Raw genomic sequence first — 43,115 nt, 5'->3', positions numbered from 1 at the left:
GACATCAATGTTCTAAGCCAGCTACGTTTAGGCCAAAAAGTCCACTTCAAGGCCAAAGAAGGCCAAGTGTTCGGGGTGGTTATCAAAATCAACAAGAAATCAGTGATGGTGGTCAGCGATGATAACCGCCAGTGGAAAATCCCACCAGGACTGGTGCAGATCATGAAAGACATCTAGCCAGGATGCTTGGCCGAAATCTATAAGGCGTCAATACGTCCTAAAATGGACGCTTACGATTTTACTGAGTGTTCGATTTTTACAAGCACACTATTTATCGAAACCCCGTTTTGGGCAAAAACACGTTAGCCAAAAGCTAACGTGAAATGATTGGGTTCAGCCCGTGAACCAGACTAGGCAAGTCTGATTCACTGTAACGATTTGTGAAATAGACTTTATTACTCTCACATTATTACAGATGTTCAGTGGACTTCAGTAATCTTACTTCATATAAACCACCTGCAATCGAGCCAGCTTTAGCGACAAACTTAACGGTAAAGGGCTGAGTGGGGGCGCTCAGCATTTCGGCGGGAATAGGGTAGTCTTGGCTATAAAAGTCTGCGCCTTTTTCTCCACTCAATGTCACGGCTGCGAGTAACTTGTCGTTAATGTGGATCTCAAACTCTCGGCCTGTATCTAAGCCGAAGTAGGTGAGCCTTAACAGCGGTGCGGTTTCTCCCTTTGCATTCAACTGATAACTAAACCAATCGTGGGCGTGGCGCCAATGGCGAGTGCCATTGAGTCCGGCTTCACTCTTAGATGCCTTAAAGAAATGATCAGCTTCAGGTTGTTGCTCACCGGGTAAGACGATATCGAGTGTCTGCGCCGTAAGTTTAGCTTCCAATTGAGATTTCATACTCAGAGCTTGCTGTCGCTGTTGCCACTCATTAGGCGCACTTTGACCAAAATAAACCGTGTAACGACTGTCGTGGAGGCGAAAGAAGGGGATCAGCTCTAAGGATTTAGCCTGATTCATCCGCGCCTTGCCGGTAGAAAACTTAAGTTCACTGAACGGCAAGCGGGTGATCTGCTGTAAAAATGCGGTGCCATCGCTAATAAAAATCGGCGCTTGGTCGGATTCACACATAGGGCCTTTGGCAATGTGGCCCATGCGGCTACTATCACCGATAAAGTTTAAGGATTCATTGACAATCGGCTGTGTTTTGGCCGCCAGAACAATCGGCCCATACAGGACTGAGTAATAAGAGCTTTTATCGGGTATTTGTTCTAACGTCACAGTCATGGGTAAGGTGATGCTGATCTTATCGCCCTTATGCCACTGACGTTTGATCTTGATGTACTGGCCTGCAACGGCGTTAAACTTTTGCGCTTGACCATTAATACTCAGCGTTAAATCATCATGTTGCACCCACTGCGGATATCGCACATTAAGGGCAAACTGCGCATCCTTGTCTAAGGTTATTTCTGAGGTACTAGCATCAGGGAACAAGGTTTTCTGCGTAACGGTAATACCTTTTTCCTGCCAATGTACCTCGGAGTCGACAAACAGATTCACATAAAACTCATCACCCTCGCTGGCGTAAATGAGTTCGCCATACTTAGCGTGATTTTCAATCCCAGAACCGACACAACACCACATACTTTGCTGGGCAGAGGAATAGACGCGGTAATGATCGGGCCTCATAGGCGTAAAGTACACAAGTCCACCGTTATCAGGGTGTTGAGACGACAAAATGTGATTATAAAGGGCGCGCTCGTAGTACTCGATATAAGCTAAATCGGCTTTATTTTCATCGAGTAGCTTGTTTTCATAGAGTAGCTTAGACAGTTTTAGCATGTTGTAGGTGTTACAGGTTTCGGGCCCTTCGGCCGATTCCAACATGCTGCTGAAATCGTCACTGGGATGAAAATGCTCCCGCACACTGTTACCGCCAATGGATGCCGTGCGCTTATGCACGACTTGCTGCCAGAAGAAATCGGCACTGTCTAACCAAACCTTGTTATTACTTAACTCTGCAATGCGGGCGACGCCGACGATTTTCGGAATTTGCGTATTAGCATGTAAACCCGTGAGTTTGTCTTTGTGGTGTAACAGTGGCTGCAGCAAGGATTGATCGGTATAGCGTTTAGCTAGAGCTAAGTATTTATTTTGCCCTGTGATGGCGTAAACATCGGCTAAGGTTTCGTTTAAGCCGCCATATTCGGTACGCAGCATCAGTTGCAACTGTTCATCACCCAGCTTATTGCTTAAATGCAGCATCCAATCGGCGAAATTCACCAGCATTTTTTTCGCGGTTGGATTATTGGTGTACAGATAGGCATCCCTTAAGCCTGCAAACACTTTATGGACATTGTACCAAGGCGCCCAAGCTTGGTTGAGGGTGAATAAATCAGCCTCTATCTTACCTTGCTCGATTTGCTGCCATAGCAGACGGCTATTGGGCACACCGCCAAGATAACCATTGCCATGGGCTTGCTGACACTTTTCTAACTCGGCCACCATGTAATTGAGTCGTGCTAATACGGCTTCATCGCCCGTCGCCGCGTACATCAGCGCAAGCGCTGAAAGATAATGTCCGCCGATATGACCATCTAAACCCGTATCTTCCCAATTAGGATAATTTTCAGCTGTGGTCGCTATGCCTGCATCCTTACGATAGGGCGCTAATAACCGTTCGGGATCCATCGACATGATGTAGTGCAAGTCGGTTTGCTGGGCATGCAGAAAAGGGCCGGCGGTAATACGCACATCATTAAGTGGGATAGCACTTGGTGCTGCAAAGCCGAGTGGTGTGAATAAACAGAGGCTTAAGAATAATGCGGATTTCATATCAGATCCCTTTAAAGTTTAGGCACGTAAAACTCATCTCACACTAGCTATTCGGTTTAGAACAGTGGGCAATAATAGACTTGCAGTCTCACAAACATTTGCGTAATGCGGACACTTGCACCACAAAAAATATCGCTAATAAAAAGCCCCAAATAGAAGGGGCTTTAAACTCAGAACTTAAAATAAGAGCTTGAGCTAAGGGCATAAGCTAAAGGTTTTAGGTCAGCAGCTTTAAATGCAAGAACGCTCTATTCCTGAATAGAAGGTTTACCAAATACTGGCATACCCACATCATCCCAACGTAATGCCTTCACATAGGTATGGCGGTTAGGATCCCATAACGGGTCGCCTTCAATTTCAGTGTAGGTGCGCGCGTGGTATATCAATAGATCGGTTTCACCATCTTCCGCTAAGGTAAAACTGTTATGTCCCGCACCGTAAACACCGTGCTCATAACAACTTGTCATCACAGGTTCTGATGCTTTATGCCATTGAGTTGCATCGAGTAAATCGGCATTCTCATCAATAGACAGTAAACCCATGCAATAATTTTCATCGGTAGCACTGGCGGAATAGGTGATAAAGATTTTGCCATGACGTTTTAGTACGGACGGACCTTCGTTAACCCAAAAGCCTTTGATCTCCCATGGATATTCAGGCTTGGTTAACATGACAGGCGTTGAGTTTATCTTGTCTGGTGTGTCCATTTTGGCAATGTAAAGATTGCTATTGCCTTGGATGTCTGGGGCCTTTTGTGCCCACACATAGTACAGCTGACCATTGTGTTCAAAGGTTGTTGCATCGAGGCAGAAAGTGTCGATACCGGTATCGAGCTGACCAAGGAACTGCCATTCGCCCGTCAGTGGGTTGGCATCATTACAACGCAGCACATACATGCGATGTTGAAACAGCGCATCTTTAATTTCTCGGCTCGGCGCAATTGCAACATAGAGATACCAAGCACCTTGATTAAAATGGATTTCTGGCGCCCATACTAAGTCAGAATATGCACCCGTATCCGGTTTATGCCACACATCAACCGGAGTCGCATCGGCAAGTCCTGCAATCGTGGTCGCTCTGCGTAATTCAATGCGGTCGTACTGCGGCACTGACGCGGTGAAATAATAAAAACCATCCGTGTACTTATAAATAAAAGGGTCGGCACGTTGTTCAATTAAAGGGCTGAGCTTTAACATCTTTTACTCCAAACTATTCCAAAACCGGATTACAAAAAATGAACTTGAAAAATTAACATCACTGATCCAAATAGCAGATCTATCATTGAATCAACACCGCTACACCGAGACTTTTGGATCGCCATTACCGCCTTGAGTTGTGTGCTTAGGCTTAGGCGTGGCCTCTTCATTAAGAATTTCCATATCGGGTAGTGCTTGCTTGATATCTTCATAAACACGGTCAGATATTTTGTACTTAAACATCAACAACCCCATCAGCGCGTGGAAAGCACCAGGAATGACAGTTAACATCAAGGAAATCCCTGTCAGGGTGAAACTGCTTTGTACTTGCCCTGGTTGATAGTTGAAGTAAGTCAGTAACATGCCCACTACAAAACCTGCGGCGCCCATACCCGCTTTTTGGGCGAATGAGATCCCACCAAAAGCTAAACCCGAAACCCTATGACCTGTTTTAACCGTGCCGTAATCGACCGATTCAGAAATCACTGACCAAAAGACAGGAGCATGTAAATCCACCACAAAGGAGATGGCAAAATAGAGCACAAAGGCAAGTACGATATCGCCTGGCTGCACGGTAAAGAACATCAGTACACTTAAAATACCAACGATGAGTTGGCTATAGCGGAACAGCTTAAGCTTACAGTAACGCTTAGTGATCCAGGTTGAGGCCACCATCGCCAGAATCGCGGCGCCAACACCGGTTGAGAGAAATGCCGACAGCATTTTGGCGTCGCCACCGAGGTAATATGTCGCGTAATAGGCGGCAACTGAGCCGCGAATAACGTAACCGACTGTGCCTATCACGCAGATAGAACACAGCACTAACCATTGATCGTTCTTTAATAGCAACTTCAATTGTGTACCAATAGGCTTAGTTTCTACTTTGTAGGCCACACGCTCTTTAGTGGTAAAGAAACAGAATAAAAACAACAATGTTGCCATTAATGCCATTACCCCCATGGCCTTTTGATAGCCAGCAGCAAGGTTATCACCGCCCCAAGATGCTGCCAGCATAGGCACAATAATGGTCACTAAAAAAGCGGCAATTTTAGCGAAGAATAGTCGATAGCCATTGGCGGATAAGCGCTCTTTGGGGTTGTCTGTTAATACGCTAATAATGGAAATATAAGGAATAGTGACTGTAGTGAAAATAATCGTCACCAGAATATAAGTGGAATAAGCCCAAATCAGTTTGGCGTTGTAGTCCCAGTCCGGTGTACTAAAGGTTAAAAAGACTGACAGTCCAAACGGCACCGCCATAAACAGGAAGTAAGGGCGATAACGACCCCAACGTGTGGTTACTTTATCGTTAATAATGCCCATGAGTGGATCGGTAATGGCATCGATTAAACGAACCAGCAAAAACAAAATTCCCACATCAGCAGGTTTTAGGCCAAAGATGTCAGTATAAAAGAAGGTAATAATTAACATCATTGAAGACATCACCACGTTTACGGCCATATCCCCAGAGCCGTATCCGATCTTTTCAATGACCGACAGTTTATGAGAACTCATCAGAAATCCTTATTATATTTTTTATAAACAGTGAGTTAATGTACCAGCAACACGTTATAGCGTATTCCCCATGTTAATACATTCTCTAACTGTTAATTTTCCCACATTGGATTGTTACTTATTTGTCTTGATAGTATGATAACCTCAATCATCATACAATAGCATAATAGCTATTTTATTATATTGGATCTTGTTTCATTAAGGAGTATTGATGCCACCACTGTCTGTTTCATCTAAAAAATACCTTAAGCGGTTCAACTGTGCCTTGCTGCTCGGCCTTCTTGGCACTGTCGGTAGCATCAGCGCAAAACAGGTGAGTATTCATGATCCGGTAATGGCGCAAGAAGCGGGGAACTATTATCTGTTTAGTACCGGCCCTGGCATTACTTATTATTCTTCCAAGGATAAAGTGCACTGGGCATTAGCGGGCAGGGTATTCGACACTGAGCCCACATGGGCTCGCAGTGTTGCACCGGGTTTTAATGGTCACCTATGGGCGCCGGATATCATTGAGCATAACGGCAGTTTTTACCTTTATTACTCTGTCTCGGCCTTTGGTAAAAATACCTCCGCGATTGGTGTAACCGTCAATAAAACTCTTGATAAACAATCAAAAAATTATCAGTGGCTTGATAAGGGCATGGTGTTGCAGTCTATTCCCGACCGCGATGCGTGGAATGCCATTGACCCGAATATTATTGTCGATGAACAAGGCACGCCTTGGATGAGTTTCGGTTCATTCTGGCAAGGGTTGAAGCTCGTTAAACTCAATAGTGACTTTATCTCGATTGCCGAGCCGCAGGAATGGCATACCTTAGCCAAGCTAGCACGTCCTGCACTGCTAGCAGAAACCGAACCCGGCCCAGCGCAAATTGAAGCCCCATTTATTTATAAAAAAGCGGATTTTTACTATTTATTTGTCTCCTACGGTCTTTGCTGCCGTGGTGACGACAGTACCTATCATTTAGCGGTTGGCCGCTCGAAATCAGTGACGGGCCCTTATCTTGATAAAGCCGGTAAAGACATGGCTCAAGGTGGCGGCTCCGTGTTGCTTAACGGTACTAAGGCATGGCCAGGATTGGGGCACAACAGCGTGTATCAATTTGATGGAAAAGATTATTTAGTCTTTCACGCCTACGAATCCGCCGATAATGGCTTACAAAAACTCAAATTTGCTGAACTGACATGGAACCAAGGTTGGCCAGTGGTCGACCCTAACGCGCTCACCCAATATCAAAGTGTATTAGTTGACTCAGTAGGAAATAAATAACAATGACTCATTCTCTGACTAAATTAGTCGCCGTAATGGCGCTGTCATCCTGCTTGGGGGCAGATATGGTTCAAGCATCGCCCATATCAACGGACGATAACCGCATCACCAGCGAAACGTTTGCCAACCCTTTGTTTAGAAATGGCGCAGATCCTTGGCTTGAATACTTTAATGGTAACTATTATCTGACCACGACAACGTGGACTTCTGAATTAGTGATGCGCAAATCGCCCACGATTGCCGGGCTTGCCGATGCTCCCGCGCACAATATTTGGACTGGTACAGATAAATCCCGTTGCTGTAATTTTTGGGCATTTGAATTCCATCCGATGCAAACCGTCGATGGTCTACGCTGGTATGTCATTTATACCTCAGGCGTTGCAGAAAACTTCGACGGTCAGCGCAATCATATCCTTGAAAGTGAAGGCAGCGATCCCATGGGGCCATACACCTATAAAGGTACGCCTATGCCGGATCATTGGAATATCGACGGCAGTTATTTGGAATATAAGGGACAGTTGTATTTCCTCTGGTCTGAGTGGCACGGTAAAGATCAAGTCAATTTAATCGCTAAAATGAGCAATCCCTGGACCGTTGAAGGCGAGCATAAGGTGATCACTCAGCCTATTTATGCGTGGGAAAAGTCCGGTCTAAACGTTAACGAAGGACCAGAAATCATTCAGCACCAAGGGCGCACCTTCCTTGTGCATTCGGCAAGTTTTTGTAATACAGAAGATTACTCACTTGGCGTGGTCGAGCTCACGGGCGCCGATCCTATGGATCCCGCAGCGTGGACTAAATACGACAAGCCTTTTTTCAGTAAAGCCAATGGGGTTTATGGTCCTGGACATCACGGATTCTTTACCTCCCCCGACGGCAGTGAAGATTGGTTGGTTTACCACGGCAACTCTTCACCCACAGATGGCTGCAGTGGCACACGTTCCGCTAGAGCCCAACCCTTTAAGTGGGATGACAAAGGCCTGCCTCACTTTGGTGAGCCAATGGCAGATAAGCAACCCTTACGCGTTCCTAGTGGCGAGTTTGGGCCATTGAAAGCCAAAGTTGAAGGGGTAAAATACCGCATTGTTAACCATGATACTGACCAGTGCCTCATCACTAATGCCAAGGGCGATGTCAGCGTTAGCCGTTGTGACGATAAAGCCAGTACTTGGGTGATTGATCCCACCAATGACGGGCTTTATCGATTTGCTAACGTGGCCGAAGGCACTTTTCTCACCCAAGAAAATTGCCAAGACAGTGAAGCATTGGGCGTGAATGCTGCGCCTTGGGTCGCCTCTCGTTGTCAGCGTTGGTCAGTGGATGCCAGTCATGATGGCTGGTTCCGTTTTGCCAATGAGCGTTCTATTCAAAATCTACAAGCCGCCAATTGCAGTACCCAAAAGGGCGCAGCTGTGGTTACTGGTGAAAACCGCGTCAGCGATTGTACTGACTGGCGGATTGAACCGGTATCTCATTTAGCGATTGTAAATGCCCACAGTGGACGAGTGGTGTCGGCGCAACAATGCGACGTTAAAGCCAATGCCAATGTGGTTCAACATGAATATACCGCCAATGCCTGCCAGCAATGGCAAGCAACATCCACCACTGATGGTTATTACCGCCTGCAATCGAAGCAGCTAACGGCGAACAAACAAGCCCAATGCTTAGTGAGTGTTGATGGCAACTTACAACTGGGTGGTTGCGAGCAGGCGGACAGTGAATGGCGAACTGAGTTTATGCCAAATGGTTCACTGCGTGTCGTATCGCGTAAGGGCGGTTCATCGATGAAAGTGGCAGGCGAGTCCTATGCCAATGGCGATAATATCGTTGAGGATGTCTGGAAAAATACCATTTCGCAGCAGTTCTATTTCAGAGAGGTGAAATAGCAACAAATAGTTTGTAACGAGTGCTTGAAATGTCGTTTGATTTGAGGTCGCTTAACGACATCTTGGTTGAGCCTATGTTGCTCAGCGCTGTGCAGTAACTGTTTAACAGTTACTGCTTTTTTATACCTCTACCACTTACTCATCGCCTGCCAAACTAATCGAATGGCCGCAAAGTAAGCACAATGCTAAAAGCGGCCACCAATCCGCTAGCGACACCCCCATGCCTTCAAACACCGCAATTTTAACTCCGTGCTGCAGTGACATCAACATGGCAAAGGTTGCGCCACCAATGCCAAAACAGGCCGTAACAAAGAGGTAAATGCGGCGCTAAGGGTGAGTAGGGCAAACATGTCAGCGGGGATCACATTAAATGAAAACCATGAAGAGGGCATAAGTCGTATTCGAGAAGTGTGAGGGTGCCAACAGTAGCAAAATCGCTTGAGGCTTTCAAAGCTCATAAGCTGTCACTTAGATTCCCACTGGTGTCTCAACGAGTTAGGGTAAGTCCTGCCCAGACCACTTAGTAAAGTCGATCTATGAAAGTTAACCAATAACTGATTTAGCTGCATCGTTGATGCATGTCGTGATAGTAGGCCATCATGTGGATGACCAAAAGAAAAAGCTAATCAATTGATTAGCTTTTTGATTTCTGTCATGGCTGAAGCATCAGGCTTAGAAAGAGTAACGCGTACCAATCGCAAAGGTGCGGCTATACAAAGATGAACCACTGTTATACAAGTTAAAGTCAGTATAAGCAGAGTGGAACTCTTCACCGGTTAAGTTAGTAGCATCGAAGGTAAGTACCCAGTCAGGGGTAACATCCCAGCTAAATTGAAAGTCCATGTTCGCTTCTGAGTCGCTGTAAATCCCCGTTGGCATTGAACAGCAGAAGTTATAACCCGTTAGGAACTTGTCACGGTACACATAGGACAAGCGTGCAGAATATTCTTCTTTTTCATAGGCTAATACCACGCTGTATGAGTTTTTAGAGACACCGACTAACGGCTTAGTTTCATAACCAATAAGCTCGCCCGCACCGCCATCAGTATCAGCGGCAAAGATCGGATCTTTGGTTTTGCCATCTATGTAGGTGTAACTGGTTTGTATGCCAATACCTTGCAACCAATTAGGCAGTTCATCGGGGAAGTAGGTAAATCCAAGCTCTAAACCATCTAAGCTACCTTTACCCGCGTTGGAAGGTTGTGTGAGTACGTATTTAGCGTTGTACTCTGGATTAGAATTGTCTGTCACTTCAATGTTGCGACTCGTGGTGTAGACAAAACCATCGACTTCACGCTTAAACAGCACGCCATATAAGCTGCTACTTGGCGCAAAATAATATTCTAATGACAGATCGTAGTTCTGCGATTCAACCGGTTTTAAATCAGGGTTACCGCTCGATGCATAACCAAACTCAGCCTCTGTGCCAGCATTTGGAGGTGTCAGTGTCATGGTAGGGTTTAAATCACCAAAAGCTGGGCGACTGATTGTTTTTCCGTAAGAGAAACGTAATAACAGGTCATCCGTTAAATAGTAACGTGCCATAAAGCTTGGCAGCACATCGGTAGAGTCTGTAGATTGTGTAACTTTACTCGCCGCCGATTCATTAAAAGCCAAATCGGTACTGCTGTTAACCACACGTACACCTATCTGACCATCTAAAGGCAAACCAAAGAGCTCAGTGCTGTAGTTCGTTTGCAGGTAGGCCGCCATGGTTTGTTCTTCAATATCAAAAGAACGCGAATCTAAATAACCACCGCCATTGACAGCTAGGCCATAGTATTCACGCATCTGCCCTACATTATCCAATAAATAACCGCCGTCAGCTGACAACCAGTTGCTTGGCACATAGGCTTGACCGTCATAAAAGCCAGGTTCCGTGGTTGTTGATAAGCCAGTAATATCCGTTAAACGACAATTTGAACCATTGATAGAGCAGCTACCACTGCTTTGATCTTTCGATTTCGATTTGGCGGTACGTTTATCATAACGCACACCTAAATCGATCGTGTCAAATAGACCTAGTTCAATGGCATAGTCGCCATCTAAGTTCCACGATATCGCATCGCCTTCATCTTTACCGCTATTGTCAAACAAACTGCCCATATTGAAGTCGGCAGCGTTGGTCAAACTGCCTTCATTAATATCGGTTGTGCTAGGATCATCTAAATACGCAAAGGCGGGATTACCTGTGCCATTGTAGTTAAAATCTACTGCTAACTGATTGCGTATTGCATTGGTTTGCATTGCCACAAAAGATCGGGTGTATTGACTGGTTTGGTAATTGATTTCGGATCGTAATCTTAAGTCGTCACCAATATCCCATTTACCCCCTAATGCATAAACATAGCTATCAGTCTCGCCCGTAGAACCATCACCGCTGGTAAACAAGGCTGCGTTATTGATGTAATTCTTCTTCACCACATTCGTATTGTCGTAGAATTCTGGGTTTCTGAAGTGACTGTTACCATTAACAAATGAAAACAGCAGCGAGTTGAAATCTTCATTGCGATAACCGTTATAGAAAGCTTCAAAGAGATACTCTGAAGTGGCATTAGGCTGCCATTGTAGCGATAAGTTAACGGCAGGGCGTTTGCGGGTACCAGTATAATCGGTTAAGCCCATCGCATCGCGCAGCAACACATACTCAGTATCAACCCCGTTAACATTGAGCGTTGAGCCCGGTGTTGTTGATAGTGCTTCACCACGATTCACAAATGCGGAGTTAATACGTTCAAAATTATCGGCACGATAAGGATCAGATGAACCAACCCAAATATTTTGATCGCGATAATTACTTTCGGCGTACGAAGCATTAATCAAGGCGCCAAATTCACCAGAACTGGTATCCCAACGATCACTGGCAAGAATACTGAAATTAGGATCAACTTTTTCGGTTGCATCACTGTAGATACTACGGGCGGCAACGACAATCTTCTCCCCAGAGAAGTTGAAGGGCCGCTGGGTTTTTATGTCAATTTGACCCGCGATGCCGCCTTCAATCAGGTTGGCAGAACGCGTTTTATACACGTCAACACTGTTCAGTAGTGAGGCGGGAATATCCGCTAATGCCACAGAACGACCCGTTGAAGTAAAAATTTGACGACCATTAATCGTGGTAGATACATCACCTAGACCACGGATAGTGACTCCACTCACTTCTCCGCCGCCTCGACCAGTCACTTGAACGCCTGTAACCCTTTGCAGGGCCTCAACCACGTTATTATCGGGAAACTTACCAATATCTTCCGCAATGATGGAATCAACAATTTGAACGTTCTGTCGCTTCAGCTCGATAGCCTTCGTTAACGAATCACGAATGCCAGTAACCTGAATCACTTCTATCTCATCAACTTTTTTTTCTTCTTCTTCTTCTGCATAAGCGTTTTGGCACATCAAAGATATTGATGAGGCTATCGCTATGCTGAGCAGTGAACGTGTAAACATGAAAGAGCTCCCCAAGTGCAGTTATTTCATAAGTTTGTTTAATTTTTGGTAGATATTTTGTTATGTTAATTATAATGATGCTATTGTATGACTAATAACCTGTCAACACCTAATTTGTCAGTTTCTTGTTAAAAGATATCTTTGCTGTTTACAAACATACTATTGTATGATGAATTGTGATTGTCGTGATCATCTCCCATAGGGCATGGGTTAAAAGTGATCAACCTAAAAACATAGAACTCTTTAAAAGCACTTTAAAATTAAGTACATAAATATTAATGGGGGAGATGACTATATGAAATTGAGTAAATTGATGCTTGCTATGACGGGGATCATCATTCTTGGGGGATGTGGCGGCGATGGGGATTCTGGTTCATTACCTCCCAATATGGTTCCAGAGAACCAACAATTACCGGATCCGACAATCAAGCAGGAAATGTTAGATTTTAATGATCTTGCAGTGCATGATCCGTCAATCATTAAAGCTGACGATACCTATTACGTTTTTGGTTCACATTTAGCTGCGGCTAAATCAACGGATCTGATGAACTGGCAATATTTGACTCGTATTGAGCCAGTACTTGATGCCAATGGCGAACCGGTTCTCGATGATGATAATAATCCTGTCACCATCACACGCATTGCAAATGCACCCACAGATCAAAATCCATTATTTAATACAGTTTCGAGCGAAATGGCGGCCGCTTTTAAATGGACTGGCGATAAAGTTCAAGGCTCGTGGGCGCCGGATGTTATCAAGCTTAAAGATGGAAAGTATTATTTCTATTACGATTTTTGTAATAATCCAGATGACCCTGTCTATCCAACACCTGTCTGTAATGCCCCACGATCTTTTATCGGCGTTGCCGTAGCTGACGCGATAGAAGGCCCATATGTCGATAAAGGTGTATTTTTGCGCTCAGGCTTAACGGCGGATGAGATTACTCAAGGTTTAGGACCTGATGGTGTAACCGCCTATAACGGTGGCACTATGCCAAATACCATTGACCCCGCTGTTTTCTATGACAAAGATGGACAACTGTGGATGACCTATGGATCTTACTTCGGTGGGATCTGGATCTTAAAAATAGATGAGACCACAGCAAAACCATTCCCGAATCAAGGCTATGGTAAGCGGCTAACCGGTGGTGAATTTGCGGCTAATGAGGGGTCATACATTCTCTATAGCCCTGATACTAACTATTACTATTTGTTTACTTCTATTGGTGGCTTTGCAGCCAATGGTGGTTATAACATTCGCGTTTCCCGCTCTGAAAATCCTGACGGCCCCTATGTCGATGCCAGTGGTTTTGACATGACTCAAGTTTATAAAAATCCTGAAGAACATGGTAATAAGATACTCGGTGGTTTCGAATTTGTTGCGGAGAAAGGCGATACGGGAAGCACTCAGGGTTATTTATCACCAGGCCATAACTCAGCCTATTTTGATAAAAATACAGGTAAATATTTTCTCGTTACTCATACTCGTTTCCCTAACCGCGATGAGCAACACTCTGTACGTGTTCATGAGATGTTTATCAATGCAGATGGTTGGTTAGTGGTATCACCACATCGTTATGCGCCAATTGACGGTGATAATGTTGTCGATTCACTCGATCTCGTCGGTGACTATCGCTTTATTAATTTTGAAAAAGATACCAACAATTCACCAAAGACATCCGTTTACCTCACACTGACTGAGAGTCGTCTGGTGAAAGGGGAAGTCACGGGTAAATATCGTTTATACGATAACGAACCGAACAGAATCACATTAACCCTTGATAATTTGGGTACATTCGAAGGTACTCTCGCATGGCAGTGGGATGAGACCCTCGCTAAATTGGTACCCACCTTCAGCGCATTGTCAAATGAGGGCGTCTCCGTTTGGGGCTCAAAACTGCTCGATAAGACCTCAGAACAACTATTAACCGACATAGGCAACAGCATAGATGTTGTCAGTGAAGCGACGGATGGTGTGATTGCGCTACCAACGCGCGGTACACGCGGTGCGATAATAGAGTGGACATCAAGCGATGCTACTGTAATTCACCCCGACGGCACTGTGGTTCGCCCCAATGTAGGGGAAGGTGACAAGGTAGTAACTTTGACCGCCACTATTATGATTAACGGTAAAAAAGTCTCGAAGACGTATCAAGTGACTGTGTTTGCGAGAAAAACCTATAACCGTATCGCGCAGTACAGTTTCGAGAACAACCTGACAGACTCTTTAGGGCTGTTTGCAGCTGGTCAACCTACGGGTGATAGAATATTTAAACCTGCTGATTCAGTTAGTTATAGCATGGGACTTGAAGGAGAAGCACTGGCACTCGATGGCACCCACGGCGTGTTACTGCCTACAGGGATCATTTCAAGCTATGAGTACACTGTCTCATTCTGGGCCAATCCGACAGTCATCACTGGGTTTTCAACGGCATTTTTTGGTGCAGTCAATGAGGAAACCGCAGCCGATGGCGGTAAGTTCTCTAACACTTGGATCAGCATGCTGCCCCAAGGCTGGGATGGCAATACCATGTTTTGGAGTAACGGCAGTGCCTGGTTTGATGGCGTTACCGGTGAGCGCATACCTGAAAATACTTGGTCACATGTCGCGTTTTCGGTGAGCAATGGGCTGGTACGTGTCTTTATCAACGGTGTTGAAAAATTCAGTCGCGGCAATCTCAGCGATTATTTCAGCGGCCAACAGGGCGTCTTTGGGCTTGGGGTTAACTACTGGGATCTACCCTATAACGGTTTGATTGATGAACTTAAAGTATATGAAGCGGCATTGACTGCAGGTGAAGTCAAAGCTTTGGATATTGATAAATTACCAGACAGCGAATTACTAGCATCTGCAGTGGATATCCTCGATTTAGGCGATTTATCATCAGTACGTGAAGATTTGCATTTACCTGTCACGGGTCCTTATGCGGCAGCAATAACTTGGGTATCTTCAGATCCGACTATCATTAATACCACTGGCGGTGTGACTCAACCTGGTCGTGAGGAAATCGATAAAGTGGTGACCTTGACGGCAACCATAAAGCTGGGACAAGCCACTCAAACCAAAGTGTTCACAGCAAATGTGAAGTCAATGGCGCCACCAACACCTGTAGCTGTCTATAGCTTTGAAGATAACCTAACGGACAGCACTGCTCACTTTGGTGCTGGCACTGTGGTGGGTAACTTAATTGGTACAACTGGTGGAACCATTGCTTACGCTGATGGTGCTGTGGGCAAAGCGGCAGTATTTGACGGAAAATCGGGTATTGAACTGCCAAACAACCTGATCAAAGACAATAGCTATTCAGTCTCTTTGTGGCTGAATCCTAAAGTCTTGAACAAATACACCAGTGCGCTCTTTAGTTATGCCAGTGCTTCAAGCTGGACCAGCGTATTACCTGGCGGACAAAACGACTATGAACATGCGGTATTATGGTCTGGTGAAGCTTGGTATGACGGTAGAACTGGCTTTACTATGCCAAAAGAGACTTGGTCACACATGGTGTACACGGTTAATGGTGGGGATGTGAAGGTCTACATCAATGGTAACTTACTGTTTACTGGCGCCAACTTCCCGAACGTTTTCTCTGTACCCACCACAAAATTTGCGGTCGGCGTTAACTTCTGGGATACACCTTTCACCGGTTCTGTCGATGAAATCAAGTTCTATGACGAAGCGATAACCGAGCAAGACGTGCAAGATCTGTTTGGCGAATCCAATCAATAGGCAAGCAACACCCAAGCTATTGACGCTTATCACGAAAGCATCCGAAAGGGTGCTTTTTTATTTACAGTATTTACACAGTTCTTACTTCTCATTCTCTTTGGTAGCATTGCTATAAATGTTTATTTGTTGAAAGATAATACCTCATCCCAAATGAGTGATTTTATGAACAATATTGTTGGTGTTGACAAATTACTGATGACCATTTCCGTAGGTAATATTCTAGGGGAAGGCGTGCTTTGGGATGATAAAACCCAATCCATTTGGTGGACTGACATTGAAGCTGCTGAGATACTCAATTACTCAATTACGACTCAAAGTCTTCGAACTATTGCCATGCCGTATCGAGTCGGTTCATTTGGTCTAACGCAAAATGCAGAACAACTGATAGTCGCGTTTGACCGTGGTATAGCGTTATACCATTTAAAAAATAATGAAGTACAATGGCTTGCTACGCCAGAATCACACCTTACGAATAATAGATTCAACGACGGTCGAGTCGACAGGCAGGGGCGCTTCTGGGCCGGTACGATGGTTGAAACTATGGTTGAAAATGGCTCTTATCCAAGCAGTGATGCGGCACTCTACTGCATAGACCATCAAGGCCAATGCTTAAAAGTGTGCGAGAACATCAGCATTTCAAATGGGCTCTGCTGGAGTCCAGATGGACTGACTATGTACCATGCCGACTCACCAAAACATGAAATATTTCAATATGATTTTGATCCAAACACAGCATCAGTCAGCAATAAACGATCATTTGTCACAACAGGCCAAATGATTTTCCCTGATGGTTCTGAAGTCGATGCCGCTGGATATATTTGGAACGCTCAATGGGGTGGCGGTCAAGTGGTTCGTTATCGTCCCAACGGCCAAGTCGATCTTACACTGACATTACCCGTTACCAATCCAACCAGTATCTCCATAGGTGGGCCAAACATGGACTGGCTTATCATCACCAGCGCAAAGCATTCTTTAAGTGCTGAACAATTATCAAAAGAGTCCCAGGCAGGTGATGTATTTATTTATCCGTTAGTCGGCATAAAGGGACTGAACAGTCCATTAGCGAAATTTAGAAAATAATGAGCAAGTCTTCAATCCCTAAACACATTTAGCCACTTCCTAGGTGAATAGTAGATGGGCTACCAATGTCTCAACCAACAAACCACTAAAACCACTTTTTGTACAGCATGTAAAGTTTAAGTGCCTAGCGATAATGTAAGAGTCCGTTGTATAAATACCTGTAGTGATGATTCTAGCTGTTGTATCTCGGCGTATAATATTCCTAAATCGATTGAACTAAGACACTTAAGACTCGTTTCTACGGAGGCGACTATTATCTTTACGGCTATTACAATCAACAGCGGTGTGCCTATCTTGGTAGTGGTCAGTGTCAAAAACATAAAAAACATCTTGTGCCAACATGTTTGGCACGAAACGGGCACAAATTTAGAAAAATGGCTAATTGGGGGGTAACAGTGATAGATGTGGGTTAAGCAATCGAGGCATAGTTAGGCAGATCAGAGGGGGCAGGGTGTGTTTGAATATTTCTGCAAAACACCTAGTTTAGGCACGAAAATTTTTTATTTGTCACAAATATAAACAGAGCGTCTTAAGGTAAGACAATATTAAATTGAGGTTTTAAAGGGAGTTAAAGGGAGTTAAAGGGAGTTAAAGGGAGTTAAAGTAAGAAATGGTACACCCGAGTGGACTCGAACCACCGACCCCTACCATGTCAAGGTAGTGCTCTAACCAACTGAGCTACGGGTGCACTGTTTGAATTTCAAAATTTATACTCTTTGAAGAGAGTGGTACACCCGAGTGGACTCGAACCACCGACCCCTACCATGTCAAGGTAGTGCTCTAACCAACTGAGCTACGCGTGCATCGCAAAATTTAACAAGCTATTCAAAAGCGTTGCGCCTTGGAACGAGCGCTATATTAGGGGCATAGCGCAGGGCTGGCAAGCAAAAAAAACAAATTTGTCGTCAAATGGTGAATTGCTGTGCAACTTGCCCAGTGTTTCAACAATGCCGCCGATAAAACCGCAATTTTTTATTCGCTTTACTTCAGAGAATGCATCGAAATCAAACTGATAAACCAAAAGGCGAGCACTGTCGCTCGCCATTAATGCAATCAATGGTGAACACTGTCACCTTCAATAAGGCTCAAATGCACGCCATGCTTTTGGATGTAACGCAGACGAATGAAAAATAACAGCGCTGCTGAGGTCAAGCCCGCAATCAATCCTGCCCAGAATCCATGGGCGCCCATCGCGGGAACGATATGGTCCGTATAAGCTAAGGTATAACCGAGTGACATACCAATCCCCCAGTAGGAAAACAGCGTGATATAAAAGGCGCTGCGTGTATCTTTATAACCGCGAAGAGCACCCGCTGCGACCACTTGAACTGAATCAGATAATTGATACAGGGCTGCCATCAACATCAAGCTGCCGGCTAAGGCAACCACTTCAGGATCACCATTATAAAGTTTCGCAATTTGGAATCTAAATAAGACGGTCAAAACCGCTGTCGTTAGAGCAAGGGATAGTGCCAGCCATAAGCCCACTTTAGTGACCACCGCGGAAATATCAGCGCGATCACGGCCTAAGTAATAACCAATCCGAATCGATACCGCGATACCGATAGATAACGGCAGCATAAATACGATGGCAGAAAAGTTGAGCGCAATCTGGTGACTTGCGACCACTGTTGCGCCAAGTGGCGCGAGTAACAGCGCTATGATGGCAAATAAACTCACTTCAAAAAACAGCGCCATTGCTATTGGCATGCCGAGTTTGGTCATTTTCTTCATCGTTTCAAAGTCTGGGCGATGAAATTTACTGAAGGGAGCTAAAGCCGCGAATTTTTTATGCAACTGCATGTAAATGGTCATGGCAACTAGCATGGCCCAGAATACGAGGGCAGTGGCGATACCACAGCCTGCGCCGCCCATTGCCGGTATGCCAAAGTGTCCATAAATAAAAATATAGTTAGCGGGGATATTTACGGCTAGGCCAACAAAACCAATGACCATGGTCGGTAAGGTATAGGATATACCTTCACTGCAGCCACGTAGTACTTGATAAAGCACAAATGCGGGCGCGCCCCATAAAATACCGTCGAGATATCCTATGGTTAAGCGGTATAATTCAGGCTCCAAGTCCATGTGGCCAAGCACAAAGGGGGCTGATGCAAGGAAAACCATCACACCAATGCCGCCTATAATGGCAAGATAGGCACCTTGAAAGGCCAAAGGTTGGATGGCTTTTTGATTATTCGCGCCATTATAGTGGGCAAATAAAGGCGTAAAAGCCATCAGCAAACCTTGGACGAACAGAATAGCGGGTAACCAAAGGCTAGTGCCGACTGCGACGGCGGCCATATCGACAGCACTAACACGGCCCGCCATAACAGTATCAATAAAGCCCATCATGGTCTGAGTGACCTGAGCTATCAGTACTGGCAGCGCCAATTGGATTAAACGTTTGGCTTGATAGCCTGAATTATTCATAAATACAGCCTTTAACGATTAAGCGAGCAGAAAATGTTTACAGGTATAGTTCAAGCCACCTGCGAGGTGGTTGCAATACATAAGAAAGATGGCCTAAATACCCTTGAGGTAGCGTTCGAACCTGATTTGCATGAGGGACTTGCGATTGGTGCAAGTGTGGCAAATAACGGGGTATGTCTTACTGTGACTCAGGTAGTCGATGATAGGGTATTTTTCGACGTAGTGGAAGAGACCTTGCGACTGACGAATCTGGCTAATTTGTCTATAGGTCAAAGCGTTAATGTTGAGCGCTCGTTAACTTTTGGTAGTGAGATTGGTGGCCACATTCTCTCTGGCCATATTCATACCAAGGCTAAAATCGTTGATATTAGCCATACAGAACAGCATTATGATCTGACACTGGGCATTGAGCCTAAATGGATGGATTACATTTTTTATAAAGGTTTTGTTGGCGTTAACGGCTGCAGCTTAACGGTAGGCGAGGTGAGTGACTCCGGCTTTAAGTTGCACTTAATTCCTGAAACTTTAAAACTGACCAATTTAAGTCAGTATAAAGTGGGTGATGAACTCAATATTGAGATCGACAGCCAAACGCAAGTTATCGTCGACACAGTCGAGCGTGTGCTGGCCAGACGTTTTAACGAACAAGCCCGTTAGTTTCGTGACATCGCAGCCTTTAGTGCAATCTTGTTTAATAGATTTGCTCGTCGTCTGAATCGATATACAACTCAACCGTCCGTCTCGATTCATCGATGTGTAAGCGTAAGTGAATCGGATTACAACAAATTCGGCAGTCATCGTAATAATCTTGGTCTCCACAGCTGGCATCGATACTGATATCTTGATGGTGCCCGCAGTGGGGACAAGCAATAACTTTGTTCATGACTCTCATGGTGCAACTCCTTATCGCCAATAGAGCGAATCGCTCTGCTCAATCAATGCATCTCATACTTCGTACGCTTATATTGTCTGCGCTTTGTCGATATTCGAAACCTGAGTGCGCTTTATGTGCTTTCCATTTGAGTATACAGCAGAGTGCAGTGCACTGACTTAGATGAAGTCGGTCTCAAAACGCAGCATGATAGACCTTCTGGTTAAATATTTTCTTGTTGGATCATTATCTCTTCTAAAAACTAGTCCTTTGCCGTCACTAACTCCTCCATTTCATTGCTGTGTAACACGCCATCGCGGGCATTTTGGGTAATATCCAGCGTTAAACGCTGCATCTGTTGCTCAAGTTCACTTTTAATATCAACGAGTAACACTTGAGTATCAATCAAAGGTTTGCTTGTAATTTTCACCTGCGGCTCAGGTAAAGCGGTTGCAGTGTGCGTGAGTGTTACAGCCAGTAGAATGCAGTTCAACATATCAACTCCCTTGTCATGTTTTCAGTGATGCCCAATAAACTGGCGCTAGAATAGGGGAGTTAGATGACCAAGAAGTTACCAAGACACTGCAAAATCATGAATTTGCTTTTTGTTTCCAATCCAAATTCTGGTCAATATGCTTGCGCCTTTTAGCTACAATCCCTTAGAATAAACGCCCTGCTACGCAAGGCGGCTAAGACTCCTGTACTGTCTTAACCTAGCGAGCATTTCTCTTACATTAACTAAAACCAAGTGGCCCTACGTGTGGGTCACCACTGGAAAGGACATTTCATGCCTGTAATTACACTTCCCGATGGTAGCAAACGCGAGTTTGCTCATGCTGTATCGACCCTCGATGTTGCCGCCGATATTGGCCCTGGTTTAGCGAAAGCTTGTATCGCTGGCCGCGTTAATGGCGAATTAAAAGATGCTTGCGATCTCATTGAAACCGATGCTGAGCTATCAATCATTACCGCCAAAGACGAAGAAGGTGTTGAAATTCTTCGCCATTCTTGCGCGCATTTATTAGGTCACGCGATTAAGCAAATGTGGCCAGAAACCAAGATGGCGATTGGTCCTGTTATCGATAATGGCTTCTACTATGATATCGACCTTGAGCACAAGTTGACTCAAGATGACATCGACGCATTAGAAAAGCGCATGCTTCAACTGGCAAAAACTAACTATGACGTAGTAAAACGTGTCGTTAGCTGGCAAGAAGCCCGTGATACATTCGCTGCGCGCGGTGAAGATTATAAGATTGCCATTCTGGATGAGAACATCAGCAAAGACGCGACGCCTGCGCTGTATCATCACGAAGAATACACTGACATGTGTCGTGGACCGCACGTACCTAACATGCGTTTCTGCCAACATTTTAAATTAATGAGCATTGCCGGCGCTTATTGGCGTGGCAACTCAGAAAACAAGATGTTGCAACGTATCTATGGTACCGCTTGGGCCGACAAAAAAGCCCTGAGCACACACTTAACCCGTCTTGAAGAAGCGGCTAAGCGTGACCACCGTAAAATCGGTAAACAGCTCGACTTGTATCACATGCAAGAAGAAGCGCCGGGTATGGTGTTTTGGCATAACGACGGTTGGAGCATCTTCCTCGAATTAGAAAGATTCATTCGCCGTAAGCTAAACCAATACACTTACCAAGAAGTGAAAGGTCCATTAATGATGGACCGCGTGTTGTGGGAACGTTCTGGTCACTGGGATAAATACTCAGAAGCCATGTTCACGACCAGCAGCGAAAACCGCGAATACGCCATCAAGCCAATGAACTGCCCAGGCCACGTGCAGATCTTCAACCAAGGGTTGAAATCTTACCGCGATCTGCCATTGCGTATGGCGGAATTTGGTTGCTGTCACCGTAATGAACCTTCAGGCTCGTTACATGGATTAATGCGTGTACGTGGTTTTACGCAAGACGACGCCCATATTTTCTGTACTGACAGCCAAGTTCAAGAAGAAGTGAGTGCCTGTATCCAGATGGTTTACGATACTTACGCCACCTTCGGCTTTGAAAATATCGTAGTAAAACTGTCGACTCGCCCAGAGAAACGTATCGGTGACGATGCTATGTGGGACAGAGCGGAAGAAGCACTTAAGCAAGCTCTGCGTGCCAATAATATTGAATTCACTATTTTGCCAGGCGAAGGCGCGTTCTACGGACCAAAAATCGAATTTACTTTACACGATTGTTTGGACCGAGCGTGGCAATGTGGTACTGTGCAGCTCGATTATGCGTTGCCAAGCCGTCTTGGTGCAACTTACGTTGCCGAAGATAACAGCCGTCAGACCCCAGTGATGATCCATCGTGCTATTTTAGGCTCTTTGGAACGATTCTTGGGTATCTTGATAGAAGAATATGCAGGACGTTTCCCAACTTGGTTAGCCCCAATGCAAGTTGTCGTGATGAATATCACCGATAAACAGGCTGATTATGTTGAAGAAGTCGTAAAATTCTTCAAAGAACAAGGTATTCGAGCGTCTTTTGACTTGAGGAATGAGAAAATAGGCTTTAAAATACGCGAGCACACCTTAAGGCGTGTCCCTTATTTGTTGGTCGTTGGCGATCAAGAAATGGAAAATAAGGAAGTAGCGGTGCGTACCCGTGATGGTATCGATTTAGGTAAGATGCGACTTGAAGATTTCGCCACTAAAATCCATCAACAGATTTCGCTCCGTAGTCTCAAATTGTTGGAGGAATAGGTCATAAAGATCAAAAAAACAGCAGGGCGTCAGCCGGCCCCTAATAGAATCAATGAAGAAATCACAGGTGTACCAGAAGTACGCTTAACAGGCATTGATGGTGAAGCTATTGGTGTGGTAAGCATCAGAGATGCTCAGAATTTGGCAGATGAAGCAGGTGTAGACCTAGTAGAAATCAGCCCAAATGCTGAACCTCCAGTATGTCGCATTATGGACTACGGTAAGTTCCTTTTTGATAAGGCTAAGTCAGCCAAGGAACAAAAGAAGAAGCAAAAGCAGGTTCAGGTCAAGGAAATTAAATTCCGTCCTGGAACTGACGAAAACGACTATCAGGTAAAACTACGCAACCTGATACGTTTTCTGGAAGACGGGGACAAAGCGAAGATTACGCTTCGTTTCCGAGGTCGCGAAATGGCACACCAAAACCTGGGTATGGATCTATTGAACCGTATCAAGGCTGATTTGGACGAGTATGCGGTTGTTGAATCTTTCCCGAAAATGGAAGGCCGACAAGCAATTATGGTGCTAGCGCCTAAAAAGAAATAAGTAGGGCAAAACTTAAAGTAGCAAAGGTCTATGGCCTTTGCTCGCCTTGCTTTTTATTAAACATCCCAATGCGGAGTTTTAGAAATGCCTAAAATGAAAACAGACAAGGGTGTAGCGAAGCGTTTTAAGAAAACCGCTAATGGTTTCAAGCGCAAGCAAGCACACTTACGTCACATTTTGACGAAAAAAAGCACTAAACGTAAACGTCACTTACGTGCCAAATGTTTAGTATCAAAAGCTGACGTTCCAGCAATCGCGCGTCAATTACCTTACGCTTAATTTAGGAGATTAGAAAATGCCAAGAGTTAAGCGTGGTGTAACCGCTCGTGCTCGTCACAAGAAAGTTTTAAAACTAGCTAAAGGTTATTATGGTGCTCGTAGCCGTACTTACCGTGTTGCTGTTCAAGCAGTAACTAAAGCTGGTCAATATGCTTACCGTGACCGTCGTCAGAAAAAACGTCAATTCCGTCAACTTTGGATTGCACGTATTAATGCTGCTGCTCGTCAAAATGGTCTGTCTTACAGCCGTTTCATCAACGGTCTGAAAAAGGCGTCTATCGAAATCGATCGTAAGATTTTGGCTGACATCGCTGTATTCGATAAAGTTGTATTTGCAACTTTAGTTGAAAAAGCAAAAGAAGCGTTAAACTAAGAAATTAGTTTGTTGCTGTAGAGAAGGGACCATTTGGTCCCTTTTTTTGTGCGCCATTTTTGGCTTAACGAAATGATTTTACTTACCTAAGAACTTATATAAGTACTATCTAAGTGGTGCGGAATTAAGAATCGCAAAGGAAAGAAATGTGCGTGCGTGAACAATATTAATTGGCACAGCCTGCAAAAAATTTTGCTATTGCTTAACGATTTTGGCCTAAAAAAATAGCAGGCTAAGCCTGCTATTCGTTGAATAATCGAGTCTAGTTATTTTTTAGCGTCTAAATAACGCTCTGCATCGAGTGCGGCCATACAGCCTGTGCCGGCAGAAGTAATGGCTTGACGATAATGTTGGTCCATCACATCACCACAGGCATAAACACCTTCGATACTTGTTTGCGTGGCGTTACCTTGCAAGCCACTCTGAACTTTTAAATAACCGTGGTTCATTTCCAACTGGCCTTCAAAAATACCGGTATTAGGGCTGTGACCAATGGCGACGAACACACCAGCAACGGCTAAGTTAGTGATCGAGCCATCTTTAGTGCTCTTCATCTTCAGACCCGTCACACCCATGGCATCACCAACCACTTCATCCATGGTTTGATCTAAGTGAAGGATTATGTTGCCATTGGCGACTTTGTCCATCAGACGGTCGATCAAGATTTTTTCTGAGCGGAAGGTGTCACGGCGATGGATGAGGTGAACTTCAGCAGCAATATTGCTTAAGTACAGTGCTTCTTCAACGGCGGTGTTGCCGCCACCGATCACTGCGACTTTTTGATTGCGATAGAAGAAGCCATCACAGGTTGCACAGGCTGATACACCGCGACCTTTGAAAGCTTCTTCTGACTCTAACCCTAAGTAGCGGGCAGATGCACCAGTTGCGATGATCAGCGCATCACAGGTGTACTCGCCGTTATCGCCTTTCAAACGGAAAGGGCGCTCGGTAAGGGTCACTTCGTTGATATGATCGAACAAGATTTCAGTATCGAACTTTTCAGCATGCTTCTGCATACGTTCCATCAAGGCGGGACCCGTTAAGTCGTCCGCGTCGCCTGGCCAGTTTTCAACTTCAGTCGTCGTGGTTAATTGACCACCTTGCTGCATACCTGTGATCATCACAGGTTTTAAATTCGCACGCGCAGCATAAACGGCTGCGGTATATCCTGCTGGGCCTGAACCCAAAATCAATAAGTTACAATGTCTGACCTGGCTCATTTTTATCTCCGTGCCTTTAGCAAATTGCAAGGATTGTAGGGAATTTACCTGTGGGGGTAAAGTGTTGGAGGGCGATTCTTTTAGATTGCACTAATCGAGTCCATCCGTTTTGGTATGGAGAGTGTCAGTTTTACTTTACTGTGAAAACATAAATAGCTTAAGTGTGAACCACGAAATGAAGCACGGGATGAGCTTGTATAAATATGATGGTGTGATCGTAGTGGAGCGTATTTCTACCCAATAAAAAAATCGGCCTCAATTGTATCGAGACCGATTTGAATTACATACTAAGTAAAGTCAGCTTAAATCCACATAAAAAGTTAAGTTAATTAAAAACTTATACTAATAGTGTCGCAGGAGATGTGAACGCTAAGTTTAGGGCGTGAGCCACTTCCTTACACACAACTTTACCGTGCATGACGTTTAAGCCATTAAGAAAATGCTTGTCTTGCAACAGCGCTTCTTTATAGCCTAAATTTGCTAACTTGAGAATGTACGGTAAGGTTGCATTGTTAAGCGCAAATGTTGAAGTGCGAGCGACCGCACCAGGCATATTTGCAACACAGTAATGCACAACATCATCAACGACATAGGTAGGATCTTGGTGAGTAGTGGCATGTGAAGTTTCAACACAACCGCCTTGATCGATCGCCACGTCAACGATAGCGCTGCCAGGCTTCATACGTGAAATCATGCTACGAGTAACCAATTTTGGCGCCGCAGCACCTGGAATTAGTACACCACCAATCACAAGATCGGCTTCAATAACATGACGTTCAATTGCATCTGCAGTTGAGTAAATGGCTTTTACAGCAGAACCGAATTGCACATTTAAACGACGCAGAGCATCAATACTGCGATCAAGAACAACAACATCAGCACCCATACCAACTGCCACTTGTGCTGCATTAGTACCAACCATACCGCCGCCAATAATGACGACTTTAGCAGGCTCAACTCCCGGTACGCCGCCCAGCAACATACCGCGGCCACCAGAAGATTTCTCTAATGCCATAGCGCCAGCTTGGATTGACATACGACCAGCGACTTCAGACATAGGAGCAAGCAAAGGCAGGCCACCACGATCGTCTGTCACAGTTTCGTAAGCGATACATACGGCACCACTTTTGATTAAATCTTCAGTTTGCGGTAAATCTGGAGCAAGATGCAGATAAGTAAATAAAATCTGATCGTGACGCAACATAGCGCGTTCAACTGCTTGAGGCTCTTTTACTTTTACAATCATCTGCGCTTTAGCAAAAACTTCAGTAGCAGTCGCTAAAATTGTGGCGCCAGCATCAATATAATCTTGATCTGAAAAACCAATACCTATGCCTGCATTTGTTTCAACAAAAACGTCGTGACCTTTGATCGCCAACTCGCGAACACTAGAAGGAACCATACCGACACGATATTCGTGGTTTTTAATTTCCTTGGGAACACCAATAATCATCTTTGAGCCTCAATTGCCTGAAATCCCACTTTTAATGGGCATAATTGTTATTTTATCGTGACCTGAACGTGATTAATTCAGGGATATCTAGTATAGTATCGGCGACGCAGTTTATGCTGCTGAACTTTCGGCATACGTAGAATAAAATGTTGTTTTAGTGATAAAGCAAGGTTAAATAAATGGCATATAATAAAAAGAGTCCTGTAAAAGACTTGGATCGCATCGATCGCAACATTCTTAATGAACTACAACTTGATGGCCGCATTTCAAATGTGGAATTGTCAAAAAGAGTCGGACTAAGTCCAACTCCGTGTTTAGAAAGAGTAAAACGTCTCGAAAAGCAAGGTTACATCAATGGCTATACCGCATTGGTGAATCCTCATTTCTTGGGTGCATCCCTACTGGTATTCGTGGAAATCACATTAAGCCGTGATACTCCCGAAGTGTTTGATAAGTTTAACCGTGCAGTGCAACTACTAGATGATATTCAAGAATGTCATCTGGTTTCAGGCGATTTTGACTACTTACTGAAAACTCGTGTTTCAGATATGTCGGCTTATCGTCGCTTGTTAGGTGAAACTTTATTGAAATTACCTTCTGTTTCCGACACGCGTACTTATGTTGTGATGGAAGAAGTTAAGCACACCAGTCGTGTAGCGATAAATCATCTACTCTCAGATATCTAAATTATCCTGATTGTTTGGTTTTACAATAAGGGGCTTAGGCCCCTTATTTATCAGTAACGTCGATATATCCATCTCATTTAACGCTTATTGCTATTAGCCTTGTATTGCCCTTAAGTTTGCTAACTTAGGGGCTTCTTTTTGTGGCATTTTTAAACAAATTTGTTAACGGAAGTGTTTGTGTAATAACTCATTCCTCCCTAAAAGCACACTAAAACACCTCAATAGACTAAATTTTGCCAATCATGACCAATTCTGTATAGAAAAACAGGCTAATGTGCTCCACATTTAGTGGGATTCTGGTATCGTTAGCCCACCTGTTTTCACTTTTATGGATTACGTCGTTTGTCTCAAGGAAATAGTGTACGCACGCTCACTGGCCTGCAACGTCTGCTGGAAGGCGGACTCATCATTTGTTGTGTTCTCGCCACTTATATTTTGCTCGCATTGACGAGTTTTAGTCCGTCTGATCCTGGTTGGAGTCAGTCGCATTTTCAAGGCGATATTAAAAACTGGACCGGGGCAGTAGGGGCTTGGATTGCCGATATTCTGTTATATTTCTTCGGCGTTACGGCTTATATCATGCCAATCATTGTCGCATCGACAGGTTGGTTATTGTTCAAACGTGCCCATCATTTACTTGAAATTGATTACTTTTCTGTGGCCCTGAGATTGATTGGATTTTTACTGATCATTCTAGGATTTTCTGCTTTGGCGAGTATGAATGCCAACAACATCTACGAGTTTTCGGCAGGCGGAGTGGCGGGTGATGTCATAGGCCAAGCCATGTTGCCGTATTTTAATAAACTCGGCACTACCTTATTACTGCTGTGTTTCTTGGGCTCAGGCTTTACGCTGTTGACTGGGATTAGCTGGCTGACTGTGGTCGAGAAAATCGGCTTAGTCTCTATTTGGATTTATAAAAAGTTAAAATTATTGCCGCAAGCGATGAAGCGTGAGCATGAAACCGAGGATACCCGTGGTTTTATGTCCGTGGTGGATAAGTTTAAACAGCGCCGTGAATCCCAGTACGTGCTAGAAAAGCCCCCCATAGTTGAAAAGCCTAAGGTGCGTGAGCGTCATATTGGTCGTAGAGCTGAGATAACCCCAACGCTATATGCTGCCACTGATGATATGGTCATTGAACCAGAAGGTATTATTACTGAAACTGAGAATAATTCGTCGCCAAAAAACAAACTATCGGCGCTTGCAAAAATTCTGAGCTTGAATGGCAGTAAAAGTAAGAGTGCACAACGGGTTGAGCCACAAATCGATAATGATGATTTGGCCGCCCATGGCAATTTTGAAGCGCCACCTTGGTTAGCTGAGCCTCAACATTCAAATGCCAATGAGCAAGACAGTGCCGATTTTAATTCGCATTCATTCGATCATGATGACAATGAGCCAGTGTTTAGCAGTCAAGCATTTACAGAAGATGAGGATGATGATGAAAGTCTAGGTTTTAGCGATGATGACGTCATTGATTTTGATACTAAAGTGTCAACAGGTGCAGTGAATCAAGCGCAGCGTAATAAGCAAGATCAAAAAGCTAAAATTGTCGATGGCATTGTGGTATTGCCAGGACAAGAAGATAAACCCGCACCGAAAAAACCGATGGATCCTCTGCCGAGTATTAACTTGCTCGACATACCTGACCGTAAGAAGAATCCGATCAGCCCAGAGGAATTGGATCAAGTCGCCCGCCTTGTTGAGCTTAAACTGGCCGATTTCAACATCATCGCCAATGTAGTGGGTGTGTATCCAGGTCCTGTGATCACACGCTTTGAATTAGAATTAGCGCCGGGCGTTAAAGCGTCAAAAATCTCTAATCTATCAAAGGATTTAGCTCGTTCATTACTGGCTGAAAGTGTGCGCGTGGTTGAAGTTATTCCGGGTAAGGCTTATGTCGGACTCGAATTGCCCAATAAATTCCGCGAAACCGTGTTTATGCGCGATGTGTTAGATTGTGCCGCCTTTACTGAGAGTAAATCCAACTTAACTATGGTGTTAGGCCAAGATATTGCTGGTGACCCCGTTGTTGTTGATCTTGGTAAAATGCCACATTTATTGGTAGCCGGTACTACAGGCTCTGGTAAGTCTGTGGGTGTAAACGTGATGATCACCAGCTTACTGTATAAGTCTGGCCCAGAAGATGTACGCTTTATCATGATCGACCCCAAAATGTTGGAATTGTCTGTCTATGAAGGTATTCCGCATTTGCTATGTGAAGTCGTGACCGACATGAAAGAAGCTGCCAATGCGCTGCGTTGGTGTGTCGGCGAGATGGAACGTCGCTACAAGCTGATGTCTATGATGGGCGTGCGTAACATCAAGGGCTATAACGCTAAAATTGCCGAAGCGAAAGCCAATGGCGAAGTGATTTTAGATCCTATGTGGAAGTCATCCGACAGCATGGAGCCTGAAGCGCCTGCGTTAGATAAGCTGCCATCGATTGTTGTCGTGGTCGATGAATTTGCTGACATGATGATGATTGTTGGTAAAAAAGTTGAAGAGTTGATTGCCCGTATTGCCCAAAAAGCGCGTGCTGCAGGGATACATTTGATCTTGGCAACCCAAAGACCGTCAGTGGATGTGATCACAGGTTTGATTAAGGCCAACATTCCCACACGTATGGCGTTCCAAGTGTCATCTCGTATCGATTCGCGCACCATTTTAGATCAACAGGGTGCCGAAACCTTGCTTGGTATGGGTGACATGTTATTTTTGCCACCGGGTACCGCGGTACCGAATCGTGTTCATGGTGCGTTCGTTGATGATCATGAAGTTCACCGTGTCGTTGCCGACTGGTGCGCCCGTGGCAAACCGCAATATATCGAAGAAATCCTCAACGGTGCCAGTGATGGTGAACAAGTATTATTGCCTGGTGAAACCGCTGAATCAGACGAAGAATATGATCCGTTATACGATGAAGCAGTCGCCTTTGTGACTGAAACTCGTCGCGGCTCGATTTCAAGCGTACAGCGTAAATTTAAGATTGGTTATAACCGTGCAGCCCGCATTATTGAACAGATGGAAGCACAAGGTATTGTTTCTGCTCAAGGCCACAACGGTAACCGTGAAGTCTTAGCGCCGCCAGCACCAAAACATTATTAAGCCGCGCTAAGGCGTAGCTTTGATACACCCAAGGGTTTACAGGGTAAGGAATAAAATGAAAAAACGATTATGCGCTGTGTTGTTAGCTTCACCTTTGCTATTTAGCGCGGCTGTGTTTGCCGATGATGCGCAGCAGCTCAGGGAAAAATTGATTGGTACCGCTTCACTAAAAGCCGATTTCAAACAAACCGTAACAGATGTCAATAAAAAGGTTATTCAAACGGGGTCTGGCATTTTTGCCTTAGCGTATCCGAATCAATTTTATTGGCATTTAACCCAGCCCGATGAATCGCAGATTGTCGCTGATGGTAAAGATTTGTGGATCTACAATCCTTTCGCCGAGGAGGTGGTCATCATGGATTTTGCTGAAGCAATCAATGCATCTCCCATCGCATTGCTCGTCCACCGCGACGATGCGACTTGGTCACAGTATTCAGTGTCCAAGAAACAAGATTGCTATGAGATCAAACCTAAGGCGATTGATTCGGGCATATTGTCCGTCAATGTGTGTTTCAAAAATACCCAGTTAGTCAACTTTAATGTTGCCGATGATAAAGGTAATTTAAGCCTGTTTGATTTAAGCAATCAGCAAGCCATCACAAATAAAGACAAAGCCTTGTTCACCTTTGTGATCCCAGACAGCGTCGATGTTGATGATCAACGTCGTAAAGCAGCGCATTAGGCTATCGCGTGAGCAGTTTATCGTTTAATTTTGCACCCGATTTTCGTCCCTTGGCCGCACGCATGCGGCCAAGAACGATTGGCGAGTACATAGGTCAAGCCCATTTACTGGGTGAGGGCCAACCACTACGCAAAGCATTGGAAGCTGGGCGCGCCCATTCCATGATGTTGTGGGGACCGCCGGGCACAGGTAAAACAACCTTAGCTGAATTAATCGCACATTATTCAAATGCTCACGTTGAGCGCATTTCCGCGGTCACCTCTGGCGTTAAGGACATTCGCGCCGCGATTGAGCAAGCAAAAGCCGTTGCAGAATCCCGTGGCCAACGTACTCTATTGTTTGTCGATGAAGTCCACCGATTTAATAAGAGTCAGCAGGATGCCTTTCTGCCATTTATTGAAGATGGCACAGTGATCTTTATCGGCGCGACCACAGAAAATCCGTCTTTTGAAATCAATAATGCCTTACTCTCGCGGGCAAGGGTCTATCTTATCAAGCGCTTAAGCCATGATGAAATCGCCCATATAGTGACTCAAGCCTTAAACGATAACGAGCGCGGTTTAGGCCTACGACAATTTGTAATGCCAACCGATGTGCTCACCACATTGGCACAACTTTGTGATGGTGATGCCCGTAAAGCGTTAAATCTTATTGAGTTGATGAGTGATATGCTCATCGACGGTGGCACCTTTACCACTGAAATGTTAATTCAAGTGGCGGGGCACCAAGTTGCTGGTTTTGATAAGAACGGTGATCAGTTTTACGATTTAATCTCGGCTGTACATAAATCCATTCGCGGATCAGCACCTGATGCCGCGTTGTATTGGTTTTGTCGAATATTAGAAGGCGGTGGCGATCCTCTTTACGTGGCAAGGCGCTTACTGGCGATTGCCTCTGAAGATGTGGGCAATGCCGATCCTGCGGCGATGACAATCGCACTAAATGCCTGGGATTGTTTTCACCGTGTTGGCCCCGCCGAAGGTGAGAGAGCAATAGCACAAGCCATTGTTTATCTTGCCAGTGCGCCTAAGAGCAACGCTGTGTATACCGCATTTAAGGCGGCGCGTGCGTTAGCTCGCGAAACAGGGCAAGTCGAAGTGCCGCACCATTTACGCAATGCACCGACTCAGTTAATGAAAGACATCGGCATGGGAGCTGGGTATCGATATGCCCACGATGAAGCCAATGCCTATGCCAGTGGTGAAAATTATTTCCCCGAATCCCTGCAAACAGCACAGTTTTATTTTCCGACTGAGCGAGGGTTTGAGAAGCGGATCAAAGATAAATTGGCGCAATTAGCCCAGTTAGATCAAGCCAGTGAGAACAAAAGATATGACTAACATCTTATTAGTGGCTTTCGGCGGGTCAATTGGAGCAGTTTTACGCTATCTTATTTCAATATTCATGATCCAAGTATTTGGCAGCAGTTTTCCTTTTGGTACACTGTTGGTTAATGTTATAGGTTCATTTTTTATGGGCGTAATTTACGCTCTGGGGCAAATGAGTCATATCAGCCCTGAACTCAAAGCGCTTATAGGTATCGGTCTATTAGGTGCTTTGACAACGTTTTCGACTTTCTCTAATGAAACCTTGTTGCTGATGCAAGAAGGGGATTGGCTGAAGGCGATTTTGAATGTGGTGTTGAATCTAAGTCTATGTTTATTCATGGTGTACTTAGGTCAACAACTGGTTTTTTCTCGCATTTAACTATTAAGAATATATCACATGTTAGATCCTAAATTTTTGCGCAACGAATTAGAAGTTACCGCTGAGCGACTGGCTACCCGTGGCTTTATTTTAGACATAGCTCATCTCATTCAATTAGAAGAAAAGCGTAAGTCACTGCAAGTGGCTACCGAAGAATTACAAGCGTCGCGTAATGCCATCTCCAAATCCATTGGCCAAGCTAAAGCCCGTGGTGAAGATGTTGACGCAATCATGGCGCAAGTGGGCGATTTAGGTTCACAGTTGGATGCCAAAAAGATTGAACTGGCCGCTGTACTTGAAGAAGTCAATGCCATTGCCATGTCTATGCCTAACCTGCCTGATGAATCAGTACCAATGGGTGCCGATGAAACAGAGAACGTTGAAGTGAGACGTTGGGGGACGCCACGCACTTTTGATTTCCCGATTAAAGATCATATCGATTTAGGTGAAGGCTTAAACGGCTTAGATTTTAAAAATGCCGTTAAAATTACTGGCTCACGTTTCATCGTAATGAAAGGCCAAGTCGCCCGCTTAAATCGCGCCATTGGTCAGTTCATGTTGGACTTACATACCACAGAGCACGGTTATACCGAAGCCTATGTGCCATTACTGGTTAACGAGGCAAGCTTACTCGGCACAGGCCAGCTACCTAAGTTTGGTGAAGACTTATTCCACACTAAACCTGCGACTGAAGAAGGCCAAGGCTTGAGCCTTATCCCAACCGCAGAAGTGCCATTAACGAACTTAGTTCGCGATAGCATTGTTGATGAAGACGAGCTGCCAATAAAGTTAACTGCGCATACTGCATGTTTCCGCAGCGAAGCGGGCTCATACGGCAAAGATACCCGTGGTCTGATCCGTCAGCACCAATTCGATAAAGTTGAAATGGTGCAAATTGTTAAGCCTGAAGATTCAATGGCGGCACTTGAAGCGCTGACTGGTCATGCTGAAACCGTGCTGCAGCGTTTAGGTTTACCGTATCGAACTGTGATTTTATGTACTGGCGATATGGGCTTTGGCTCAAGCAAAACCTACGATATCGAAGTCTGGTTACCAGCACAAAATACCTATCGTGAGATTTCTTCTTGCTCAAACATGAAGGATTTCCAAGCCCGTCGTATGCAAGCGCGTTACCGTGTGAAAGCAGATAATAAGCCTGCGCTATTGCATACGTTAAACGGCTCAGGTTTAGCTGTAGGTCGTACTTTAGTGGCTATTTTAGAAAACTATCAAAATGCTGATGGCAGTATCACAGTCCCTGAAGTTCTGCGTCCTTACATGGGCGGTTTGACTCAAATAGGCTAATGGAACACAAAATAATACTATGGATAAAGGCCAGCGCTATCTCCGTTGGCTTTCCTATACCGCTGTGATTGCAGTATTTTTTGCTGTAATGCTTGCCACCGTAGGCAAAGCCATCTGGGTTGTGTTAGAAAACGTCAAATAACCCTATCAACTTTGTTCAAGTAAAAAGAAAGGCATGTTTCCCAAGGGAACATGCCTTTTTGTTTGTGTCATGTTTACGTGATGACTTAACCCTTTGCCATTAAATACACTTAGCTGGTTTGGGCAGGCCCGCGATTTTCGTTGCTTGTTTCGCAGGTCCAATCGGGAATAGGGTATATAAGTATTTTGAATTGCCTTTGTCTGGTCCTAAGGCTTGGCCAATGGCTTTAACTAATACTCGGATAGCAGGGCTAGTTTTATATTCGAGATAGAAATCTCGAACAAAGTGAATCACTTCCCAATGTGCAGGCGTAAGTACAATTTGCTCTTCTGCCGCTAACAGCAGGGCCATATCGGGTTGCCAATCGTTAAGATTTTTTAAATAACCTTGATGGTCACGGGCGATTTCTGCGCCATTAAATTGCAATGGATTTACCACGTTATCACCTTGTCATGGAGTAATGATTGAGCCACAAACTCATTGTAATCGATAAGCATCACGTTCTTTAAACGTTCAGATAGGCCGCGTGCGACAACATCGTCTTTTAAGACCATCAACTTGAAGGGCGATAATGCCATTGCCCACTGGCGCAGCAGTAACGCGTTAACGCCATCGCTCGATAATAAAATCGCATCTTCCTTACAGGCGTAACGTAAACAAAGTTTCAGCGCGCTATCTCGACTGGGAGATGTTTGAATATGATGTAAAATCATTAGAATACTAAGACCTCATCCACTTGGTTTAAATGGGCTGCGATGGCTTCATCGTTGACCACTGTGACTGGGATCGACAGTAAGCCATGGCTTAAGCCGTAATCAGCTAAGGATTGCTTACAGACAAACACAGATCCAATATCATACAGCGGCAATGCTTTAAAGGTGGAGATGTAATCTTTAGCACCGATAAGCTCAGGCTGTTGATCTTTAATCAAATGCAACACACCTTCATCCACAAACACTAAACTCACTTCTTGTTCGAAGCTAGCGCTAAGCAGGGCAAGATCTAAACCTTCGCGGCCACGAACAGTACCATGTGGCGAGCAGCGAAATAGAATACACAATTTTTTCATAGTAGCCCTGAGAGTTAAAAACTGATCAAACGATCGGCCGATTCAATACCTGTGATTAGCTCACCTAAACCGCCCATGATAAATGACTCGCCCACATTCCAGTAGCTAAGGCCATTCTCGCGGGCATCTTGCTGACTCACAATGCCGCGACGTAGCGCTGCAGACACGCAATTGACTAACGGGACCTGATGGGATTGCGCCAGCTGTTTCCAGTCACTGATCACATCGTTTTCATCGGAGGCGGGTAAGCTTAAATCTGTGGAGTTATACACGCCATCTTGATAAAAAAACACACAGATAATCTGATGCCCAGCTAAAAGTGCAGCTTGGGAGAAGCGTAAGGCGTTAACACTCGCCGACGTGCCATAAGCGGGCCCGTTCACTTGGATAATAAATTTGCTCATTTAAAATAAAAATGGCCCTAAAAGTAGGGCCATTCTAACGCAAGTTAAGCTAAAAATCGCTAACTAGGATTAGTCATCGTTGCCTATGCCCATCAGGTGCAACAGCGCGATGAAGAGGTTTAAGAAGTCTAGGTATAATGAGATAGTCGCGCGAATGTAGTTAGTTTCGCCGCCATTGACGATACGGCTAGTATCAAACAGGATAAAACCTGTCATCAGTAACGCCAAGCCTGCGTTAATTGCCATAAAGGCAACACTGTTACCCATAAAAATATTAATCACAGCGGCGGCGATCACCACAATCAAGCCGGCGAACAAGAATCCACGTAGGAAAGAGAAATCTTTCTTAGTGGTCACGGCATAGGCTGATAACGCAACGAAAATCACTGACGTTAACCCCAGTGCTTGCATGATCAGCTGTGGACCGTTTGCCATACCCGCGTAGTGATTGAGCATGTAGCCCAGTGAAGCACCTTCCATACCCGTAAAGGCAAACACCCAGAAGATACCCGCTGCAGACTCGGCTTTACGTAAAGTGACAAACAACAGTACTAGGCCACCAATCGATAAACCAATGGAGACTAATGGACTGATATTTAATGCCATTGCCAAACCCGCACACAGTGCAGAGAAGGCCAATGTCATCGATAACAGCATATAAGTGTTTTTAAGAAGTTTGTTCACTTCCAGTGTTGACGCACTCGTCGAATATAAGGTTTCTTGGGTCATGTTGATCTCCGTTGACACATTTCCAAACTGATCATTTTGATTTTTTACAGCACACTAAGTTCCCGTAAAATCCTAAAATGAACTTAACTGGTGCAATGATACCGTACATGAGATACGGGTGAAAGTCATAGAACCATGAATAACAAATTGTTAATCTTCAAAATTTTACTCAATTATTTATTTCAACTTTAACTGCAAAGCATAAAAAATAAGATTCTTGTATCTGCGTCTTCATCCACTATGAAGGTAAAGATTTAGTCTGTACATAAGCAGACGATACACAATCACATTCAATGCTGATTTCAATGACTAAATCAGCATATTGAGTTTAAACCAAGCTTAAGCCAGCCATTCTTTGTGCAATTTTTCAGTATCGCCAAGATATTCCAGCACCCAAGCGAGAGCAGGCGACATCTTGTCAGCATTCCAGGCCAAGCAACAAGGGCTTGTCTGCTTTGGATTTTCCAGTTGTTTTTCAACAAGCGCACCCGCCTTAATAAACACGCTCGCTAAATGCACTGGCATATAACCGACGCCTAAACCTTCGCGGAAACAGTTAATGGCACGGATCCAATCAGGTACGACTAACCTGCGTTGATTCTCTAGCAACCAAGTCATACGTTTTGGAATTTCCCGAGAGGTATCTTCTAAACAAATCGAGGGAAAAGGGCGCAGCTCATCGTCACTTAATGGGCGGTCAATACTGGCCAAGGGATGATTTTTACTAACAAGAAACGCCCACTCAATATCCCCCATGTCTTTATATTGGTAAACACCACCGACTGGAATTGCGGTTGTCGCACCAATAGCAATATCACTGCGACCCGTGGCGAGCGCTTCCCAAACCCCGTTAAAGACCTCAATGCGAATAATTAATTCAATATCATGGAAGTGTCGATAAAAGTCAGCAATTAATACGCTGATCCTGTCGGCACGGACGATATTATCAAGGGCTATGGACAAGGTGGGTTGCCAACCATTTGCCACGCGCTGAGTGCCACGTTTCATCTCGTCCATCTGCGTGAGCAAGGTTCTGGCTTGCTTCACAAAATGTTCACCCGCTGGTGTTAATGTTACGCTGCGATGATGCCGTTCAAAAAGAATGACGCCGAGTTCTTCTTCTATTTGCTTGACCGCGTAGCTCACGGCAGAGGGCACTTTATGTAGCCGATTCGCCGCCGCGGTGAAACTACCTACACGAGCCACAATATCAATGAGTTCTAGCGCTTGTTCTGAGAGCATAACTGACGTCCATTCCAATGAAAATAATTGATAGCACAAGTCAAAAATAAACGTTTCCAATAAATTTAACAAGTCTTTAGACTGCACACTTTAGTCAATCTGACCCGATTATTTTATGAAAACGTCTAGTAACACCTTTGTAAACATAAAGTTCTTTATGTTTCTATTCTATTTAGCCATGTTGAGCATGCTTGGCTTTATTGCCACTGACATGTATTTGCCTGCTTTCAAAGCAATTGAAGGCTCATTTAACAGCACACCATCACAGGTGGCGATGTCACTGACCTGTTTCCTTGCGGGTCTTGCCTTAGGTCAGCTACTTTATGGCCCCTTAGTCAATAAAATCGGCAAACGTTGGGCATTGATCTTTGGCCTTGTTTTATTTGCCATTGCTAGCGTGTTTATTGCCAACAGTGATTCTATATTAATGCTCAATACCGCGCGCTTCTTCCAAGCGATTGGCGCCTGTAGTGCAGGGGTTATTTGGCAAGCGATTGTGGTTGAGCAATATGATGCCGATAAAGCCCAAGGTATTTTCAGCAACATTATGCCATTGGTCGCATTATCGCCTGCATTAGCACCGATCCTTGGCGCTTATATTCTGAACCAATTAGGCTGGCGTGCAATCTTTATCTCCTTGTGTGTTATCGCTTTTCTGCTGGTATTGATGACCTTGTACTTTGTTCCAGGCAAGAGTCAACATAAACACAGTGAACATGTCGCTGTATCTTATGGGCAAATTTTGAAAAACACCCGCTATTTAGGCAACGTCGTGATCTTCGGTGCCTGTTCCGGTGCTTTCTTTGCCTACCTAACTGTGTGGCCGATTGTGATGGAAATGCACGGTTATCAAGCGACTGAAATTGGGTTAAGTTTTATCCCGCAAACCATCATGTTTATTGTCGGTGGTTATGCGAGTAAGTTACTGATAAAACGCATTGGCGGGCATCAAACACTCAATATCTTGTTGTCGATTTTCGCAGCCTGTGTTATTTCAATCATCATGTTCACGCTGATTTATCCCGCGAGCACGATTTTCCCACTGCTGATTTCGTTCTCTATTTTAGCGGCGGCCAATGGTGCAATTTATCCAATAGTAGTTAACAGCGCGCTACAGCAGTTTAGTCAGAATGCCGCTAAGGCCGCAGGATTACAGAACTTCTTACAGATCAGCATTGCCTTTGGGGCATCTAGCTTAGTTGCTATGTGGGCAAGCCTAGGTGAAGTGGCGATTGGTTGGGGTATCCTATGTTGCGCTATCTTAGTGGTGGCCGGCTATATACTTAAGAGTCAACAAGAGTGGGGCGACTTTGCCAAACATTTCACTAAGCCAGATCCCGCACGGGTAGGCATAATGTCCGATGTGAAGCAAAATCCAGCGGATTGAGTGTAATAGCAACAATTGGCGCATAATTGAGAGTTAGTGCTTTACAGTCAACAGACTTACTTATATTATGCGCCTCGTTCGGAGGGGTGGCAGAGTGGTTTAATGCACCGGTCTTGAAAACCGGCGTGGGTTTATAGCCCACCCAGGGTTCAAATCCCTGCTCCTCCGCCATATTTTACGGAAAAGCCATCAGCAATGATGGCTTTTTTGTTTATATAATTTGAACCCTAGGTTCCTCATTCTAAGCTCAGTTCCTCCGCCAGATTTCGTCAAAAAAGCTGCTAAGCAATTAGCGGCTTTTTGCATTTTAGCTATTCTAGCCTTGAGTTTCTGATTTGAAACGCAGCGCCTCCACCATATTTCACCAACAAGGCCGTCAGCACTGATGACCTTGCTGGTCTTTATCATTTAACTCTAGATTTGCTCATTCAACATGATGCCAGACAATCTCAGCCATCATTACACTTTGGGGAGTTTGTGTTGGACCATGGCAAGAGCAAAGGAATGCCAATCTGCATTAGCATAGCTGCTCACCAGATCTCGCAGGATAGTCGGTTCGCCAGCATTATCCACTGGTTGAAAAATTATCTGCAAATTCAGCGCATTGCAGTAATCCCGCCGCTCCACTACAAAAAACTGCTTCTTGTAGGGGAGTAGCAATGTGCCCTCAGCTTGCGCATTAAACTCACGCGCGGCTAAATAGCCAGTAAACCAATGATTGAGTAATGTGTCGCATTGCTTAGTGTGGAATAAGCCTCCCCAATCATCCCCTAGTATGGCTTGACCCGACAGGACTCGCTGGCAATGATGAAAATCGATAAAACCTAGCTCACGTGTAATCACTTGTTGGCAATGCTTAAGCTGGAGATCTGAGTGTGATATGCCCAATTTCGCCATTAAGGTCGCGACTCTTTGCTTGGCTAACGGCTCATCCTGCTGACAAGCTTTGAGCAGTTTTTTAGCGCGAACTTTGGTTTCATTTAATGCGATGGCGCTTGAGTCTTTCATCTTGGCTAACTTCATTTTGCATTACCTCCATGACTGACTCGATTTGCTCGCGGCACGTGAATGAAAGGCCAAATACTGATGATCAATAAACTCAAGAGACAAGCTAAGATGTCCGCAATTGGAAAGGCCATCCATAACTCAGTCAAAGCGTTTGGCATGATATTAATGTTTAATGCACCTGTGATAAATGAAATATTTGTAAAGGATAGTTGAGGTAACAGAACCAGCAGGGGCAGTAACAAACCATAGATTTTTATCCCAGATAATAGCAATGCAAGCTTAGGGCGATTTGTGCCTTGATACACAGCAATCGCAATAGCTGTGATCCCCGCCAAAGGTAGGGTGATAAACGTCACACTCGAGATTTTAATACAGGCGGCAATGAGTGCGGGGGCATCGGTGAAAATACCAAAAACCGAGGTAGGAAAACCCATAAATACAATTGTCACTATACTCAGATAACAGCAGGTCAAGACGATTCCCCATTTAGCACACGCTAACACCCGAGAAGATGCCATCGCCCCATAGTTATACGCACTGATCGTTTGCGCTGCGCTGGTAAGTGCCATGAGCGGCAGGGCGATAAAGATATTAAAGCGTCCGATCAAACCATAAGCGCTGATCATGTACGCGACCTCATTCGCCGCTGGCGTATTGGGCACTACATTGGCTAAATGACTGACTAAAATATGATTTACCGATGAGATCACGCAGGCAATCCCAAGATATGACAATAATATAGGGCTACCTAAGCCAAGAATCGCTTTTATCTCAGTGAGGTTGAGCTTTATCTGCTCAATTCTAAAACAAATAGGCTGGGCTGCTTGCTTATAAAGCGCCTGTTTACTGGCAAAACGGTTATTGGGGACAAAATAGACGGCTGCAATAAATAGACTCACACATTGACCCGCCACCGTTGCCCACGCGGCTCCGCTAACGCCCATATCTAAAACGGCAATAAAGAGTGTATCGAACAAGATGTTCATGACCGCCGACAACAAGATAACCAGCAGCATCACCACGACTTTGCCTTGTGCTCTGAGTAAATCGCCGCTAAGAGATAACAAAAAAGTGAATAGACTAAAATAGAGAATGGGTTGTAGATACTCTGTAGCAACTAAGGCAAGTGTTGAGCTTACCCCAATAAACGCCAATAAATGATCAAGCTGGGCGAGTGACAAGATAGTCACTATCACGCCGCAACATAGGGCTAACGCAAAACCAGTGTTCGCGATTTGACTCGCCTTATCAAACGCATTTGCCCCTAAAAATCGGCTCACTAAGGTCGCAGTACCATTTCCTATCATGCAGGCCAAAGCAAAAATCATCATTTGTAACGGGAAGGCAATCGTCACCCCAGCCAATGCATCGGCACCGATGTATTTTAAAATAAAATAAGAGTCGACTAAGTTGTAGCTTCCGCTGAGCATCATGGCCAATGCCATGGGTAACGCAAAGCGCAAATACAAAGTGGGGATAGCTAACGTACCTAAGGACTCAGTTGGCTGAGATCCTGAGTGATATTTCCCGTGGGAGGGTGTTTCGGTGACTGCCAAGGGAACAATGTCAGAAGGTTCAACATTGATACTGGCGGGCTTTAAAGTGTTAGCTGTTGCATGTTTCACAAACAATTCTCCTAAGTTTATTGGCATTCCGCTAAGCCAAACTTATTTGATTGCTGTGGGTTCGATATGAAATCGATTCGCAACGCTATTAATTTATCAGAGTGATATCATCTTTTGCGGACAGGCTTCTCTGCAACCTGCCGCGTATTATTCTCACTCATCCGTCTGATGTCAATCAGATTGTCGCATTTGACGATGGCATTCAACCACTTTCCATGGTAAAAGATGAGCTATAAATGACGCCATCCAACAAGCCACTTAAACCACTTTCTGTGCCGCAGGTTACTAAGATTCATTGCCTAGCGATAATATAAAAGTCCGTTGTATACACTTCCTTTTAGTTACGACACAAGCTGTCGCATCTCTGCGTATAATATTAAAAAATAACGAATTGAGGTGTACTATGGATGGTCTAGTTATTGAGTCAATCAGCCTACTTACGTTGCTTGAAGTGGGTGATGTTCCACATTACGAACAGTTAAAACCTGGGGACATATTATTGGACTTCCCAGGAGTCTGGTTAGCACTCTCTGAAGATTGGAAAGGAATATATCAACATGTATTAGCGACGCCAGAAGGTTGGTATGACGAGCTACTGCTTTCTCGATTGTTATTAAAAGAATCGACGCAATCGTTATGTGTTAATGCTCTTGCAATTAAACACTTATTAGCATCGCGTAATCCGCTTCATAACCAAGATACTTACCCTGAGTTATCTAAACTTTGGGCCGCGTTTTACGCGAACGTTAATGATGGCTCGCTGAGTCAAATGTTAGCAGCATCTCAATCAATTCAGGCTTCTTTAGTCACTGAAGCCGAAGCACTATTAGATTTTTTGTTAATAACACATTCAACACTAAGGGAACGGCAGGAAGGTTTTGAATCAAAACATTGGGATGATTATCGCGCAGCTACAGAAGTAGCACGTGATGATGGCTCAGCCATTTTTTCAACCTACAGTGTAGTGATGTGATGGACGCCTCAGCACCTAAGCTTGCAGTATTATGCCAAGCTTAAAGCTGACAAATAGTTCTGGAGGTTTCCATCATGGATATTAAAGTTATTGGTATCGATTTAGCCAAAAATGTTTTTCAAGTTTGTGTTTGTCTTATGGATAACTCTGTCATGAGTAACAAAAAGGTTAACAGAAACAAGCTGCTCGATAAAATTAGACAATTCCCCGAAGGTAGCCTTATTGCTATGGATTATTGCTATGGA

Annotated in this window: 35 protein-coding genes, 3 tRNA genes and 1 pseudogene; 20 read left to right on the top strand and 19 right to left on the bottom strand. The window is 44.6% G+C overall.

Translation table 11 applies throughout. The annotated features are described in order from the left end of the window. Window positions 1-409: 409 nt before the first annotated feature. The 3 genes from L5M11_RS20485 to L5M11_RS20475 all read right to left on the bottom strand — a co-directional run bounded on the left by L5M11_RS20485 (window position 410) and on the right by L5M11_RS20475 (window position 5,499). Complete coding sequence (locus L5M11_RS20485; protein WP_263193098.1) at window positions 410-2,788, bottom strand: glycoside hydrolase family 127 protein; 2,379 nt, start codon at window positions 2,786-2,788, stop codon at window positions 410-412. 248 nt (window positions 2,789-3,036) lie between these two features. Then, window positions 3,037-3,984 carry a glycoside hydrolase family 43 protein gene (locus L5M11_RS20480; protein WP_263185828.1) on the bottom strand — a complete coding sequence of 316 codons (948 nt, stop codon included), beginning with the start codon at window positions 3,982-3,984 and terminating at the stop codon, window positions 3,037-3,039. 99 nt (window positions 3,985-4,083) lie between these two features. Next, window positions 4,084-5,499: an MFS transporter gene (locus L5M11_RS20475; RefSeq protein WP_263185826.1), complete on the bottom strand. Its 1,416-nt coding sequence runs from the start codon at window positions 5,497-5,499 to the stop codon at window positions 4,084-4,086. 211 nt (window positions 5,500-5,710) lie between these two features. Between L5M11_RS20475 and L5M11_RS20470 the strand changes: the two genes are divergently transcribed. Beyond that, window positions 5,711-6,769 carry an arabinan endo-1,5-alpha-L-arabinosidase gene (locus L5M11_RS20470; protein ID WP_263193096.1) on the top strand — a complete coding sequence of 353 codons (1,059 nt, stop codon included), beginning with the start codon at window positions 5,711-5,713 and terminating at the stop codon, window positions 6,767-6,769. Window positions 6,770-6,771: 2 nt separating this feature from the next. Further along, window positions 6,772-8,655, top strand: a complete 1,884-nt coding sequence (locus tag L5M11_RS20465) for a family 43 glycosylhydrolase (protein ID WP_263193095.1) — start codon at window positions 6,772-6,774, stop codon at window positions 8,653-8,655. Between the two features lie 672 nt (window positions 8,656-9,327). Here the strand turns inward: L5M11_RS20465 and L5M11_RS20460 are convergent. Then, a complete protein-coding gene (locus L5M11_RS20460) occupies window positions 9,328-12,102 on the bottom strand; it encodes a TonB-dependent receptor (protein ID WP_263193093.1) in 2,775 nt (924 codons plus the stop codon). Between the two features lie 295 nt (window positions 12,103-12,397). On the opposite strand from L5M11_RS20460, the gene L5M11_RS20455 reads away from it, so the two are divergent. Both L5M11_RS20455 and L5M11_RS20450 read left to right on the top strand, forming a co-directional pair. Further along, a complete protein-coding gene (locus L5M11_RS20455) occupies window positions 12,398-15,829 on the top strand; it encodes a LamG-like jellyroll fold domain-containing protein (protein ID WP_263193092.1) in 3,432 nt (1,143 codons plus the stop codon). Between the two features lie 162 nt (window positions 15,830-15,991). Then, window positions 15,992-16,909 carry an SMP-30/gluconolactonase/LRE family protein gene (locus L5M11_RS20450; RefSeq protein WP_263185818.1) on the top strand — a complete coding sequence of 306 codons (918 nt, stop codon included), beginning with the start codon at window positions 15,992-15,994 and terminating at the stop codon, window positions 16,907-16,909. Between the two features lie 611 nt (window positions 16,910-17,520). On the opposite strand, the gene L5M11_RS20445 is transcribed toward L5M11_RS20450, so the two are convergent. From L5M11_RS20445 to L5M11_RS20435, 3 genes are all read right to left on the bottom strand, one after another. After that, window positions 17,521-17,597 (bottom strand) — tRNA-Val (locus tag L5M11_RS20445). A 38-nt stretch (window positions 17,598-17,635) separates the two neighbouring features. Next, window positions 17,636-17,712, bottom strand: a tRNA-Val gene (locus tag L5M11_RS20440). Window positions 17,713-17,962: 250 nt separating this feature from the next. Further along, window positions 17,963-19,342, bottom strand: coding sequence for an MATE family efflux transporter (locus tag L5M11_RS20435; protein WP_263185817.1), 1,380 nt, complete (start codon window positions 19,340-19,342; stop codon window positions 17,963-17,965). 33 nt (window positions 19,343-19,375) lie between these two features. Here L5M11_RS20435 and L5M11_RS20430 point away from each other — a divergent pair, with 33 nt between their 5' ends. Next, on the top strand, window positions 19,376-19,999 hold the full coding sequence (locus tag L5M11_RS20430; protein WP_259524411.1) for a riboflavin synthase subunit alpha: 624 nt from the start codon (window positions 19,376-19,378) through the stop codon (window positions 19,997-19,999). Between the two features lie 34 nt (window positions 20,000-20,033). On the opposite strand, the gene L5M11_RS20425 is transcribed toward L5M11_RS20430, so the two are convergent. Beyond that, a complete protein-coding gene (locus L5M11_RS20425; protein WP_028759934.1) occupies window positions 20,034-20,234 on the bottom strand; it encodes a CPXCG motif-containing cysteine-rich protein in 201 nt (66 codons plus the stop codon). Window positions 20,235-20,475: 241 nt separating this feature from the next. After that, the gene (locus tag L5M11_RS20420; RefSeq protein ID WP_263185816.1) at window positions 20,476-20,709 is read right to left on the bottom strand and encodes a hypothetical protein; all 234 of its coding nucleotides are present in this window, start codon (window positions 20,707-20,709) and stop codon (window positions 20,476-20,478) included. 291 nt (window positions 20,710-21,000) lie between these two features. On the opposite strand from L5M11_RS20420, the gene thrS reads away from it, so the two are divergent. The 4 genes from thrS (at window position 21,001) to rplT (ending at window position 24,127) form a co-directional block, all read left to right on the top strand. After that, window positions 21,001-22,929 carry a threonine--tRNA ligase gene (gene thrS / locus L5M11_RS20415; protein ID WP_028759936.1) on the top strand — a complete coding sequence of 643 codons (1,929 nt, stop codon included), beginning with the start codon at window positions 21,001-21,003 and terminating at the stop codon, window positions 22,927-22,929. Between the two features lie 3 nt (window positions 22,930-22,932). Then, window positions 22,933-23,475, top strand: coding sequence for a translation initiation factor IF-3 (infC, locus tag L5M11_RS20410; RefSeq protein WP_012089240.1), 543 nt, complete (start codon window positions 22,933-22,935; stop codon window positions 23,473-23,475). Window positions 23,476-23,559: 84 nt separating this feature from the next. Next, window positions 23,560-23,754 (top strand): 50S ribosomal protein L35, encoded by a 195-nt coding sequence (rpmI, locus tag L5M11_RS20405; RefSeq protein ID WP_006081653.1) that lies wholly within the window; start codon window positions 23,560-23,562, stop codon window positions 23,752-23,754. A 16-nt stretch (window positions 23,755-23,770) separates the two neighbouring features. Next, on the top strand, window positions 23,771-24,127 hold the full coding sequence (gene rplT, locus L5M11_RS20400) for a 50S ribosomal protein L20 (protein ID WP_006081652.1): 357 nt from the start codon (window positions 23,771-23,773) through the stop codon (window positions 24,125-24,127). A 266-nt stretch (window positions 24,128-24,393) separates the two neighbouring features. Here rplT and trxB read toward each other — a convergent pair whose 3' ends face one another. Both trxB and ald read right to left on the bottom strand, forming a co-directional pair. Then, window positions 24,394-25,347, bottom strand: coding sequence for a thioredoxin-disulfide reductase (gene trxB, locus L5M11_RS20395; protein ID WP_263185815.1), 954 nt, complete (start codon window positions 25,345-25,347; stop codon window positions 24,394-24,396). A gap of 337 nt (window positions 25,348-25,684) precedes the next feature. Beyond that, window positions 25,685-26,800 carry an alanine dehydrogenase gene (ald, locus tag L5M11_RS20390; protein ID WP_263193090.1) on the bottom strand — a complete coding sequence of 372 codons (1,116 nt, stop codon included), beginning with the start codon at window positions 26,798-26,800 and terminating at the stop codon, window positions 25,685-25,687. A gap of 179 nt (window positions 26,801-26,979) precedes the next feature. On the opposite strand from ald, the gene lrp reads away from it, so the two are divergent. The 7 genes from lrp (at window position 26,980) to L5M11_RS20355 (ending at window position 34,433) form a co-directional block, all read left to right on the top strand. Beyond that, window positions 26,980-27,486 carry a leucine-responsive transcriptional regulator Lrp gene (gene lrp, locus L5M11_RS20385; RefSeq protein WP_006081649.1) on the top strand — a complete coding sequence of 169 codons (507 nt, stop codon included), beginning with the start codon at window positions 26,980-26,982 and terminating at the stop codon, window positions 27,484-27,486. 342 nt (window positions 27,487-27,828) lie between these two features. Next, a complete protein-coding gene (locus L5M11_RS20380; protein WP_263143195.1) occupies window positions 27,829-30,597 on the top strand; it encodes a DNA translocase FtsK in 2,769 nt (922 codons plus the stop codon). 55 nt (window positions 30,598-30,652) lie between these two features. Next, on the top strand, window positions 30,653-31,279 hold the full coding sequence (lolA, locus tag L5M11_RS20375; RefSeq protein ID WP_131525571.1) for an outer membrane lipoprotein chaperone LolA: 627 nt from the start codon (window positions 30,653-30,655) through the stop codon (window positions 31,277-31,279). An 8-nt stretch (window positions 31,280-31,287) separates the two neighbouring features. Continuing rightward, complete coding sequence (locus L5M11_RS20370) at window positions 31,288-32,619, top strand: replication-associated recombination protein A (protein WP_198573993.1); 1,332 nt, start codon at window positions 31,288-31,290, stop codon at window positions 32,617-32,619. Further along, a complete protein-coding gene (gene crcB, locus L5M11_RS20365; protein WP_028759942.1) occupies window positions 32,612-32,986 on the top strand; it encodes a fluoride efflux transporter CrcB in 375 nt (124 codons plus the stop codon). Before L5M11_RS20370 ends, crcB begins: the two co-directional genes overlap by 8 nt. A gap of 18 nt (window positions 32,987-33,004) precedes the next feature. Further along, window positions 33,005-34,291 (top strand): serine--tRNA ligase, encoded by a 1,287-nt coding sequence (gene serS, locus L5M11_RS20360; RefSeq protein WP_028759943.1) that lies wholly within the window; start codon window positions 33,005-33,007, stop codon window positions 34,289-34,291. Between the two features lie 19 nt (window positions 34,292-34,310). After that, window positions 34,311-34,433 (top strand): hypothetical protein, encoded by a 123-nt coding sequence (locus L5M11_RS20355; protein WP_028759944.1) that lies wholly within the window; start codon window positions 34,311-34,313, stop codon window positions 34,431-34,433. Window positions 34,434-34,532: 99 nt separating this feature from the next. On the opposite strand, the gene L5M11_RS20350 is transcribed toward L5M11_RS20355, so the two are convergent. The 6 genes from L5M11_RS20350 to punR all read right to left on the bottom strand — a co-directional run bounded on the left by L5M11_RS20350 (window position 34,533) and on the right by punR (window position 37,877). Next, a complete protein-coding gene (locus L5M11_RS20350; RefSeq protein ID WP_263193089.1) occupies window positions 34,533-34,871 on the bottom strand; it encodes a TusE/DsrC/DsvC family sulfur relay protein in 339 nt (112 codons plus the stop codon). Beyond that, entirely contained in the window at window positions 34,865-35,146 is a 282-nt protein-coding gene (tusB, locus tag L5M11_RS20345) for a sulfurtransferase complex subunit TusB (protein ID WP_105252497.1), read from the bottom strand. Before tusB ends, L5M11_RS20350 begins: the two co-directional genes overlap by 7 nt. After that, window positions 35,146-35,502, bottom strand: a complete 357-nt coding sequence (gene tusC / locus L5M11_RS20340) for a sulfurtransferase complex subunit TusC (RefSeq protein WP_028759947.1) — start codon at window positions 35,500-35,502, stop codon at window positions 35,146-35,148. Before tusC ends, tusB begins: the two co-directional genes overlap by 1 nt. A gap of 14 nt (window positions 35,503-35,516) precedes the next feature. Continuing rightward, complete coding sequence (gene tusD / locus L5M11_RS20335) at window positions 35,517-35,906, bottom strand: sulfurtransferase complex subunit TusD (protein ID WP_263143187.1); 390 nt, start codon at window positions 35,904-35,906, stop codon at window positions 35,517-35,519. 69 nt (window positions 35,907-35,975) lie between these two features. After that, window positions 35,976-36,635, bottom strand: a complete 660-nt coding sequence (locus L5M11_RS20330; RefSeq protein WP_028759949.1) for a Bax inhibitor-1/YccA family protein — start codon at window positions 36,633-36,635, stop codon at window positions 35,976-35,978. A 339-nt stretch (window positions 36,636-36,974) separates the two neighbouring features. Then, window positions 36,975-37,877 (bottom strand): DNA-binding transcriptional activator PunR, encoded by a 903-nt coding sequence (gene punR / locus L5M11_RS20325; protein ID WP_028759950.1) that lies wholly within the window; start codon window positions 37,875-37,877, stop codon window positions 36,975-36,977. Between the two features lie 115 nt (window positions 37,878-37,992). On the opposite strand from punR, the gene punC reads away from it, so the two are divergent. Then, a complete protein-coding gene (gene punC, locus L5M11_RS20320; protein WP_263143185.1) occupies window positions 37,993-39,264 on the top strand; it encodes a purine nucleoside transporter PunC in 1,272 nt (423 codons plus the stop codon). Between the two features lie 80 nt (window positions 39,265-39,344). Continuing rightward, a tRNA-Ser gene (locus L5M11_RS20315) sits at window positions 39,345-39,435 on the top strand. 288 nt (window positions 39,436-39,723) lie between these two features. On the opposite strand, the gene L5M11_RS20310 is transcribed toward L5M11_RS20315, so the two are convergent. Then, window positions 39,724-40,287 carry a hypothetical protein gene (locus L5M11_RS20310; RefSeq protein ID WP_263181414.1) on the bottom strand — a complete coding sequence of 188 codons (564 nt, stop codon included), beginning with the start codon at window positions 40,285-40,287 and terminating at the stop codon, window positions 39,724-39,726. Beyond that, a complete protein-coding gene (locus tag L5M11_RS20305) occupies window positions 40,284-41,897 on the bottom strand; it encodes an MATE family efflux transporter (protein WP_263181415.1) in 1,614 nt (537 codons plus the stop codon). Before L5M11_RS20305 ends, L5M11_RS20310 begins: the two co-directional genes overlap by 4 nt. A gap of 403 nt (window positions 41,898-42,300) precedes the next feature. Between L5M11_RS20305 and L5M11_RS20300 the strand changes: the two genes are divergently transcribed. Then, the gene (locus tag L5M11_RS20300; RefSeq protein ID WP_263193086.1) at window positions 42,301-42,870 is read left to right on the top strand and encodes a hypothetical protein; all 570 of its coding nucleotides are present in this window, start codon (window positions 42,301-42,303) and stop codon (window positions 42,868-42,870) included. 74 nt (window positions 42,871-42,944) lie between these two features. Next, window positions 42,945-43,115 (top strand): annotated as a pseudogene (locus tag L5M11_RS20295) (IS110 family transposase); the annotation flags it as partial.

It is taken from the genome of Shewanella sp. SM87 (assembly GCF_025653705.1).
In the GTDB taxonomy this organism is placed as follows: Bacteria; Pseudomonadota; Gammaproteobacteria; order Enterobacterales; family Shewanellaceae; genus Shewanella; species Shewanella oncorhynchi.
This window is presented reverse-complemented; position numbering and strand designations above follow the sequence as displayed.

Coding starts and splice junctions, on each gene's coding strand:
- L5M11_RS20450 (WP_263185818.1), top strand. CDS start 15,992: ATGAACAATATTGTTGGTGTTGACAAATTACTGATGACCATTTCCGTA.
- L5M11_RS20430 (WP_259524411.1), top strand. CDS start 19,376: ATGTTTACAGGTATAGTTCAAGCCACCTGCGAGGTGGTTGCAATACAT.
- L5M11_RS20480 (WP_263185828.1), bottom strand. CDS start 3,984: ATGTTAAAGCTCAGCCCTTTAATTGAACAACGTGCCGACCCTTTTATT.
- lrp (WP_006081649.1), top strand. CDS start 26,980: ATGGCATATAATAAAAAGAGTCCTGTAAAAGACTTGGATCGCATCGAT.
- punR (WP_028759950.1), bottom strand. CDS start 37,877: ATGCTCTCAGAACAAGCGCTAGAACTCATTGATATTGTGGCTCGTGTA.
- L5M11_RS20475 (WP_263185826.1), bottom strand. CDS start 5,499: ATGAGTTCTCATAAACTGTCGGTCATTGAAAAGATCGGATACGGCTCT.
- punC (WP_263143185.1), top strand. CDS start 37,993: ATGAAAACGTCTAGTAACACCTTTGTAAACATAAAGTTCTTTATGTTT.
- tusB (WP_105252497.1), bottom strand. CDS start 35,146: ATGATTTTACATCATATTCAAACATCTCCCAGTCGAGATAGCGCGCTG.
- L5M11_RS20455 (WP_263193092.1), top strand. CDS start 12,398: ATGAAATTGAGTAAATTGATGCTTGCTATGACGGGGATCATCATTCTT.
- L5M11_RS20465 (WP_263193095.1), top strand. CDS start 6,772: ATGACTCATTCTCTGACTAAATTAGTCGCCGTAATGGCGCTGTCATCC.
- L5M11_RS20310 (WP_263181414.1), bottom strand. CDS start 40,287: ATGAAGTTAGCCAAGATGAAAGACTCAAGCGCCATCGCATTAAATGAA.
- crcB (WP_028759942.1), top strand. CDS start 32,612: ATGACTAACATCTTATTAGTGGCTTTCGGCGGGTCAATTGGAGCAGTT.
- L5M11_RS20330 (WP_028759949.1), bottom strand. CDS start 36,635: ATGACCCAAGAAACCTTATATTCGACGAGTGCGTCAACACTGGAAGTG.
- ald (WP_263193090.1), bottom strand. CDS start 26,800: ATGATTATTGGTGTTCCCAAGGAAATTAAAAACCACGAATATCGTGTC.
- L5M11_RS20300 (WP_263193086.1), top strand. CDS start 42,301: ATGGATGGTCTAGTTATTGAGTCAATCAGCCTACTTACGTTGCTTGAA.
- tusD (WP_263143187.1), bottom strand. CDS start 35,906: ATGAGCAAATTTATTATCCAAGTGAACGGGCCCGCTTATGGCACGTCG.
- L5M11_RS20425 (WP_028759934.1), bottom strand. CDS start 20,234: ATGAGAGTCATGAACAAAGTTATTGCTTGTCCCCACTGCGGGCACCAT.
- L5M11_RS20485 (WP_263193098.1), bottom strand. CDS start 2,788: ATGAAATCCGCATTATTCTTAAGCCTCTGTTTATTCACACCACTCGGC.
- serS (WP_028759943.1), top strand. CDS start 33,005: ATGTTAGATCCTAAATTTTTGCGCAACGAATTAGAAGTTACCGCTGAG.
- trxB (WP_263185815.1), bottom strand. CDS start 25,347: ATGAGCCAGGTCAGACATTGTAACTTATTGATTTTGGGTTCAGGCCCA.
- L5M11_RS20355 (WP_028759944.1), top strand. CDS start 34,311: ATGGATAAAGGCCAGCGCTATCTCCGTTGGCTTTCCTATACCGCTGTG.
- rplT (WP_006081652.1), top strand. CDS start 23,771: ATGCCAAGAGTTAAGCGTGGTGTAACCGCTCGTGCTCGTCACAAGAAA.
- L5M11_RS20435 (WP_263185817.1), bottom strand. CDS start 19,342: ATGAATAATTCAGGCTATCAAGCCAAACGTTTAATCCAATTGGCGCTG.
- rpmI (WP_006081653.1), top strand. CDS start 23,560: ATGCCTAAAATGAAAACAGACAAGGGTGTAGCGAAGCGTTTTAAGAAA.
- L5M11_RS20470 (WP_263193096.1), top strand. CDS start 5,711: ATGCCACCACTGTCTGTTTCATCTAAAAAATACCTTAAGCGGTTCAAC.
- thrS (WP_028759936.1), top strand. CDS start 21,001: ATGCCTGTAATTACACTTCCCGATGGTAGCAAACGCGAGTTTGCTCAT.
- L5M11_RS20420 (WP_263185816.1), bottom strand. CDS start 20,709: ATGTTGAACTGCATTCTACTGGCTGTAACACTCACGCACACTGCAACC.
- L5M11_RS20460 (WP_263193093.1), bottom strand. CDS start 12,102: ATGTTTACACGTTCACTGCTCAGCATAGCGATAGCCTCATCAATATCT.
- lolA (WP_131525571.1), top strand. CDS start 30,653: ATGAAAAAACGATTATGCGCTGTGTTGTTAGCTTCACCTTTGCTATTT.
- tusC (WP_028759947.1), bottom strand. CDS start 35,502: ATGAAAAAATTGTGTATTCTATTTCGCTGCTCGCCACATGGTACTGTT.